The 43800-nt window shown below is 60.9% G+C and carries 43 protein-coding genes; 25 read left to right on the top strand and 18 right to left on the bottom strand.

Annotated elements, in window-relative coordinates:
- The 4 genes from DBR18_RS28940 to DBR18_RS08490 form a co-directional block, all read left to right on the top strand.
- A partial coding sequence (locus DBR18_RS28940) for an aldehyde dehydrogenase family protein (RefSeq protein ID WP_256588630.1) occupies positions 1 to 834 on the top strand: 834 nt, incomplete at its 5' end.
- Between the two features lie 341 nt (positions 835 to 1175).
- On the top strand, positions 1176 to 2162 hold the full coding sequence (locus DBR18_RS08480; RefSeq protein ID WP_007968492.1) for an ABC transporter substrate-binding protein: 987 nt from the start codon (positions 1176 to 1178) through the stop codon (positions 2160 to 2162).
- Between the two features lie 9 nt (positions 2163 to 2171).
- Positions 2172 to 2975, top strand: a complete 804-nt coding sequence (locus tag DBR18_RS08485; protein WP_108590011.1) for an ABC transporter permease — start codon at positions 2172 to 2174, stop codon at positions 2973 to 2975.
- Positions 2963 to 3799, top strand: a complete 837-nt coding sequence (locus DBR18_RS08490) for an ABC transporter ATP-binding protein (protein WP_108590012.1) — start codon at positions 2963 to 2965, stop codon at positions 3797 to 3799. Before DBR18_RS08485 ends, DBR18_RS08490 begins: the two co-directional genes overlap by 13 nt.
- 116 nt (positions 3800 to 3915) lie before the next feature.
- On the opposite strand, the gene DBR18_RS08495 is transcribed toward DBR18_RS08490, so the two are convergent.
- On the bottom strand, positions 3916 to 4995 hold the full coding sequence (locus tag DBR18_RS08495; protein WP_108590013.1) for an endonuclease/exonuclease/phosphatase family protein: 1080 nt from the start codon (positions 4993 to 4995) through the stop codon (positions 3916 to 3918).
- Between the two features lie 74 nt (positions 4996 to 5069).
- On the bottom strand, positions 5070 to 5744 hold the full coding sequence (locus DBR18_RS08500; RefSeq protein ID WP_108590014.1) for a YciC family protein: 675 nt from the start codon (positions 5742 to 5744) through the stop codon (positions 5070 to 5072).
- A 178-nt stretch (positions 5745 to 5922) separates the two neighbouring features.
- On the opposite strand from DBR18_RS08500, the gene DBR18_RS08505 reads away from it, so the two are divergent.
- The 3 genes from DBR18_RS08505 to DBR18_RS08515 all read left to right on the top strand — a co-directional run bounded on the left by DBR18_RS08505 (position 5923) and on the right by DBR18_RS08515 (position 8035).
- A complete protein-coding gene (locus DBR18_RS08505) occupies positions 5923 to 6681 on the top strand; it encodes a DUF2076 domain-containing protein (RefSeq protein WP_108590015.1) in 759 nt (252 codons plus the stop codon).
- A gap of 244 nt (positions 6682 to 6925) precedes the next feature.
- The gene (locus DBR18_RS08510) at positions 6926 to 7405 is read left to right on the top strand and encodes an NYN domain-containing protein (RefSeq protein WP_007963710.1); all 480 of its coding nucleotides are present in this window, start codon (positions 6926 to 6928) and stop codon (positions 7403 to 7405) included.
- 24 nt (positions 7406 to 7429) lie between these two features.
- A complete protein-coding gene (locus DBR18_RS08515; protein ID WP_108590016.1) occupies positions 7430 to 8035 on the top strand; it encodes a PolC-type DNA polymerase III in 606 nt (201 codons plus the stop codon).
- Between the two features lie 129 nt (positions 8036 to 8164).
- Here DBR18_RS08515 and DBR18_RS08525 read toward each other — a convergent pair whose 3' ends face one another.
- A complete protein-coding gene (locus DBR18_RS08525) occupies positions 8165 to 8617 on the bottom strand; it encodes an Lrp/AsnC family transcriptional regulator (RefSeq protein WP_108590017.1) in 453 nt (150 codons plus the stop codon).
- A 163-nt stretch (positions 8618 to 8780) separates the two neighbouring features.
- Between DBR18_RS08525 and yedA the strand changes: the two genes are divergently transcribed.
- Together yedA and DBR18_RS08535 are read left to right on the top strand one after the other, a co-directional pair.
- A complete protein-coding gene (gene yedA, locus DBR18_RS08530) occupies positions 8781 to 9722 on the top strand; it encodes a drug/metabolite exporter YedA (protein ID WP_108590018.1) in 942 nt (313 codons plus the stop codon).
- A 66-nt stretch (positions 9723 to 9788) separates the two neighbouring features.
- Complete coding sequence (locus tag DBR18_RS08535; RefSeq protein WP_108590019.1) at positions 9789 to 11129, top strand: DEAD/DEAH box helicase; 1341 nt, start codon at positions 9789 to 9791, stop codon at positions 11127 to 11129.
- 115 nt (positions 11130 to 11244) lie between these two features.
- Here DBR18_RS08535 and DBR18_RS08540 read toward each other — a convergent pair whose 3' ends face one another.
- Both DBR18_RS08540 and DBR18_RS08545 read right to left on the bottom strand, forming a co-directional pair.
- A complete protein-coding gene (locus tag DBR18_RS08540; RefSeq protein WP_108590020.1) occupies positions 11245 to 12489 on the bottom strand; it encodes a TIGR03862 family flavoprotein in 1245 nt (414 codons plus the stop codon).
- Between the two features lie 278 nt (positions 12490 to 12767).
- Positions 12768 to 13688 carry a histone deacetylase gene (locus DBR18_RS08545; protein WP_108590021.1) on the bottom strand — a complete coding sequence of 307 codons (921 nt, stop codon included), beginning with the start codon at positions 13686 to 13688 and terminating at the stop codon, positions 12768 to 12770.
- 82 nt (positions 13689 to 13770) lie between these two features.
- Between DBR18_RS08545 and DBR18_RS08550 the strand changes: the two genes are divergently transcribed.
- The 3 genes from DBR18_RS08550 (at position 13771) to DBR18_RS08560 (ending at position 15905) form a co-directional block, all read left to right on the top strand.
- Positions 13771 to 14340 carry a GNAT family N-acetyltransferase gene (locus DBR18_RS08550; RefSeq protein ID WP_108590022.1) on the top strand — a complete coding sequence of 190 codons (570 nt, stop codon included), beginning with the start codon at positions 13771 to 13773 and terminating at the stop codon, positions 14338 to 14340.
- Between the two features lie 105 nt (positions 14341 to 14445).
- Positions 14446 to 15315 (top strand): acyl-CoA thioesterase II, encoded by an 870-nt coding sequence (gene tesB, locus DBR18_RS08555; RefSeq protein WP_003228466.1) that lies wholly within the window; start codon positions 14446 to 14448, stop codon positions 15313 to 15315.
- On the top strand, positions 15312 to 15905 hold the full coding sequence (locus DBR18_RS08560) for an HAD family hydrolase (RefSeq protein WP_108590023.1): 594 nt from the start codon (positions 15312 to 15314) through the stop codon (positions 15903 to 15905). The genes tesB and DBR18_RS08560 overlap by 4 nt, the downstream gene beginning before the upstream one ends.
- 141 nt (positions 15906 to 16046) lie before the next feature.
- Here DBR18_RS08560 and DBR18_RS08565 read toward each other — a convergent pair whose 3' ends face one another.
- The 3 genes from DBR18_RS08565 to DBR18_RS08575 all read right to left on the bottom strand — a co-directional run bounded on the left by DBR18_RS08565 (position 16047) and on the right by DBR18_RS08575 (position 18875).
- On the bottom strand, positions 16047 to 16997 hold the full coding sequence (locus DBR18_RS08565; RefSeq protein WP_108590024.1) for a hypothetical protein: 951 nt from the start codon (positions 16995 to 16997) through the stop codon (positions 16047 to 16049).
- Positions 16998 to 17885, bottom strand: a complete 888-nt coding sequence (locus DBR18_RS08570; protein ID WP_108590025.1) for a neutral zinc metallopeptidase — start codon at positions 17883 to 17885, stop codon at positions 16998 to 17000. It abuts the gene before it with no gap.
- Positions 17886 to 18023: 138 nt separating this feature from the next.
- Positions 18024 to 18875 carry a neutral zinc metallopeptidase gene (locus tag DBR18_RS08575; protein WP_108590026.1) on the bottom strand — a complete coding sequence of 284 codons (852 nt, stop codon included), beginning with the start codon at positions 18873 to 18875 and terminating at the stop codon, positions 18024 to 18026.
- 330 nt (positions 18876 to 19205) lie between these two features.
- Here DBR18_RS08575 and DBR18_RS08580 point away from each other — a divergent pair, with 330 nt between their 5' ends.
- A complete protein-coding gene (locus DBR18_RS08580; protein WP_108590027.1) occupies positions 19206 to 20084 on the top strand; it encodes a DMT family transporter in 879 nt (292 codons plus the stop codon).
- Between the two features lie 134 nt (positions 20085 to 20218).
- Here the strand turns inward: DBR18_RS08580 and DBR18_RS08585 are convergent, their stop codons facing one another.
- Positions 20219 to 21556 (bottom strand): MFS transporter, encoded by a 1338-nt coding sequence (locus tag DBR18_RS08585; protein ID WP_108590028.1) that lies wholly within the window; start codon positions 21554 to 21556, stop codon positions 20219 to 20221.
- Between the two features lie 353 nt (positions 21557 to 21909).
- Between DBR18_RS08585 and quiC the strand changes: the two genes are divergently transcribed.
- Together quiC and DBR18_RS08600 are read left to right on the top strand one after the other, a co-directional pair.
- Entirely contained in the window at positions 21910 to 23811 is a 1902-nt protein-coding gene (quiC, locus tag DBR18_RS08595) for a 3-dehydroshikimate dehydratase QuiC (RefSeq protein WP_108590029.1), read from the top strand.
- Positions 23812 to 23913: 102 nt separating this feature from the next.
- Positions 23914 to 24591, top strand: coding sequence for a TetR family transcriptional regulator (locus DBR18_RS08600; protein WP_108590030.1), 678 nt, complete (start codon positions 23914 to 23916; stop codon positions 24589 to 24591).
- A gap of 78 nt (positions 24592 to 24669) precedes the next feature.
- On the opposite strand, the gene DBR18_RS08605 is transcribed toward DBR18_RS08600, so the two are convergent.
- The 4 genes from DBR18_RS08605 to DBR18_RS08620 all read right to left on the bottom strand — a co-directional run bounded on the left by DBR18_RS08605 (position 24670) and on the right by DBR18_RS08620 (position 28626).
- The gene (locus DBR18_RS08605; protein WP_108590031.1) at positions 24670 to 25524 is read right to left on the bottom strand and encodes a shikimate dehydrogenase; all 855 of its coding nucleotides are present in this window, start codon (positions 25522 to 25524) and stop codon (positions 24670 to 24672) included.
- Positions 25521 to 25970, bottom strand: a complete 450-nt coding sequence (gene aroQ, locus DBR18_RS08610) for a type II 3-dehydroquinate dehydratase (RefSeq protein ID WP_108590032.1) — start codon at positions 25968 to 25970, stop codon at positions 25521 to 25523. The genes DBR18_RS08605 and aroQ overlap by 4 nt, the downstream gene beginning before the upstream one ends.
- 284 nt (positions 25971 to 26254) lie before the next feature.
- Positions 26255 to 27334 (bottom strand): tRNA (uridine(54)-C5)-methyltransferase TrmA, encoded by a 1080-nt coding sequence (gene trmA, locus DBR18_RS08615; protein WP_108590033.1) that lies wholly within the window; start codon positions 27332 to 27334, stop codon positions 26255 to 26257.
- Positions 27331 to 28626 carry an NCS2 family permease gene (locus tag DBR18_RS08620; protein WP_108590034.1) on the bottom strand — a complete coding sequence of 432 codons (1296 nt, stop codon included), beginning with the start codon at positions 28624 to 28626 and terminating at the stop codon, positions 27331 to 27333. Before DBR18_RS08620 ends, trmA begins: the two co-directional genes overlap by 4 nt.
- 224 nt (positions 28627 to 28850) lie before the next feature.
- Between DBR18_RS08620 and DBR18_RS08625 the strand changes: the two genes are divergently transcribed.
- Together DBR18_RS08625 and DBR18_RS08630 are read left to right on the top strand one after the other, a co-directional pair.
- The gene (locus DBR18_RS08625; protein ID WP_108590035.1) at positions 28851 to 29300 is read left to right on the top strand and encodes a DUF4879 domain-containing protein; all 450 of its coding nucleotides are present in this window, start codon (positions 28851 to 28853) and stop codon (positions 29298 to 29300) included.
- Between the two features lie 67 nt (positions 29301 to 29367).
- Positions 29368 to 29919 carry a DJ-1 family glyoxalase III gene (locus DBR18_RS08630; RefSeq protein WP_108590049.1) on the top strand — a complete coding sequence of 184 codons (552 nt, stop codon included), beginning with the start codon at positions 29368 to 29370 and terminating at the stop codon, positions 29917 to 29919.
- Positions 29920 to 29925: 6 nt separating this feature from the next.
- Here DBR18_RS08630 and DBR18_RS08635 read toward each other — a convergent pair whose 3' ends face one another.
- Positions 29926 to 31164, bottom strand: a complete 1239-nt coding sequence (locus DBR18_RS08635) for an MFS transporter (protein ID WP_108590036.1) — start codon at positions 31162 to 31164, stop codon at positions 29926 to 29928.
- 542 nt (positions 31165 to 31706) lie between these two features.
- Here DBR18_RS08635 and DBR18_RS08640 point away from each other — a divergent pair.
- From DBR18_RS08640 to DBR18_RS08650, 3 genes are all read left to right on the top strand, one after another.
- Positions 31707 to 33149: a cytochrome ubiquinol oxidase subunit I gene (locus tag DBR18_RS08640; RefSeq protein ID WP_108590037.1), complete on the top strand. Its 1443-nt coding sequence runs from the start codon at positions 31707 to 31709 to the stop codon at positions 33147 to 33149.
- A gap of 3 nt (positions 33150 to 33152) precedes the next feature.
- Complete coding sequence (gene cydB / locus DBR18_RS08645) at positions 33153 to 34160, top strand: cytochrome d ubiquinol oxidase subunit II (protein WP_108590038.1); 1008 nt, start codon at positions 33153 to 33155, stop codon at positions 34158 to 34160.
- A gap of 128 nt (positions 34161 to 34288) precedes the next feature.
- On the top strand, positions 34289 to 34456 hold the full coding sequence (locus DBR18_RS08650; protein ID WP_108590039.1) for a DUF2474 domain-containing protein: 168 nt from the start codon (positions 34289 to 34291) through the stop codon (positions 34454 to 34456).
- A 74-nt stretch (positions 34457 to 34530) separates the two neighbouring features.
- On the opposite strand, the gene DBR18_RS08655 is transcribed toward DBR18_RS08650, so the two are convergent.
- On the bottom strand, positions 34531 to 35655 hold the full coding sequence (locus DBR18_RS08655) for a class I SAM-dependent methyltransferase (protein WP_108590040.1): 1125 nt from the start codon (positions 35653 to 35655) through the stop codon (positions 34531 to 34533).
- A gap of 151 nt (positions 35656 to 35806) precedes the next feature.
- Positions 35807 to 36535 carry an autoinducer binding domain-containing protein gene (locus DBR18_RS08660; protein ID WP_108590041.1) on the bottom strand — a complete coding sequence of 243 codons (729 nt, stop codon included), beginning with the start codon at positions 36533 to 36535 and terminating at the stop codon, positions 35807 to 35809.
- 310 nt (positions 36536 to 36845) lie between these two features.
- On the opposite strand from DBR18_RS08660, the gene DBR18_RS08665 reads away from it, so the two are divergent.
- The gene (locus DBR18_RS08665) at positions 36846 to 37622 is read left to right on the top strand and encodes a ferredoxin--NADP reductase (protein WP_108590042.1); all 777 of its coding nucleotides are present in this window, start codon (positions 36846 to 36848) and stop codon (positions 37620 to 37622) included.
- A gap of 41 nt (positions 37623 to 37663) precedes the next feature.
- Here the strand turns inward: DBR18_RS08665 and mscL are convergent, their stop codons facing one another.
- Positions 37664 to 38077, bottom strand: coding sequence for a large-conductance mechanosensitive channel protein MscL (gene mscL, locus DBR18_RS08670; protein ID WP_108590043.1), 414 nt, complete (start codon positions 38075 to 38077; stop codon positions 37664 to 37666).
- A gap of 286 nt (positions 38078 to 38363) precedes the next feature.
- Between mscL and katB the strand changes: the two genes are divergently transcribed.
- The 3 genes from katB to radA are packed head-to-tail and all read left to right on the top strand — an operon-like array spanning position 38364 to position 41913.
- Positions 38364 to 39905, top strand: a complete 1542-nt coding sequence (gene katB / locus DBR18_RS08675; RefSeq protein WP_108590044.1) for a catalase KatB — start codon at positions 38364 to 38366, stop codon at positions 39903 to 39905.
- Between the two features lie 60 nt (positions 39906 to 39965).
- A complete protein-coding gene (locus DBR18_RS08680) occupies positions 39966 to 40502 on the top strand; it encodes an ankyrin repeat domain-containing protein (RefSeq protein ID WP_108590045.1) in 537 nt (178 codons plus the stop codon).
- A gap of 43 nt (positions 40503 to 40545) precedes the next feature.
- Positions 40546 to 41913 (top strand): DNA repair protein RadA, encoded by a 1368-nt coding sequence (gene radA, locus DBR18_RS08685; RefSeq protein WP_003228407.1) that lies wholly within the window; start codon positions 40546 to 40548, stop codon positions 41911 to 41913.
- Positions 41914 to 42013: 100 nt separating this feature from the next.
- On the opposite strand, the gene DBR18_RS08690 is transcribed toward radA, so the two are convergent.
- Positions 42014 to 42382 carry a PilZ domain-containing protein gene (locus DBR18_RS08690; RefSeq protein ID WP_108590046.1) on the bottom strand — a complete coding sequence of 123 codons (369 nt, stop codon included), beginning with the start codon at positions 42380 to 42382 and terminating at the stop codon, positions 42014 to 42016.
- 160 nt (positions 42383 to 42542) lie between these two features.
- Here DBR18_RS08690 and DBR18_RS08695 point away from each other — a divergent pair.
- Positions 42543 to 43800, top strand: a 1258-nt coding sequence (locus tag DBR18_RS08695; RefSeq protein ID WP_305891531.1) for a carbon starvation CstA family protein, incomplete at its 3' end; no start/stop codon positions are given.

The following is a 43800-nucleotide window of genomic DNA, read 5'->3' on the forward strand; positions in this document are numbered from 1 at the left end:
GGGCTGGGCGAGCAGACCGGCAAGGCCTTGGGCCTGCACCCGGATGTCGATTGTCTGGTGTTCACCGGCTCGACCCAGGTCGGCAAATATTTCATGCAGTACTCGGCGCAGTCCAACCTCAAGCAGGTGTGGCTGGAGTGCGGCGGCAAGAGCGCCAATCTGGTGTTTGCCGATTGCCGTGATCTGGATCTGGCGGCGGAAAAAGCCGCGTTCGGGATCTTTTTCAATCAGGGCGAAGTGTGCTCGGCCAACTCGCGGTTGCTGGTCGAGCGTTCGATTCACGATGAGTTTGTCGAGCGCCTGAAGGTCCAGGCCGAACGCTGGCTGCCGGGCGACCCGCTCGACCCGCAAAGCCGTGCCGGGGCAATCGTCGATCAGCGGCAGACGGCGAGCATCGTGCGCGCCATTCGCGGTGCCGAGCAGGCGGGGGCGACCCGGGTGTGTGGTGGTCAGCAGCGGCGCTTCAATGGCTCGGACAACTTCATCAAACCGACGATCTTTACCGGCGTCAGTGCCGACATGTTGTTGTTTCGCGACGAGGTGTTCGGCCCGGTGCTGGCGGTGGTGCCGTTCGACAATGAGGACGAAGCCGTGCGTCTGGCCAACGACAGTGACTACGGGCTGGCGGCGTCGCTGTGGACCGATGACCTGCATCGCGCACACCGCGTGGCGCGACGGCTGCGGGCGGGTACGGTGTCGGTGAATACCGTCGATGCACTCGACGTGACCGTGCCGTTCGGCGGTGGCAAACAATCGGGTTTCGGTCGCGACCTGTCGCTGCACTCGTTCGACAAATACACCCAACTGAAAACCACCTGGTTTCAATTGCGCTGATTGCGGTTGATTCGAAAGCAAAGATCGCAGCCTTCGGCAGCTCCTACAGGGTTCAGTGTCGCCCTGTGTAGGAGCTGCCGAAGGCTGCGATCTTTTCGCTTTCTAGGACTGTGCACCATCCCTGCTCAGGACGCTCTTCAGCGGTGCACGCTAAGCAGTTTTTTCATCATTTGCTGCCAACAATTTCCTGATTTTCCTCGGCCCGCACATGGGCCACCATCGATCTCGCCAGCCCGATGTTTCACGCCAGAGTCCAGCAGAGACCGCAGCGTGGATTCACATCATTGGTGCCGGCCGTACTGCCCATGACAAAACTAAATCAACAGCGTCGGGAGTGCTCCATGATCAAGTCCTTGTGTATTCGTCTCACCCATCCTCTGGCAATCACCGCCCTGGCCGCCACGGTCGCGACCAGCGCGCAGGCCGGCACCTTGTCCATCGGCCATACCACCTGGGTTGGCTATGGCACGCTGTATCTGGCTCAGGATCTGGGCTACTTCAAGGAAAACGGCCTGACCGTCGAACTGCCGGTGGTCGAAGAAGCTTCGATGTACATGGCCGCCCAGGCCTCCGGGCAATTGTCCGGCTCGGCTTCGACCATCGACGAGGTGCTCAAGTACCGGCCGCAGTTCTGCTTCAAGGCCGTGGCAGCACTGGATGACAGCCACGGCGGCGACGGTGTGCTGGTCGGCAAGGACGTGAAGTCATTGCAGGAACTCAAGGGCCAGGCCGTGGCCGTCAACGAAGGCTCGACCTCGCAGTTCTGGCTGTCGTACCTGCTGAAAAAGAACGGCATGAAAATGAGCGACATCACCGTGCAGAACATGACCGCCGACGATGCCGCCACCGCGTTCATCGCCGGTCGTGTGCCAGCCGCCGTGACCTGGGAACCGCACCTGTCGATGGTCCGCGACAAGCAGCAGGGCAAGGTGCTGATCGACAGCAGCAGTACGCCGGGGGTGATCGTCGATGTGGTCGCGCTCAACTGCAGCGTCATCGAAAAACAGCCGCAGGACGTCAAGGCGCTGGTCGCCGGTCTCTACAAAGCGGTCAAGTACACCCAGGAACACCCGGACGAGGCCTACGCGATCATGGCCAAAGGCGTCGGCGGTTATCTCTCCGATCCGAAGGAACTGGCCGCTGCCGCCAAAGGCGTGCGCTTCTACGATCAGGCGATGAGCGAAAAACTCCTCGGCGCGCCGGGCAAACCGGGCGACAGCGCGGCGTTGATCAAGCTCGCCAACGAAACCGCCAGCGAACTGCAAGGCAAGCCTTACAACGTCAGCCACGACGATCTGGTCGACAACCGTTTCGTCAGCCCGCTCTAGGAGGTCAGCATGTTCAAGCGCAAATCATGGCTGAGCCGCTGCCTGACGCCCAAGACCGGATTGCCGGTGCCAGTGGTGTGGAGCGCCAGCGGCTTGGCCTGGGTGCTGTTGGTCGGCCTGTGGGCCGGACTGTCCTACGGCGGCATCGTCCCGGGGATGTTTTTGCCGACGCCCGGCGCGGTGGTTGAAGCGGCGGTGCGTCTGAGTCGCGACGGCACTCTCGGCACCCATGTGTGGGCCAGTGTCGAAGTGGTGATGGTCGGCTTCATCGTGTCGTCGCTGGTGGCGGTGCCGCTGGGCTTGTTGATGGGCAGCTTCCGCATCGTCCAGGCGTTCCTCGAACCGCTGGTCAATTTCATCCGCTACCTGCCGGTGACCTCGTTCGTGCCGCTGTTCATCCTGTGGATCGGCATCGGTCTGGAGCAGCGCGTGTCGGTGATTATCTTCGGCGTGTTCTTCCAGCAACTGGTGATGATCGCCGACGTGTCCAAAGGCATTTCCAAGGACCTGATCAACGCCTCCTACACCCTCGGCTCCAATCGCCGCGACGCGGTGTTGCATGTGATCGCCCCGGCCTCGGTGCCCGGCGTGCTCGACACCTTGCGCGTGACCATGGGCTGGGCCTGGACTTATCTGGTGGTGGCCGAACTGGTCGCGGCGTCGAGCGGCCTCGGTTACCTGAGCCTGAAAGCCATGCGCGGCTTTCAGGTTGACGTGATTTTCCTCGCCATCGCGATCATCGGCCTGCTGGGTCTGGTCACCGATCAACTGTTCCGCTTTCTCCGCCTGAGGGTTGCCGCATGGGCTCAGTAACCGCCGCCAATCATCGCTTCACCGAACCGCGCGCTGCTGCGCCGCAGGCCGCCCCGCGCCTGCACGTGGACAAGGTCAGCCTGCGCTACAAAAAGCCCGACGGCGGCACGTTTACCGCACTGGAACAGGTGTCGTTCGACGTGCCGGATCAGCAGTTCGCGGTGCTGGTCGGGCCGTCGGGCTGCGGCAAGTCGAGTCTGCTGTACCTGACCGCCGGCCTCGCCGAGCCGACCTCCGGCGAGATCTACGTCGGCGGTCAGCAAGTGCAAGGCCCGGGTGCTGATCGCGGCATGGTGTTCCAGAGCTACACGCTGTTTCCGTGGCTGACGGTGCGGCAGAACGTCGAGTTCGGCCTCAAGCGGCGCGGCATGCTGGCGGCGCGACGCAAGGAAATTGTCGATTATTACGTCAACGAAGTAGGCCTTGCCGGATTTGCTGACAATTACGCCAAGCAGCTCTCGGGCGGCATGATGCAGCGCGTGGCGATTGCCCGGGCGCTGGCCAATGATCCGCAGATCCTGCTGATGGATGAACCGTTCGGCGCACTCGACAGCCAGACCCGTTTGCAGATGCAGCAGCTGTTGCTGCGGGTCTGGGGCAACAGCAAGAAGACCGTGCTGTTCGTCACCCACGATATCGACGAGGCGATCCTGCTCGGCGACCGGGTTTATGTGATGGGTGCGAAACCGGGGCGGATCAAGCAAATCCTCGACGTGCCGATCGAACGTCCACGGTCACTGGACATGGTCATGGAGCGATCGTTTATCGACATGAAACGCGAAATTTTCGGCTTGCTGCATGACGACCTCGAAGCAGTCCATTGATCACATGAACCCCCTGTAGGAGCTGCCGCAGGCTGCGATCTTTTGATCTTTTTTTTTGAAGATCAACAGATCGCAGCCTCGTTTCACTCGACAGCTCCTACAGGGGTAATGGGTGATCAGGGGGTGGCCGGGAGGAGGAACCGCGCAATCACCGGTAAATGGTCGGAAATGCGCAACGTATCGTCCTGACGCACCATCGCCTCGACCCGTTTGATCTTCGGGCTGTAGAACAGATAGTCGACCGTGCGATCCGGGCCATTGAGGCCGGGGTCGTTGGGGTAGTGGGTCAGCCAATGGGCGCGGTCGATGCCGCTGGCTTCGTTGTTGGTCGGGATCATCGGGTACTTGTCCCACAACAGATGCAGGGCGCTGTCGATGGAGTAGGGCGTGCGCTGTTCAGTGGGCAGGCGTTGGTACTGGCCCAGCGGCAACAGGTTGAAGTCACCGCCGATCAGCCAAGGCAGGCCCTGGCTTTCGTACTTGTCGAGCACCTTGGCCACCGCGGTTACTTGCGCCTGCAAGGTCTCGTCCGGTTGGCTGGCACGATCCAGATGGGTGTTGAACACCGTCAGCTGGCCGCCGTCGCTCAACGGCAGTTTGGCGGCGAGCAGGGCATCCTTGGGTTCGAACTGGCGGGCGATGAGATTCGCTGCAGGCACCGGCAATTGCAGGCGTTCGGCGTGTTCGATGCGGTAACGGCTCAGGGTCGCGAGCTGCCGGCCAACGCTGCCGAAGATGTGCGGATCGGGAACAAAGTCGGCCTTCCAGTCGAAGGCGTGGGTGCTGCAGGGGTAGAGGTCTGCCACACGTTCCTGCAGCAATTTGAGCTGATTCTGATAGTCACTGGCCTTGGCGCCGTCATCCAGCTCCTGCAACAGGACCACGTCGGGCTGCTCGTCGCGAATCACCCGCGCCACTTCGTCGAGGCTGAAGGCCATGTCTTCCGGGGTGGGGGCTTCATCGGTGCCTTGGGCCAGATCGTTCCAGAACACGTAGCGCTTGCCCGCCAGGTACTGCACGTTCCAGGTCATGACTTTCAGGGCTTGCCCCGGCACCAGGGTCGGCGGCGTGCCGGTGCAGCTGACCGGCAGGGTTTCCCGCGCGCCGGGGCGCCAGGTCAGGCTGTAGATCAGCCCGCCGATCAGGACGATGGCGAGCACGATCAGCAACAGGGTGTAGCGCAGCAGACGGGGCATGGCTCGGCTTATCCCGTTACAAAATTGACCCCGAGCATACCCGACCGCAGACGCTTGTCCCAAGGCCCCTGAAGTCAGACCGCTCCGTTACGTTTGTCAGGCAATTCGCTGATCAGCATGAACAGACGGAACAGCACCACACTGGTGAACAGTTGCAGGAAGCTGTGTGCACTGTCGATCAGTACCGCGATCAGCGGGTTCTGCGGGTCGGGGTATGCCGCCAGGGTCGCGCCCTTGAGCAGCCACAGCGGCCCCATCACACAGAGAATGCACAGCAGGATGCGCCAGAAATGCCCACGGGTCAGGCGCAGGCTTTCTTTCATCGCCTGCAACGGCCCCATGCCGCGCAGCACCAGCAGGTATTCGCCGAATGCGAGCATGACCATCAGCATCAGCCCCGGCAGGAAATACAGCGACAGCCCCAGCAGAATCAGCAAGGTATTGAGTGCGGTGAGCAGGGCAAAACGCGGCCACAGACGCGCGGACATCGCCAGCAGGTCGAGGTTGCGCGGGGCTTCGCCACGGGTGCGGGCGTCGAGGAACAGGATCAGCGCGGCGGTGTACAGCGGATACACCAGCAGACCGACCACCACGCTGGCGGCGGAGAAACTGTCCGGGTCGGTGACGTGATCCACCACTTGCTGCAAGGCCGCTTCGAAGATCACCAGCGGCAGGCACAACTGCACGATGCTGCCCAGGTGGCGTTTGAAAAAATACAGAGAGTCGCGCAGTACATCGAAGGCATTCATCAGTCGGTATCGCAGGTCGAAAACAGTGGCTCACTTTAACCGATGATGGGCGGGCCGACACAAACGTAAACATTCGGTAAAGGTCGTTGAAACATCCTGTCACTGCCTCCATTACAGAAGTGCGCCATGTCCACCGTGGACACGGGCAACGTTATCCCCGGCAATCTACGAGGTCGCCATGAACAGCGAAGAGCAAACCCTGATCGATGGACTGTTTTCCCGGCTGCAACAGGCCGAAACGGAGGCAGCCCCGCGCGACGCCCAGGCCGAGGCGCGGATCAAGGAACACCTGACCCGCCAGCCGGCGGCAGGTTATTTCATGACCCAGGCGATTCTGGTGCAAGAGGCGGCCATCAAGAGCCTCGACGAACAGAACAAGCAGCTGACCCGGCAAGTCCAGCAATTGCAGGCTGAACTGCAGGCGGCCAAGTCCCAGAGCGCGGCCCCGGCGCCAAGCGGCGGCGGTGGTTTCCTGTCGAGCATCTTCGGCGGCGGCAGTTCGCGCCCGGCACCGACTCAAAGCGCTCCGGCTTCCACCGGCGGCTGGCGTGAACCGGCACCGCAACAGAACTACGCTGCGCCAGCGCCACAACAGAACTATGCCGCGCCACCGCCCAACTACGCGCAGCAGGCCGCTCCGGCAGCGGGCAGCAGCTTCCTCGGCGGCGCCCTGAAAACCGCGGCTGGTGTGGCCGGTGGCGTGATGCTGGCGCAGGGCATCAGCAGCCTGTTCCATCACAGCCAGCAACCTGAAGAAATCGTTGAAGTGATCAAGGAAGAGCCAGCGCAGGTGGCTGACCAGAGCGGCAATGACTGGGGCAATGACCAGCGTGTGGCCGATAACGGTTTCTCTGGCAATGACCAGGGCGGATTTACCGACACTGATTACAGCGATGACAATTCGTCGTTCTTCGATGACGACGATTCGTTCGTTTGACTGATCAGCCGCCAGTATCAAAACTGTGGTGAGGGGATTTATCCCCGATGGGCAGCGTAGCGGCCCCGGAAATGGGACTGCTGCGCAATCCATCGGGGATAAATCCCCTCACCACAATCCACCATCCGTCCGGAGCGGTGGGTCGATTATTCGCGCCACCTTCCTGTGGGCTGGCATACTGAGCGCCTTTTTCGGGCCTGGCGCCTGATCCCGCTTCGTGCGCTATGCGCTCACAGGAATCCCGGTGAAAAAAATCGCAGTGTTCGCCGACGTGCAGAACCTCTACTACACCGTGCGTCAGGCCTATGGTTGCCATTTCAACTACGCCGCGCTGTGGGCTGACATCAGCAAGCAGGGGCAGATCGTCGAGGCCTATGCTTACGCCATCGATCGCGGTGACAGCAAACAGCAGCAGTTCCAGCAGATCCTGCGCAACCTCGGCTTCACCGTGAAGCTCAAGCCCTACATCCAGCGCAGCGACGGCTCGGCCAAGGGCGACTGGGACGTGGGCATCACCCTCGACATCATGGACGCCGCCGACCACGTCGACGAAATCGTCCTGGCTTCCGGCGACGGTGATTTCGACATGCTGCTCGAGCGCATCATCAGCAAGCACGGCGTACAGGCAGTCGCCTATGGCGTGCCCGGCCTGACCGCCAACTCGCTGATCCGCGCCGCCAGCCGTTATGTGCCGATCGAAGGCGCACTGTTGCTCAAAAATTGATTTTTGTACGGAGTTGAACCCGGTTTGGAACGCATTGCAGTCATCGACTTTGAAACCACCGGCCTGTCGCCGAACAGCAGCTGTCGCGCCACGGAAATCGCCGTGGTCATGCTGGAAAACGGCCGTATCGTCGAGCGTTACCAGAGCCTGATGAACGCCGGCGTGCGCGTCCCCGCGTTCATCGAGCAACTGACCGGCATCAGCAACGCCATGCTGCGCACCGCGCCTGCGGCCGAGCGGGTGATGGAAGAGGTCAACGAGTTCGTCGGCTGCACGCCACTGGTCGCGCACAATGCGTCGTTCGACCAGAAGTTCTGGGACTTCGAACTGGGGCGGATCAAACGCACCCGTCTGCAGAACTTTGCCTGTTCGCTGCTGCTGGCCCGCCGCCTGATGCCGGCGGCGCCGAATCACAAGCTTGGCACTCTCACCACTTTCGCCCGCCTGCCGCACACCGGCCAGGCGCACAGGGCGATGGCGGATGCGGAGATGGCGGCCAACCTGATGGCGCATCTGGCGGATGAACTGCGTAGCAAGCACGGCGTACGTGAGCTGAACCACGACCTGCTGTGCAAGCTGCAGAAAGTCCCGGCGGCCAAAGTCAGCGAGCATCTACAGCGCTACCGCTGATCCCGAGAACACTAAAAATCCCCTGTAGGAGCTGCCGAAGGCTGCGATCTTTTGACTTTGATTTTTAGAAGCAAGATCAAAAGATCGCAGCCTTCGGCAGCTCCTACAGGGGCGTTTCGGTGGGGCTGATTATTTACCGTTCGCTTCTATATGGCTGAGCGGCACGCGCTTCTCGATCGCGCTCGACAATACAATCGAGGTCTTGCTGAAGCCAAACTTCGCCACCCGGTTGATCAACTCCTCCAGCTCCGTCATCGACCCCACCGCGCCCTTCATCATCACGCACGGATCACCGGTCACCCGGAAGCATTCGGTCAGTTGCGGGATTTTCGCCAGTTCGTCGTAGACCTTCTGGCTGCCATTCTGGTGCAGGCGCAATTCGATCATGCACTGGATCGGCAAGCCGATTTTCGACAGGTCGATGTTCGCCTGATACCCGGTGATCACCCCGGCCCCTTCAAGCTTGGCCACGCGCTCGGCCACGGCGGGGGCGGACAGGTTCACCTTGCGCGCGAGATCGGCGTAGGACGCGCGACCGTTTTCCAACAGGGCGCTGAGCAGCATGCGGTCGTATTTGTCCAAGGCCGGACTCCTGAAATTGCCAGACTTTCGAAATCACGGTTTAGCCCGTCGATCTCCGTTGTTTCAAAAGTGTACCGGCGCGATAAACAGGTTTTGTAACTTATTTTTGCGCACGCGCCTTTCTAGAATAATCCTCACCCTGCCTCTGACTGTCGAGCTGCCCATGCCTGCCTTGCGCCGTTTTTCCTTGCCGTTGATCGCCGCGTTTTTCGCGCTGTATGTGATTTGGGGATCGACTTATCTGGTGATCCGCCTCGGCGTTGAATACTGGCCGCCGCTGATGCTCGGCGGGGTGCGCTTCGTGATTGCCGGCAGCCTGATGTACGCCTTCCTGCGCTGGCGCGGGGCGCCGGCGCCGACCTGGGTGCAGTGGAAAGCGGCGGGGATCATCGGGATTCTGCTGCTCAGTCTGGGTAATGGCGCGGTCAGCGTGGCCGAGCACACGGGCGTGGCTTCCGGCGTGGCGGCATTGGCCGTGGCGACAGTGCCGTTGTTCACGTTGCTCTGCGGGTACTTCTGGGGCGCGCGCAATACTCGCCTGGAGTGGGCCGGCGTGGCACTGGGGATTATCGGCATCGCCATGCTCAACATGGGTTCCAACCTGCAGTCGAGTCCGATGGGTGCGGCGCTGCTGATTTTTGCGGCGGCGACCTGGGCGTTCGGTTCGGTATGGAGCAAACATCTGCCCTTGCCGCAGGGAGCGATGGCGAGTGCGGTGGAGATGCTGGTGGGCGGCGTGGTGCTGCTGATCGGCAGCGCAGTCAGCGGCGAGCACCTGCAAGCATTGCCGCCGGTAGAGGGCTGGCTGGCCCTGGGCTACCTGATTTTCTTTGGCTCGATCATCGCCTTCAATTCCTACATGTACCTGCTCAAGCATGTGCGTCCGGCGGCGGCCACCAGTTATGCCTACGTTAACCCGGCGGTGGCGGTGTTGCTGGGGATCGTGTTTGTCGGCGAGACCATCGGCATGGAAGAAGCGCTGGCGATGCTGGTGATCATCAGCGCCGTGGTGCTGATCGGTCTGCCGCAATGGCGGCGGCCGGCGCAGCCGCTCGTCGTGGAGCCGGCGAAGACCGTCGTCGGAGCAGAACAGCGTACGAATTAGGGTAAACTGCGCGCCATTGCACACTCGTGTCGCACAATTGCGCTGAATTTTTCCTACGGTACTCCCATGACTTTCGCCACCCTTGGCCTGATCGAACCCTTGCTGCGCTCCCTCGAGAAGCTCGGCTACCAGACTCCAACGCCGGTTCAGGCGCAAGCCATTCCGGCCGTTCTGGCCGGTCGCGACCTGATGGCTGCGGCCCAGACCGGCACCGGCAAGACCGCCGGTTTTGCCTTGCCGCTGCTGCAGTTGCTGGCCATGGAAGGGCCGAAAGTCACCGCCAACTCGGTGCGCGCGCTGATTCTGGTGCCGACCCGCGAGCTGGCCGAGCAGGTTCATGAATCGGTGCGCCAGTACGCGGAAAACCTGCCTCTGCGCACTTACGCGGTGTACGGCGGCGTGAGCATCAACCCGCAGATGATGAAGCTGCGCAGCGGCGTTGACGTGCTTGTCGCCACGCCTGGTCGCCTGATCGACCTGTTCCGGCAGAACGCGTTGAAACTCGATCAGTTGCAAACCCTGGTACTGGATGAAGCCGACCGCATGCTCGACCTGGGCTTCTCCGAAGAACTGGCGAACATTTACCGCATGCTGCCGAAGAAACGGCAGACGCTGCTGTTCTCGGCGACCTTCTCCGATGACATCCGCCTGCTGGCCGGGCAGATGCTCAACGATCCGCTGAGCATCGAAGTCAGTCCGCGCAACGTCGCGGCCAACACCGTCAAGCAATGGGTGGTGACGGTGGACAAGAAGCGCAAGCCGGAACTGTTCGTGCACCTGATGCGCAAGAACAAGTGGAAGCAGGTGCTGGTGTTCGCCAAGACCCGCAACGGTGTGGACGCGCTGGTGGAAAAACTCCAGGGCCTGGGCGTGAATGCCGACGGTATTCACGGCGACAAACCGCAGGCGACCCGTCAGCGTGCACTGGATCGTTTCAAACTCAGTGAAGTGCAGATTCTGGTGGCGACCGACGTTGCCGCCCGTGGTCTGGATATCGAAGATTTGCCGCTGGTGGTCAACTTCGACCTGCCGATCGTCGCCGAGGATTACATTCACCGCATTGGTCGTACTGGCCGTGCCGGTGCGACCGGCGAGGCGATTTCGCTGGTGTGTGCCGATGAAGTGAATCTGCTGTCGGCGATCGAGATGCTCACCCGGCAGACCTTGAAGCGCCACAACGAGCCGGACTTCGAACCTGAGCACCGCGTGCCGGATACCGACGCCAGTGGTCAGGTGATCAAGAAGCCGAAAAAACCGAAAAAGCCGAAGACGTCCGGCGGCGGTGGCGGCAAGCGCAACCTGGGCAAGTGGGTCGACAGTGGCGACACCCAAGCGCCGGAGCCGTCGATCAAGCCTGTGCGTAAAGTGCCGGTGTTCAATACCGGGCCGCGCAAGCGCAAGCCTTGATGTGAGGCGGCGTCAATTTGGAATGCATTTCCTGTAGGAGCTGCGGCACGCTGCGATCTTTTGATTTTGTTTTTTAACGGTCAAAAGATCGCAGCCTCGTTTCACTCGACAGCTCCTACAGGGTTTTGTGTTGTAGCCACTGCAGCATCCCCGATCCTGCAGCCCGCCCGCTGGCAAAACACCCCGTCAGCAGATAGCCGCCCGTCGGCGCTTCCCAATCGAGCATTTCTCCCGCACAGAACACCCCCGGCAACGCCTTGAGCATCAAGCGCTCATCCAGCGCTTCGAACGTCACACCACCGGCACTGCTGATCGCTTCGTCCAGCGGCCGCGTTTTCACCAGGGTCAGCGGTAACGCCTTGATCGCCAGTGCCAGCAGCGCCGGATCAGCGAAGGTTGCCGCGTCAGTCAGTTCACGCAACAACGCCGCTTTCACCCCGTCAATCCCGACCTGACTGTGCAGATGCTTGGCCATCGAACGCGAGCCACGCGGTTTGCTCAACGCTGCCTGCAATTTATCCACAGGCCGGCCGGGCAAGAGATCGATGTGCACTGTGGCTGAGCCGTGCTCGTTGATCGCCTCGCGAATCGGTGCTGACAGCGCATAAATCAGACTGCCTTCAACCCCAGTTGCGGTGATCACGCATTCGCCCAGTCGCGGCACGTCATCGTTCAAACCGATGGCGACATTTTTCAGCGGTGCGCCGGCGAATTTGCTCACAAGGAACTCGCTCCAGGCCTGCACTTCGAAGCCGCAATTGCTCGGCTGCAATGGCGCCAGCCGTACGCCTTTTTGTTCCAGGGGCAGCATCCATGCACCATCCGAACCCAGCCGCGACCAACTGCCGCCGCCGAGGGCGAGCAGGGTGGCGTCGGGTTTGACGGTGATTTCGCCATCAGGGCTGGCGATGCGCAGTGCGCCGTGTGCATCCCAGCCGAGCCAGCGATGGCGGGTGTGGATAACCACGCCGCTGTCGCGCAGGCGCTTGAGCCAGGCGCGCAACAGTGGTGCTGCTTTCATGTCGGTGGGGAACACCCGGCCGGAGCTGCCGATAAAGGTCTCGATGCCCAGCTCATGAATCCAGCGGCATAACGCGTCGGCATCGAAGGCGCGCAGCAGCGGCGCGATCTGCGGTGCGCGCTCGGCATAACGAGATAGAAAGGCCGGATAAGGTTCGGAGTGGGTGATGTTCATGCCGCCGACGCCGGCCAGTAGAAACTTGCGTCCCACCGAGGGCATGCCGTCGTACAGATCGACGCGCACGCCGGCCTGGCTCAGCACTTCGGCGGCCATCAGGCCGGCGGGGCCACCGCCGATGATGGCGACGTGAGCGAGGAGGGGGGCGGAGGTCTGGGTCATGGCGTGCGCTGCGGTATGGCGGGATAAGGCGCGCATTCTAACAGCCGGGATCCGTGTAGGAGCTGCCGCAGGCTGCGATCTTTTGATCTTGTTTTCTCAGGTTCAAGATCAAAAGATCGCAGCCTGCGGCAGCTCCTACAGGGGATCGAAGGTGAATTCCAGGATCTGGTTGAAAATTGATCAGCGCATTGCAGGCCATAGCCGGTGTGGCCTGTAGTCCCTTTCGCTCAGGTTATCCACAGGCCGTTCCACAGCCATTGTGGGTAACGCAGCACAGCTTAGTGACAACCGTGTGACGTCCAGACCCGTTGCGCGCTGTGATGCAGGATGCCGTGGCGGCGGGCGAGGGCGTGGCGATCCTTGCTGTAGCCGCCACCGATCACGCCGACCACCGGGATGTCGCGGCCCAGGCAATGGCGCATCACGCTTTCATCGCGGGCGGCGACGCCTTCGTCGGTCAGTTGCAGATAACCGAGGGCGTCGTCCTTGTGCACATCGACCCCGGCGTCGTACAGCACCAGGTCCGGCTGATACAGCGGCAGCAGGTAGTTGAGCGTGTCATCCACCACCTTCAGATAGTCGGCATCACCCATGCCGTTGGGCAGCGGAATGTCCCAGTCGCTTTCGGCCTTGCGTGCAGGAAAATTCTTCTCGCAGTGCAGGGAAACGGTAATGGCCTCCGGCGTGTCGTGGAGGATTCGCGCGGTGCCGTCGCCCTGATGCACGTCGCAATCGAAGATCAGCACGCGGTTCACCCGACCGCTTTGCAACAGGTAATGACTGATGATCGCCAGGTCGTTGAAGATGCAGAACCCGGCCGGGTAGTCGTAGTGGGCGTGATGGGTGCCGCCGGCCAGGTGACAGGCCAGGCCATGCTCCAGGGCTTTTTCCGCCGCCAGGATCGAGCCGCCAACTGCGCGCACCGTGCGCCGCGCCAGTGATTCGTTCCACGGCAGGCCAAGGCGCCGCTGGTCTTCGCGAGACAACTCGCCGCTCATGTAGCGTTCGATATAGCGACGGTCATGGGCGAGGGCGAGGATGTCGTTGGGGCAGATTTCGGGACGCAGCAGGTCGGCGTCGCGGGTCAGGCCACTGTCGATCAGGTGGTCGCGCAGCAAACGGAACTTGTCCATCGGAAAGCGGTGATCCGCCGGAAACTCGGGGCTGTAGTCTTCGTGGTAGATCAGCGGCAGTGGCATGGCAACTTCATGTAGGAACGATGGAAAGAGTGAACGATCCTACCAGCGATGTAGACTTGCGGCATGGAAACGGAGGGGCATGATGGAGCCGATACTGGAACTGGAAAGTGCGCGATTACTGATGCGCCAATGGCAGGACGAAGATTTGTCGGCATTTGCGGCGATGTGTGCCGATCCGCAGGTCATGCGTTACTTTCCACAGCCCTTGAGCCGCCTGGAAAGTGCGTCGCTCATTGGTCGGGTGCGCGGACATTTTGCCGAACACGGTTTCGGATTATGGGCGCTGGAGCGCAAGGACAGCGGTGAGTTCATCGGTTTTACCGGCCTGGGTGTGGTCGGCTTCGATGCGCCCTTCACGCCGGCGGTGGAAATCGGCTGGCGTCTGGCCCGCGAGCATTGGGGGCTGGGCTACGCCAGTGAGGCGGCCTGGACGGCATTGCGCGCAGGCTTCGATCGGCTGGGGCTGAAGGAAATCGTATCCTTCACCGCGCAGAGCAATCTGCCCTCGGAGAAAGTCATGCAGGCGATTGGCATGCAGCACGATCCGGCCGATGATTTCGATCACCCCAAAGTTGCCGTCGATCACCCGTTGCGCCGGCATTTGTTGTACCGGATTACCAGGGAGCAATGGCTGCAAACCCTGCATGGCTAAGCCGACACGGACGTTTACAATGGCGCGACAATGGCTCGCGCCAGAACCTGAATGGGCCGCCGCAGCCAAGACTGCGCGGCATAGCGTTGTGTGAGGAGAGTCTGAATGAGCCAAGTGTTGGAAGATCTGGTCGACCTGCTGACCCTGGAGCCGATCGAGGAAAACCTGTTCCGTGGCCGCAGCCAGGACCTGGGTTTCCGTCAGTTGTTCGGTGGCCAGGTACTCGGTCAGTCGCTGTCGGCGGCCAGTCAGACGGTTGAAGAAGCGCGCCACGTGCATTCGATGCACGGCTATTTCCTGCGCCCGGGCGACGCCAAGTTGCCGGTGGTGTATTCGGTGGATCGCGTGCGCGATGGCGGCAGCTTCAGCACTCGCCGGGTCACGGCCATCCAGAAGGGCCACCCGATCTTCACCTGCAGCGCTTCGTTTCAGTACGACGAGGCAGGCTTCGAGCATCAGAGCCAGATGCCGGTGGTGGTCGGCCCGGAAAACCTGCCGTCAGAGCTGGAACTGACCCAGCAGCGCGCGCACCTGATCCCCGAGCACATGCGCGAAAAACTGCTGTGCCCGAAACCCATCGAAGTGCGCCCGGTCACCGAAAAGGATCCGTACAACCCGCAACCGGCCGACCCGGTGAAGTACGTGTGGTTCCGCGCCGACGGTGCGTTGGCCGACATTCCGGCACTGCACAAATACCTGCTGGCCTACGCATCGGACTTCGGCCTGCTGACCACCTCGATGCTGCCCCACGGCAAGTCGGTCTGGCAGAAGGACATGCAGGTCGCCAGCCTCGATCACGCGCTGTGGTTCCACAACGATCTGCGCGCCGATGACTGGCTGCTCTACGCGATGGACAGCCCGTGGGCCGGCAATTCCCGGGGTTTCTCCCGTGGCAGCGTGTACAACCGCGCCGGGCAACTGGTGGCGTCGGTGACCCAGGAAGGCCTGATTCGGCACCGTAAGGACTGGGCATGAGCCTGAGCGATGTGAAGCACTGGGTGTTCGACATGGACGGTACCCTGACGGTTGCCGTGCATGATTTTGCGGCGATCCGTGTGGCGCTGGCGATTCCGCCCGAGGACGACATTCTTACGCATCTCGCGGCGCTCCCTGCCGATGAAGCGGCGGCGAAACATGCCTGGCTGCTGGAGCATGAGCGCGATCTGGCGCTGGGTTCAAAACCGGCGACGGGCGCGGTGGAGCTGGTGCGCGATCTGCACGGGCGCGGCTATCGCCTTGGCATACTCACCCGCAATGCTCGGGAGCTGGCGCACGTGACGCTCGAAGCGATTGGTCTGGCCGACTGCTTCGCCGTGGAAGATGTGCTGGGCCGCGATGAGGCACCGCCCAAACCGCATCCAGGCGGGTTGCTGAAACTGGCCGAGGCGTGGAACGTGCCGGCAAGCGAGATGGTGATGGTCGGGGATTACCGCTTCGACCTGGATTGCGGGCGAGCGGCGGGGGCGCGGACGGTTCTGGTGAATCTGCCGGACAACCCGTGGCCGGAGCTGACCGATTGGCATGCGCAGGATTGTGTCGAGTTGCGGCGGATGCTTCTGGCCTGAGTTCTCTAGCGCCTGAAACGGCCCCATCGCGGGCAAGCCCGCTCCCACAGGGTTATTCGCGTTCGCAGGTATTGTGCACGACGCGGTCACTGTGGGAGCGGGCTTGCCCGCGATGAGGCCTGAGCGGCCACTGCAAAATCATTAATCAAACAGCGCTTTCTGCCCCTCTGGCGACGTCAACATCCCATCGCCGTTATGCCCGACTCCGGGTACCTCGACCAATCGCTGATTGACCCCTTCCGGATGGCGGCGCAGCAGATAACCGAAAAACAGTTTGCCCCGTTCCAGCCGATACGCGCCTTGCGCCTCGGCCTCACACCCCTTGTCCAGCGCCGGATGCTGCGGGTCGATGTCCTGCTGGCCGAGCAGATAAATCACCTCGCGCTTGATGTAACTGCTCTCCAGCTGCAACGGCGTTTGCCCACCGGCGTACACCGGCATATCGGTCAGACCGTATTTCCAGCGATTGAAACCCGGGCACTGCGCGTGATCGAACGCCACCGGACGCTGCTCGTTGAAATAGGCGTACGACGAAGGATTGGCCACCACATACCGCAGGCGAATGCCGTTGGCTTTCAGCGCTGGTTGATCCTTGGCGAGCAGGGCATAACGCTGCACCACCTGGCCGCCGCCGGAATGGCCGAAGATCACGATCTGTTTCACATCCGGAAACTGCTTGCGATCGCTGACCCGGCCGACGATTTCATCCAGTGCCGCGTAGGAACTCAGCGGATTCGGCCCTGTGGATAAGCCGCCGCCCATCCACTCGTTGCCTTTCCAGCGCAGCAACGTGTCGGGCAAGGAATACAGGGCGACGTCACTTTCGTTGAGAAACTGCGGCGCGATCACCAGCGTGTGCGCGGTTTGCCCGGCCAGTTCGGCGGCGCTCTCGGCGCTTTTGCGGTAAGTTTCGGCGTTGCGCAGACGACCGTGAATGACGATCAGCACCCGCTCGATTTTTTCCGGGGCGGGGCTGATGCCCACGGCCATTTCGCCGGCCTTCAACTGCAGGCGCCCGGAGCTGATGGCATCGACGCCCGCCGCGTGCGCACTGCCGCCGATGATCAGTAAAGCCAAAAGCCATTTGCGCATTTACAGGTTTTTCGCCGCGAAGGTATCGCACTGGCCGACCTGGCCCTGGGCGAAACCGGTTTTGAACCAGCGCACCCTTTGCGCCGACGTGCCATGGGTAAACGAGTCCGGCACCACACGGCCCTGACCCTGTTGTTGCAGGCGATCATCACCGATGGCGTTGGCCGCGTTCAAGGCCTCTTCGACGTCACCCGGCTCCAGCCAGTTCAGACGCTTCTGCGCATGGTAGGCCCAGACGCCGGCCAGGCAGTCGGCCTGCAACTCCTGGCGCACCAGCAAACCGCCATCGCCCTGCATTTGTCGACCCTGCTGACGGGCCGCCTGAATTTTCGCCGAGACGCCGAGCAGCGTCTGCACATGGTGGCCGACCTCGTGCGCGATCACGTAGGCCTGGGCAAAATCACCGGCGGCCTTGAAGCGCTGGGCCATTTCCTGGAAGAAGGCCATGTCCAGATAGACTTTCTGATCCGCCGGGCAATAGAACGGACCGGTGGCGGAGGTCGCCAGACCGCAGGCCGAATTCACCCGGTTGCTGAACAGCACCAGGGTCGGGTCCTTATATTGGCGCCCGGCCTGCTGGAAGATGGCGCCCCAGGTGTCTTCGGTATCGCCGAGGATCGAACGCACGAACTCGGCCTGCTGATCGTTGGCCGGTGGCGCCTGACGCGACTGCGTACTGGCCGGCGCCGATTGCTCGGTCATCTGCCCGGTGAGCTGACCGAGGATCTGCAACGGATCTTGCCCGGTGATCCAGCCGATGCCGACGATCAACAGAATCGCGCCCAGGCTCAGACCCTTGCCGCCACCGAAACGCATACCGCCACCGCCGGTATCATCGCCACGGGCATCGACCACGTTGTCACTGCGTCGGCCTTTTTTCCATAGCATGTGCGAATCCTCTATCTGTGCGGGGTGAAGGTTGCGTGGTGATGAGTGTTGCCGGTGCACGCAAGCGGCGCCAGTCCGGTCGTCAGACCATCGTGCGCGACGACGGTTCTGCACAGTCAGCTTCGCGCGTTGCGAAGGTTACAGCTTCGTGGCGTTGAAAGTATCGCAGGCTTCGATGCGTCCGCTGTCGAATCCGGAGCTGAACCAGTCACTGCGTTGCGTCGAGGTGCCATGACTGAAGCTTTCCGGCCGCACTGTCTGGTTACGTGCGCGTTGCAGAGCGTCGTCGCCGAAGGTGGTCGCGGCATTCAGGGCCGCCTCGATGTCGCCCGGCTCCAGCCAGGCCAGACGTTGCTGCGCATGGTGAGCCCAGACCCCGGCCAGGCAATCAGCCTGCAACTCGGCACGCACCTCAAGGCCGGCATCGCCGGCGACGGGCCGACGTGCCGCCAGCGCCTCTTCGAACGGACCGGAAAGGCCCAGTTCCAGCTGCACGTGGTGACCCACCTCATGGGCAATGATGAAGGCCTGGGCGAATTCGCCGACGACGGCAAACTGCCCGGCCATCCGGGCGAAGAATTGCGGGTCGAGATAAATCCGGGTGTTTTGCGGACAGAAGAACGGACCGCTGGCCCCTGCCGCATAACCGCAACCGGACACCACGTCGTCACTGAAAACCGTCAGCGTCGGGGCTGGGTAGTGGCGTCCGGTCTGGGCAAACAACTGCTTCCAGGTGTCTTCGGTGTCGCCGAGGATCGATTCGATGAAATGCAGTTGCGTGTCTTCGGGTGATAAGGCTTGTGATTGTGTGTGCTGCGTGGGGGCGGCGGGGACTTCAGGACCGCTGCTGAATGTCGAATAGAGTGCAGCGCCAGCCAGTACACTGGCGGCCAGGCCGGTGCCTATGATTTTCCCTGTGGGGCGACGGGCGTCCTTGCCCTGTCGAGTATCGTCGACGTTGTCGCTGCGTCGTGCCTTGTTCCATAACATCCTGGTGTTCTCTGATTGGTTGATTGGCGTGATTGCCATGCCTATGAATAACGGCAGCAGTCGGCGCTTGCAGGACAAATCTGTAAGCGTGCGTAAGGCGTTATCAGCCGAAAAGATGAAAGTGGCTTTTTTCGGTATTAACTTGTCGAAAATTCCGACGTCACAATGGGCATCGGTTTGACCGGCGCATTGTGCGGTAGAGGCCATGCAGTCAGTGGCTGAAGCGTTTATTGACGATGCCGTGCGCTATTCGCCCACTATTTCGATTGTTGTCTGTGAGAGTCCGACGCCTGGCTCTAGATTGTTGCGCAGTGTTTACAAGGAGAGCTCATGACCGTCAGCACACCGTTATCCGGCGTCAACCAACCCTTCAAAGGGATCTTGCTGATAGTCCTGGCCACCTTTCTGTTTTCCAGTCATGACGCGTTGTCGAAATACCTTTCGGGTTTCTATCCGATCGTGATGGTGGTCTGGGCGCGTTATCTGGTGCACACCTTGTTGATGGCGGGGATCTTCCTGCCGCAGTCGGGGCTGCGGGTGCTACGCACCAAGAGGCCGCTATGGCAGTTGGCGCGGGCGTTGTGTCTGTTGGGCACCAGTCTGTTTTTTACCACCGCGCTGCTGTACATCCCGCTGGCCGAGGCCACGGCGGTCAACTTTCTTGCGCCAGTGCTGGTCACCGCGCTTTCGGTGCCGTTGCTCAAGGAGCGGGTGACGCGAGGGCAGTGGATCGCGGTGATCTGCGGGTTCATCGGCGTGCTGATCATCGTCCACCCGGGTGGCGAGCTGTTCACCCCGGCGGTACTGCTGCCGTTCTGTTCGGCGCTGTTCTTCTGCTTCTATCAACTGCTGACGCGCAAGCTCAGCGAGGTCGACAGCCCGACCACCAGCAACTTCTTCGCAGGGTTGTGCAACACACTGGTGATGAGCGCGCTGGTGCCGTTCTTCTGGCAGGTGCCGACGCTTGGGCATGGTCTGTTGATGCTGGCGCTGGGCAGTTGCGGGATGACCGCGCACCTGTTTCTGACCCAGGCGTTTCGCCACGCGGCACCGGCCCTGCTGGCGCCGTTTGGTTATTGCCAGATCGTGTTCGCGGGGTTGTTGGGGTGGGTGGTGTTCAGTCACACGCCGAGTCTGTTGACGGTGATCGGGATTGTGGTGATCTGCTGCAGTGGCCTGGCGGCGGCGTGGCAGCAAAGCCGGCGCTGAAGTGAACTCCGCTTTTTGCCGAACACAAAACCCTGTAGGAGCTGCGGCACGCTGCGATCTTTTGATCTTTAAAAACAGGATCAAAAGATCGCAGCGTGCCGCAGCTCCTACAAGGGACGGAGGGTGCAGGCAGGTTATTCGGTAACGGTTGGAATCTTGCGCGGTGCCAGGAAGTACATCGAGGTCAGCGCGAGGAAGTACATCGCCGGAATCAGGGTGAACAGCACGGTGTAGTTGTTGTGGGTGACGGTGAGGATGTGGCCGACGATCTGGGTCATGAACATCCCGCCGATCGCCGCACACATGCCGCCGAAACCGAACACCGTGCTCATCATGTGCTTGGGCGTGTAGTCCATCACCAGACTCCAGATATTCGCGGTCCAGGCCTGATGCGCGCCGATGGCCAGGGAAATGGCCGCCACTGCGACCCACAGATTGCTCGAGCCCGCCGCCATGACCACACCGACGATGCAGCAGGCAAACAGCAGCATCGACAGCAGCCGCGCCTTGATCGGGTTCATGCCGCGCCCGATCAGGAACGAGGACAGAATGCCGCCGCCGACACTGCCGAAGTCGGCGGTCACATAGATGATGATCAGCGGGATGCCCATCTGGGTCACGTTGATGCCCAGGTTGTATTGCTGATTGAGAAACGGTGGCAGCCAGTACAGATAGAACCAGAACACCGGCGCGGTCAGCGAATAGGCGAGGGCGAACGCCCAGGTGCCACGCATGCGCAGGATGCGTGAGAACGGTACGCGGGCCTGTTCCGGCTCGATTTCTTTCTGGATGTATTCCAGCTCCGACTGTTTGACGCTCGGATGGTCTTCCGGGTTGAAGTATTTCAAGCCCCAGAGCAGCAGCCAGATCCCGCCCAGTGCCGACATGCACAGGAACGCCGCCTGCCAGCCCCACACGTGCAGGATCAGCGGCAGCAGCATCGGTGTGAACATCGCGCCAACATTGGTGCCGGCGTTGAAGATACCGGTGGCGACCGCGCGTTCACCGGCTGGGAACCACAAGCGTGTGGTTTTCACACAGGCCGGGTAGTTGGCCGCTTCGGTCAGGCCGAGGATGAACCGGCAGACCATGAAACCGACCGCCGACGTCGCCAGGCCGTGGGCGCCGGTGGCCAGGCTCCAGAGCAGCACCGCGCAGAAGAACACGCGCTTGACCCCGATGCGGTCGATCAGGCGTCCCTGCAGGACGAAACCGATGGCGTAGCCGACCTGGAACCAGAAGTTGATGTTGGCGTAATCCATCGCCGTCCAGCTCATTTCCTTGGCGAGGATTGGCTGCATGACGCCGAGGGCGGCGCGGTCGATATAGTTCAGGGTGGTGGCGAAAAACACCAGCGCCAGCATGCCCCAACGGGTCTTGCCGACGGCCATGGCGCCGCGGATCTTGTCGCCGATGCCACCCGTGGCAGTGCTCATGGCCGGGGCCATGCGGGAAGTCTGTGAAGGAATCATTGTTCCACCCGTTTTTGAATTTGTTATGTGGTGTTGTTTGCAAGGCACTGCGACCGAAGGTTCATTTCCGGACTCAATGTGGAGTCGATGGTGGGCAGTGGACGAAAAATCGTCAATTCGCCGAAACGCCATAGTGTTCGATAATCGCACGCAAAACTAACCGGGTAGTACACTTTAAATTGCTGTGCGCAGTCATGCAGCCAATAATTTCCCCACGATAAAAAACATCCTGTGTAGGAGCTGCCGAAGGCTGCGATCTTTTGAATTTGCTTTTCAGGACCAGGATCAAAAGATCGCAGCCTTCGGCAGCTCCTACCTTAAAGATAAGCGCGGCGAAGTCCGGGAGTAGAAACATGCAGCGTTCCATTGCCACCGTTTCCCTGAGCGGCACCCTGCCGGAAAAACTCGAAGCCATCGCCGCCGCCGGGTTCGACGGCGTCGAGATCTTTGAAAACGATCTGCTGTATTACGACGGCAGCCCCCGGGAAGTCAGGCAGATGTGCGCTGATCTGGGGATCGCGATCACGCTGTTCCAGCCGTTCCGCGATTTCGAGGGCTGCCGCCGTGATCGTCTGGCACGCAATCTGGAGCGGGCCGAGCGCAAATTCGACCTGATGCAGGAACTGGGCACCGATCTGATTCTGGTGTGCAGCAACGCCTCGGCGGACAGCGTCGGCGACCGGCAGGTTCTGGTCGATGATCTGCGCCTGCTGGCCGAACGTGCCGGCGCCCGCGGGTTGCGCATCGGCTATGAAGCGCTGGCCTGGGGCCGACACGTCAATACTTATCAACAGGTCTGGGACATCGTGCGTCAGGCCGATCATCCGGCGCTCGGCGTGCTGCTCGACAGCTTTCACACCCTGTCGCTCAAAGGCGATCCAAGCGCGATCGCCGACATTCCCGGCGACAAGATCTTTTTCGTGCAAATGGCCGACGCGCCGATCCTCGCCATGGATGTGCTGGAGTGGAGCCGGCATTTCCGCTGCTTCCCGGGGCAGGGCGAGTTCGATCTGCCGGGGTTCCTCGCGCCGATCATCCAGAGCGGCTACACCGGGCCACTGTCGCTGGAAATTTTCAACGATGGCTTCCGCGCCGCGCCGCCACGGGCGAATGCCGCCGATGGGTTGCGTTCGCTGCTGTATCTGGAGGAGAAAACCCGCCAGCGTCTGGAGCAGCAGGTAACGCCGGTAAGTAACCGCGAAATCCTTTTCGAAACGCCAAAGGCCAGCGAGTACAACGGCATCGAGTTTCTCGAGTTCGCGGTGGACGAAGCACTCGGCGCCAAACTGACGAACTGGCTGGAACGCCTGGGTTTCGTCAAGGCCGGGCAACACCGCTCCAAGGGTGTAAGCCTGTTGCGTCAGGGCGATATCAACCTGATTCTCAACGCCGAACCGTATTCGTTCGGCCACAGTTTCTTCGAGGCCCATGGCCCGTCGCTGTGCGCCACTGCCGTGCGGGTCAAGGACAGCGCCAGCGCGCTGGCCCGCGCCGTTGCCTACAAGGGCCAGCCCTATCGCGGGCTGGTCGGCCCTAATGAACTGGAACTGGCCGCCGTACGCGCGCCGGACGGCAGCCTGATTTATCTGGTAGATGAAGCGGCGGACGTTTATGGCACTGACTTCCATCTGCTGCCCGATGCTGTCGCCCGTGGCGGCCTCAAGCGCATCGACCACATGGCTATGGCGTTGCCGGCGGACAGCCTCGACAGTTGGGTGCTGTTCTACAAGAGCCTGCTGGATTTCGAGGCCGACGATGAAGTGGTGCTGCCCGACCCTTACGGCCTAGTGAAGAGCCGCGCGTTGCGCAGCCGCGACAGTTCGATTCGCTTGCCGCTGAACATCTCGGAGAACCGCAACACCGCGATCTCCCACGCGCTGTCGAGTTATCGCGGCTCGGGTGTGCATCACATCGCCTTCGATTGTGATGACATCTTCGCCGAAGTCAGTCGCGCCAAAGAGGCTGGCGTGCCGTTGCTGGATATCCCGCTCAACTATTACGACGACCTCGCGGCACGCTTCGACTTCGATGATGAGTTTCTCAGCGAGCTGGCGTATTACAACGTGCTCTACGACCGTGATGCCCAGGGCGGCGAGCTGTTCCATGTGTACACCGAGCCGTTCGAGGGGCGGTTCTTCTTCGAGATCATCCAGCGCAAGAACGGTTACGCCGGTTACGGGGCGGCGAACGTGGCGGTGCGCCTGGCGGCAATGGCCAAATCACGCAGCGGCGCCGTGCGCCAGGCCAAGTTGTAGGAATTTCGTAAACGCGGGATTAAACACAGGCTGCACAGCTTCCTTAGCGCAGTTGTGCGGCCCATAATCGCCAGCCTGTGCAGTGATGGCCGTGAGCCCGCAATGACAATGACATCAGAACTCCCCGCAGCCCCCGTCGAATCTGGCACCGAGCCGCGCAAGAGTCGCAAGAACAACCCGGAAAAGACCCGCGAGAACATCCTGCAGGAGGCGATCGTCGAGTTCGTCCAGCAAGGGTTGTCCGGCGCGCGCGTCGACGCGATCGCCGAGCGCATTCACACCTCCAAACGCATGATCTATTACTACTTCGGCAGCAAGGAGCAGTTGTACGTCGAGGTGCTGGAGAAACTCTACGGCGACATCCGCAGCACCGAAAACCGCTTGCACCTGGCCGAGTTGCCGCCGGTGGTGGCGATCCGTCGACTGGTGGAGTTCACTTTCGATCACCACGACCGCAACGTCGATTTCGTGCGGATCGTGTGCATCGAAAATATCCACAACGCCGAGTTCGTGAAGCGTTCGGATGCGATCAAGGCAATGAACAACACGATCCTCGATTCGCTGGGCGAGATTTTGCGCCGTGGCGCGCAAGAGGGTGTATTCCGCGCAGGCCTTGATGCGCTGGACGTGCACTTGCTGATCAGTTCGTTCTGCTTCTACCGCGTCTCGAACCGCCACACGTTCGGTGAGATCTTTCAGATCGACCTGCCGGACGAAGCCATCAAGCAGCGTCATCGCGAGATGATCTGCGAGTCGGTGTTGCGCTACTTGCAGCCGTGACAAGCAAAAGATCGCAGCCTTCGGCAGCTCCTACACAAGGCCATGTAGGCGCTGCCGAAGGCTGCGATCTTTTGATCTTCAAATATTCATGCTTTGAAAATGCGCAAGCATCCGCTGCGCATCCGGCACCACGCCACTGAACAGCTCAAACGCCTTCACCGCCTGAAACACCGCCATGTTGCCGCCGTCCAGCGTGCGGCAACCGAGGGCGCGGGCGTTGCGCAGCAGTTCGGTTTCCAGCGGGAAGTAAACGATCTCCGCGACCCACAATTCCTTGCGCAACAACTCCACCGGCACGGGCATGCCCGGCAGTTTTGCCATGCCCATCGGCGTGGTGTTCACCAGACCGTCGGCCTGATTCAGCGTACCCGGCAGATCACGCCCGGCAGCGGCGCGACCGACTCCGAAATGCTGGTTGAGGTTGTGCGCCAGACTCTCGGCCCGCTCGCGGTCGACATCGAAAATGCTCAGTTGCCGAACGCCTTCACTCAGCAGCGCATGGGCCACCGCAGCACCCGCACCGCCGGCGCCCATCTGAACGACACGCTCTCGGGCGGCATCCTTCAAGCCACGGCGAAACCCCTCGGCAAAACCCAGGCAATCGGTGTTGTGGCCGATGCGTTTGCCATCCTTGAGCACCACGGTGTTGACCGCACCAATGCCCCGGGCTTCCGGCGACAGCTCATCGAGCAGCGGGATGATCGCCTGTTTGCACGGGAAGGTGATGTTCAGGCCGGTGTAGTTCATGCGCTCGGCGGCCAGCAGCAAGTCGGGCAGGGCGCTGCTGTCCATGTGCAGCTGGTCAAGGTCGATCAGGCGATACAGATAGCGCAGGCCTTGCGCATCGCCTTCGTGCTCATGCAGCGCAGGCGTGCGCGAGGCTTGAATGCCGGCGCCGATCAGTCCGGCGAGGATCACGTTGTACCGGCTCATGCTGCCTGCCCCCTCAAACGCTGGCTGAAATGTTCCAGGGCCAGACGATAGCCATGGCTGCCGAAGCCGCACATCACCGCGGTGGCAATGGCCGAGACGAACGAATGATGGCGGAACGGCTCACGCGCATGGACGTTGGACAGATGCACTTCGATCACCGGCAATTCACTGGCGACCAGCGCGTCGCGGATCGCCACCGAGGTGTGTGTCCAGGCCGCGGGATTGATCACGATTCCGGCGCAGCGTCCGCGTGCAGCGTGAATCCAGTCGAGCAGCTCGCCTTCGTGATTGGTCTGGCGAAACTCCACCGCCAGGCCGAACTCTTCGGCGGCGCGCCCGCACAGGGCAGAGATGTCAGCCAGGGTTTCGTGACCGTAGGTCGCCGGTTCACGGGTGCCGAGCAGGTTCAGGTTCGGGCCGTTGAGCACCAGAACGATAGGGGGCATGGGGGGCAAACTCCACTTATTGTTGTTGGCTTGGGCCGAGGGTTTCAGCCTGTGGAGGTAAAATGTACCAGATGGTTACCATGGTCAATTGAACAGCGTTGCGTCTGGCGCTTAGTGTTCGGTGATCGCACAGATCAAAAGATCGTCCGAACGCGGCCCGAACCTGCGGCAGCTCCTACAGGGGAATGTATTTCAGGGTAGGAGCTGCCGCAGGCTGCGATCTTTTCTGGCGCCCAAAAAAAAGCCGTCAATCACGACGGCTTTCTTGCATCTGGCATTGGCAATCAACGGCGGGTCAGCAACACCCCGGACTCCATGTGATGCGTCCACGGGAACTGGTCGAACATCGCGCAGCGGGTGATGCGGTGCGTGTCGTGCAACTGGGCGATGTTGGCCGCCAGGGTTTCCGGATTGCAGGAGATGTACAGGATGTTGTCGAAACGCCGGGTCAGCTCGCAGGTATCCGGATCCATGCCGGCGCGTGGCGGGTCGACGAACACGCTGCCGAATTCGTAGCTCTTCAGGTCGATGCCTTGCAGGCGACGGAACGGACGCACTTCGTTCAGCGCTTCGGTCAGCTCTTCGGCGGACAGACGCACCAGCGTGACGTTATCCACAGCGTTTTCACTGAGGTTGCTCAGTGCGGCGTTGACCGAGGTCTTGCTGATCTCGGTCGCCAGCACTTTGCGCACGCGGGTGGCGAGCGGCAGGGTGAAGTTGCCGTTGCCGCAGTACAGCTCCAGCAGATCGTCGCTGCGATCGCCCAGCGCTTCGTATGCCCAGTTGAGCATCTTCTGGTTCACCGTGCCGTTGGGCTGGGTGAACGCGCCTTCCGGCTGGCGATAGCTGAAGGTGCGACCGCTGACTTCGAGTTTCTCCACCACGTAATCGTGGCCGATCACTTCGCGCTTGCCCTTGGAACGCCCGATAACGCTGACGTTGAGATCAGCCGCCAGCTTCGACGCGGCGGCGTGCCAGTGCTCGTCCAGCGGACGGTGATAGCACAGGGTGATCATCGCATCGCCGGCCAGGGTGGTCAGAAACTCCACCTGAAACAGCTTGTGGCTCAACGCCGAGCTGGCCTGCCACGCTGCCTTGAGCTGCGGCATCAATTGGTTGATACGCAGGCTGGCAATCGGGAATTCTTCGATCAGGATCGGCGTGCGTTTGTCGTCCTGGGAGAACATCGCGTAGTGCCGCTCGCCGGCCTCGCGCCACAGGCGAAATTCCGCGCGCAAGCGGAAGTTCTGCAGCGGCGAGTCGAACACCGTCGGCTCTGGCGCATCGAACGGGGCCAGCAGGTCACGCAAGCGCGTGACCTTGTCTTCGAGCTGAGTGGCGTAGGCCTGGGAATCGAAAGTCATGCGTTGAACCAACCCAACTTGATCACGAACAGAATCGACAGAATCACCAGCGCCGGGTTCAGCTCACGGGCGCGGCCCGACAGCAGCTTGATCACGGTCCAGGAAATGAAGCCGAACGCGATGCCGTTGGCGATCGAGTAAGTGAACGGCATCGCCAGCGCAGTCACCACCACCGGTGCGGCGACGGTAATGTCTTCCCAGTCTATTTCCGCCAGGCCCGACGTCATCAGCACGGCGACGAACAGCAGCGCCGGTGCGGTGGCGAAGGCTGGAACGCTGGCCGCCAGTGGCGAGAAGAACAGCGCCAGCAGGAACAGGATTGCCACGACGATGGCCGTCAGTCCGGTACGGCCGCCAGCACTCACGCCGGCAGCGGATTCGATGTAGCTGGTGGTGGTCGAAGTGCCCAGCAGCGAGCCGGCCATCGCCGCGGTGCTGTCGGCGATCAGTGCGCGACCCATTTTCGGCATGTGGCCGTCCTTGCCCATCAGGCCGGCGCGCTTGGCGACGCCGATCAGGGTGCCGGAGTTGTCGAACAGGTCGACGAACAGGAAGGCGAAGATCACGCTGACCAGACCGATGTCCAGTGCGCCCTTGATGTCCAGTTGCATGAAGGTCGGGGCCAGCGAAGGTGGCATCGAGGTCACGCCGCCAAACGGGGTGAAGCCCATGGCGATGGACACGATGGTCACCGCCAGAATGCCGATCAGCACCGCGCCGCGCACTTTCAGCGCTTCGAGGGCAACGATCAGGGCGAAGCCGAGGGTGGCGAGGATCGGCGCCGGGGCTTTCAGGTCACCGAGGCCGACCATGGTCGCCGGGTTGCTGACCACGATGCCGGCGTTGTGCAGGGCGATCAGCGCCAGGAACAGGCCGATACCGGCAGCAATTGCCGAGCGCAGTGGCAGCGGGATGCTGTTGATGATCCATTCGCGGATGCGAAAGATCGACAGCAGGAAGAAGCACACCGCCGAGATGAACACCGCGCCCAGCGCCACTTGCCAGGTATGGCCCATGTGCAGGACCACGGTGTAGGTAAAGAAGGCGTTCAGGCCCATGCCCGGTGCGAGGGCGATCGGGTAGTTGGCGATCAGGCCCATGATGGTCGAGCCGATGGCGGCTGCCAGACAGGTGGCGACGAACACCGCGCCCTTGTCCATGCCGGTCTCGCCGAGAATGCTCGGGTTGACGAACAGAATGTAGGCCATGGCCAGGAAGGTCGTGACGCCCGCAAGAATCTCGGTACGCACGTTGGTGTTGTGTGCCTTGAGTTGAAACAGCCTTTCCAGCATGTCTGCTCCCCGTGGCGCGCGTGGCGCCGTGAATGTATCGACCTCAACAGCAAAGCACAGACCGTCGCAAGCGCCTGGAAAATTGTGGTGGGCCGGAAAAAGCCGCGCATCATACCAGCCGCGTGAGGAATATGGCGGATGTTGGTGCCGAACGTCGTCGAAGTTTTGCCGCAGGGTTATCTGCGCCATACTGCGCGCTGAATTTTTCGGGGAATTGCGACCACATGGGCAAGTGCTGGATGAAGGCTTTCGGGGTAGTGGCAGGGCTGATGGCCGGTTCGACGGCGGCGCTTGCAGCCTCGGCGCCACCGTTGACGCAAGTGAAAGTGATCAAGGTCCAGTCGCCGGCCTGTGGCCTGGAAGACATTGGCGATGGCCAGTCGCAGACCCAATGCAATCACGCCGGGCCGGGCATCAAGGTGTATGTGCTGGAAGTCGGTTACGGCCAGAACCAGCCACACGCCACGCTGGACGGCTTTGAAGTCAACGGCACCCGCGCCCCGGTGTGTGCTTTCGATAACGGTAATCTGACCGAGTGCACGCCCGGCAGCAAAACTGTAGGCTCGCTGTATACCTTCGATCTGGCGGGCAAACAGGAAGGCACTTTCACTTTCAGCAACACCTCGATCAACGCACCGCGCAACACACTGTCGACCCAGCTTTACATCAAGTAACGGCTGTCACCGAACAGGGCAGGGCAAAGCTGACTACGCTTGGAAGATCACCCAGCGGATGGCGGCCATGACCTTTAGAGCCCTGATTACCCTCGCCGAGGGCATCGATGATCTGCAAAGCGTGACCCTGATCGACGTGCTGCGCCGCGCCGGCGTCGAAGTCGTGGCGGCCAGCATCGAAGGCCGGCGCATGCTGACCTGCGCGCGCGGCACACGCCTGACGGCCGATGGCATGCTGGTCGATGTACTGGCGCAGACCTTCGACCTGATCGTCCTGCCCGGCGGCGCCGTCGGCGCCCAGCATCTGGCGGCGCATCAGCCGCTGCAACAATTGCTCAAGAACCAGGCCAGCGCCGGGCGCCTGTTCGCCGCCATCGCCGAATCCCCGGCCATCGCCCTGCAAGCTTTTGGCGTCCTGCGTCAACGACGCATGACCTGCCTGCCGAGTGCCAGTCATCAATTGTCGGGCTGTACGTTTGTTGACCAACCGGTGGTGGTCGACGGCAACTGCATCACCGCCCAAGGCTCCGGTGGCGCACTGGACTTTGCCCTGATGCTGGTGGAGCAGCTTGGTGGCAAGGCGTTGCGGGCGAAAGTGGCGGGGGAGGTGTTGGTTTGACGAGAGTCAGACCTTCACCTCTTCCACCGGCACATGCATCCGGTCGCGGTTGGCCAGGGTCGGGAACAGTTTGATCCACGTCCCCGTCACCACCAGCGTACCGATGCCACCCATGACCACGGCCGGCACGGTGCCGAACCAGTGTGCGGTGAGGCCGGATTCGAATTCGCCCAACTGGTTGGAGGCGCCGATGAACAGGCCGTTCACCGCGCTGACCCGACCGCGCATTTCGTCGGGGGTCTCCAGTTGCACGAAGGAGGCGCGGATCACCATGCTGATCATGTCCGCCGCGCCGAGCACCACCAGCACTGCCAGCGAGAACCAGAACGAGGTGGACAGGCCGAAGGCGATGGTCGCCACGCCGAACACGCCGACCGCGGTGAACATCACCCGGCCAACGTTGCGCTCGACGGCGAACCGGGCGAGGAACAGTGACATCCCCAGCGCGCCAACCGCCGGCGCCGAGCGCAGCAGGCCCAGGCCCCACGGCCCGGTCAGCAGAATGTCCTTGGCGAACACCGGCAGCAGCGCCGTTGCGCCACCGAGCAGCACGGCGAACAGGTCCAGTGAAATCGCCCCGAGGATGTCCGGGCGGCTGCGAATGAAGCGAATCCCCGCCAGCAACGAATCCAGGGTGGCTTTGCCCTTGTTCAGCGGTGTTTGTCGGGCGGGCAGGTTGAGCATCAACGTGCAGGCGATGACATAGAGCAGCACCGTCGGGCCGTAGACCCAGACACTGCCGAACGCGTAGAGCAAACCACCCAGCGCCGGGGCGACGATGGTGGCTGACTGCTGTGCCGATTGCGCGGCAGCCACGGCCCGGGGGAACAGTGCTGTGGGCACGATGCTCGGCAGCAGCGCCTGGGTGGTCGGCAGTTCGAAGGAGCGTGCGCCGCCGAGCAGAAAGGCGAGGATGAAGATCATTTCCCGGGTGATGTGATCGGTGGCGCTGCCGATGGCCAGCGCCAGCGCGATCAATGCCTGCAACGATTGGCAGATCGCCGCAACCCGGCGCCGGTCATAGCGATCGGCGACGTGCCCGGTGTGCAGCATGAACAGCACCCGTGGCGCGAACTCGACCAGCCCGACCAGCCCCAGGTCGAGCACGTTGCCGGTCAACTGGTACAGATTCCAGCCGATCGCCACGGTGAGCATCTGAAAGCCACTGGCGGTAAAGATCCGGGCGAACCAGAACGCGAGAAACGGACGATGGTGACGTAACAGCAGGGGCTCTTGGCTGGGCATCTGAAGGCAGGTCTGGCTCTGGGGGAACCGCGAGGTTATCACCAGTCTGTAACAGGAAGTTGCTATGACAAAAAATTTAGTTAGCCAGACATCTATCTCGGTTCTGGATGCCGATCCCCCTGTGGCGAGGGGATTCATCCCCGATCGACTGCGCAGCAGTCGTAAACACTGCCGACACAACCAAAAGGCAGTGTGTATCTGAGGGGGGGCTGCTTCGCTGCCCATCGGGGATGAATCCCCTCGCTACAGGTCGTGCCGCTCTGGGGATGTATTTCAGAGCGTTGCCCGGGCAATGAGGCAACTTGTCACGCGGCAAACGACCACGCGGTTGTTCGTCGCAAATGGGACTACTCTTTCAACGTTGCTTGATCCAGATCAAGACCCTCCCAGGCGATGGTCTGGTGGCCCGTCGGCCAGACTCCCTGCGTTGCGATGGCTGTTAAAAAGAACGAATCAGAATTCGCCGCACTCCATATCCGTGGGGGCAGTAGGCGCAGGGGCCACAAGCCCTGTTGCCGGTATTACCTGACAGAGGAAGCCATATGTTCGGTTTAGAGGCACTCGATCTCGCCCGAATTCAGTTCGCGTTCACCATCTCGTTCCACATCCTGTTCCCGGCCATCACCATTGGCCTGGCGAGTTACCTGGCGGTGCTCGAAGGTCTGTGGCTGAAGACCCACAATGACACCTACCGGGACCTCTACCACTTCTGGTCGAAGATCTTTGCCGTCAACTTCGGCATGGGCGTGGTGTCCGGACTGGTCATGGCCTATCAGTTCGGCACCAACTGGAGCCGTTTCTCGGACTTCGCCGGTTCCGTCACCGGGCCGTTGCTGACCTACGAGGTGCTCACGGCATTCTTCCTCGAAGCCGGTTTCCTCGGCGTGATGCTGTTCGGCTGGAACAAGGTCGGGCGCGGCCTGCACTTCTTCTCCACGGTGATGGTGGCCATCGGCACGCTGATCTCGACATTCTGGATTCTCGCCTCCAACAGCTGGATGCAGACCCCGCAAGGCTTTGAGATCGTCAACGGTCAGGTGATCCCGACCGACTGGCTGGCCATCGTCTTCAACCCATCGTTCCCGTATCGCCTGATGCACATGGCGACCGCTGCGTTCGTGGCCACGGCGTTCTTCGTCGGCTCGTCGGCGGCCTGGCACTTGTTGCGCGGCAAGGACAACCCGGCGATCCGCACCATGTTGTCGATGGCGATGTGGATGGCGCTGATCGTCGCACCGATCCAGGCAGTTATCGGCGACTTCCACGGGCTCAATACCCTCGAGCACCAGCCGGCGAAAATCGCTGCGATCGAAGGCCACTGGGAAAACAAAGGCAACGAAGCGACCCCGCTGATCCTGTTCGGCTGGCCGGACATGAAGGAAGAGAAAACCAAGTTCGCCGTGGAAATCCCCTACCTCGGCAGCCTGATCCTGACCCACTCGCTGGACAAGCAAGTGCCGGCACTCAAGGAGTTCCCGCCTGAAGACCGGCCGAATTCGACCATCGTGTTCTGGTCGTTCCGGGTCATGGTCGGCCTCGGCTTCCTGATGATCTTCACCGGTCTGTGGAGCCTGTGGCTGCGCAAGCGCGACTCGCTCTACACCTCGCGCCCGTTCCTCTATCTGGCATTGTGGATGGGGCCGTCCGGCCTGATCGCGATCCTCGCTGGCTGGTTCACCACTGAAATCGGGCGTCAGCCATGGGTGGTCTACGGGCTGATGCGCACGGCGGATGCGTCCTCCAACCACAGCTTCATGCAGATGAGCATCACCCTGATCATGTTTGTCGTGGTGTATTTCGCGCTGTTTGGTGCGGGGCTTGGCTACATGATGCGTCTGGTGCGCAAAGGGCCGAAAACCGACGAAGGCAAGGAAACCAACGACGGTGGTCCGGGCAAGAAACGCACGCCGGCCCGGCCGATGTCCGCAGCCGACGACGATGGCGCCGACGCTGACCATCGCCCCAGCCTGACCAAGGAGATTTGAATCATGGGTATTGATCTTCCGCTGATCTGGGCCGTGATCATCATCTTCGGCATCATGATGTACGTGGTCATGGACGGTTTCGATCTGGGGATCGGGATTCTCTTCCCGTTCATTCCGGGCAAAGTCGACCGTGACGTGATGATGAACACCGTCGCTCCGGTGTGGGACGGCAATGAAACCTGGCTGGTGCTCGGCGGCGCGGCATTGTTCGGCGCGTTCCCGCTGGCCTATTCGGTGGTGTTGTCAGCCCTGTACCTGCCGCTGATTTTCATGCTCATCGGCCTGATTTTCCGTGGTGTGGCGTTCGAGTTCCGCTTCAAGGCCAGGGACGACAAGCGTCACCTGTGGGACAAGGCGTTCATCGGTGGTTCGGTGGCGGCGACGTTCTTCCAGGGCGTGGCACTCGGTGCGTTCATCGACGGCTTGCCGGTGGTCAATCGGCAATATGCCGGCGGTTCACTGGACTGGCTGACGCCGTTCACGCTGTTCTGCGGCGCGGCGCTGGTGGTGGCCTATGCCTTGCTCGGCTGCACCTGGCTGATCATGAAGACCGAAGGCAAGCTGCAGGAGCAGATGCACAACCTCGCACGGCCGCTGGCGTTCGTGCTGCTGGCCGTGATCGGCGTCGTCAGCCTGTGGACGCCGCTGGCTCACCCGGAAATCGCCACACGCTGGTTCAGCATGCCCAACCTGTTCTGGTTCATGCCGGTGCCGATTCTGGTGCTGGTGACGATGTACGGGCTGATCCGCGCTGTGGCGCGCAATGCCAACTACACGCCGTTCCTGCTGACCCTGGTGCTGATTTTCCTCGGCTACAGCGGTCTGGGCATCAGCCTGTGGCCGAACATCGTGCCGCCGTCGATCTCGATCTGGGACGCCGCCGCACCGCCGCAGAGCCAGGGCTTCATGCTGGTCGGAACGCTGTTCATCATCCCGTTCATCCTGGGTTACACCTTCTGGAGCTACTACGTGTTCCGCGGCAAGGTCACCCACGAAGACGGTTACCACTAGAACTGTGTGAAATCTGTGTAGGAGCTGCGGCACGCTGCGATCTTTTGATTTGAAAATCAGGATCAAAGGATCGCAGCCTCGTTTCACTCGACAGCTCCTACAGCGCGCTTTAACGGAGGAACGATGCAATGAACGGCAAACATTCCCTGCACGAGATTGAAGAGGCCGAAAAAAAGCCGCTGTGGCAGCGGCTCGGCTGGTTGGCCCTGATCTGGATCGGTAGCGTCGGCGCGCTGTTCATTGTCGCCAGCCTGATGCGCCTGTTCATGAACGCGGCCGGTTTGACCACACACTGACACATCCCGTCCCGTTGCCCTTGGGCACGGTTTACAACCCTCTGTACCGCAGAGGGTTTTTTTTGCCTGACGGTTTACTTGCGGGCCTTGAGAATTACGAATTTCGGCGTGGCAGCCACTTGCTCGACGCCACGGAACAGCCGCGCCAGTTTGCTGTGATAACCCAGGTGACGGTTGCCGACGATGTACAGCGCGCCGCCCACCACCAGCGCCTCGCGGGCTTGCTGGAACATGCGCCAGGCCAGAAAGTCACCGACAACCTGCTGCTGGTGGAACGGCGGATTGCACAGCACCACGTCCAGCGATTGCGGCTCTTGACCGGCCAAACCATCGCCGGCACGTACGATCACTTCGCGCTCCCCCAGCGCGGCACGCCAGTTCTCGGCAGCCGATTGCACGGCCATGAACGATTCGTCGACCAGCGTGTAATGCGCGTCAGGGTTGTGCAGAGCGCTGGCGATCGCCAATACACCGTTGCCGCAGCCCAGGTCGGCGACCCGTGCTGAACCGAGGTTTTTCGGTAGATGCGGCAGGAACGCGCGAGTGCCGATGTCCAGCCCTTCGCGGCAGAACACGTTGGCGTGGTTGAGCAATTCGATAGCCGGCTCGTCAAGCGAGTAGCGTGAAGGGTAGGGCGAGATGGCCGGAGTTTTCGCTTCAGGGGTCGCAATCAGCAGGCGTGCCTTCTTCACCGCCAGTGACGCCTGCACCGGACCGACGTAACGCTCCAGCAGATCACCGGCCGCCCGTGGCAGATGCTTGACCATCGCTGCCGCCACCACTTGTGCACCCGGTGCCAGTTGGCCTTGCAGGCGAATCAGTTGCTCTTCGAGCAGGGCCAGGGTTTTCGGCACACGGATCAGTACCCGGTCGAAGGGGCCGACCAACGGCTCGCTGGCCGGGGTGCCGCGCACCGCATCGAAGGCCAGGCCGTTGCGCACCAGATTCTTTTCCAGCCCCTGAAACGCCAGAAACGAGTCACCGCTGCTGCTGACCTGAACTTTGCCCGCGAGGCTGGCCGCGAGGGCGCCGAAGCTGTCATTGAGTACCAGCACTCGAGTCCCGGCCGCCGGTTGTTCAGCTGCCAGATGGTTGAGCAGGTATTCGTCGGCTGCATCGAAGGCTTGCAGCGGTTCATTTTGCTGCTCGGGCTGGCGGATCAGGTCGAGTCGGGCGAAGGGGGTTTCGAACAAGGGCATGGCAGGGAAGCTCTGGGTAATCAACGGGTGGCCCACAGCCCGGATGAGCGTACTGCGGAACCGTCCGAGTGCACCACGACGTCGGGTTCACGTCATCACTCAGGAAGGTCGCAAATGGTACTTTTTTTTCCGCTTGAATACTCGCAGGTTTTTAAGGGTCAGGTGCGTCCAGCAGGCCGATGCGGGTGGCAGCGATGACGGCTGAAATCTTGTTGCACACGTTCAACTTCGAAATCACGTTTTGCACGTGATAATTCACGGTCCGTTCGCTGAGGCAAAGGATCCGCGAAATTTCATAGGCGGTCTTGCCGACAGCGGAAAGCTTCAGTACCTCCAGCTCCCGGGGTGAGAGCCGTGGCCGAGTGACAGCGTCGCCCTGTTTGGGCAGGGTTCTGGCGAACAATTCGCTCAGATGACTGGTCACGTAGAACATATAGCCAAAGTGTTCGTACAGCTCGAGCGAACTCAGTGGGCCATTTTTTCTGACAAGGCTAAGCGTGGTGCACAGGCCGGACGCTTCATGATGAAACGACTGTGACCAGCCGTGGCGCAATCCATGCTCTTGCAACGCGCTCCATAGTTCTGGCGTTTTTGAATAGAGCCCTTGTTCCCATATCACCGGCAACATACAGTGATTGCAGTGTGCTATTACCGGGTCAATCCTGCTGTAACGTTCAAGTTCATAGAGTTCGTTCCATTTTTTTGGATAGTTATTGATTTGCAAGGCATTTAAATTGTCGTTTCGACTATTCGAGGTCAACGAGATGGCGCAGAAATTGAAACCTATGTTTTCTGCAAATCTCAACAGGATCGGATAGGCAGACTCTATCTCCCTTGCGAAAGTCAGTTGCTTTAATTGCGACTCCTTCCACATTTCCATTAAAAACTCCGTGACTCTCCTACTGGGTGGGGTGCGGTTGGATCCAAAGGGACCGGCACGAATCCGAGTGTAGGATATTTCCCACGTAAAGTTTTGAACTTTTTGCTCTTGGCTGTTTTGAATATTGAATAATTGGTTATTAGTGGGGGAGATTATTAGATGTTGCTGTTAATCTGATATTTTTATTACTGGTTAGCATTCTTAAATATGATTTATTTTTCGCGTTCCGAATGCAAGACAGCACAAACTGTCCGTGTTTAGGCTTTTGATTTTGCGCGACACTGTGGGCAATCGTTGAATGGAGTCTCCCATGACCGCCAGTGCAGAGAAATTCACGGCCCAGACGTTGCTCGAAGTAAATCCCCTGACCTCTAGCCTTTTCACCCTGCGTACCACACGTGATGCGGGCTTTCGGTTCCGCGCCGGGCAGTTCGCCCGCCTCGGCGTGACCAAGGCCGATGGCAGCACGGTGTGGCGCGCCTATTCGATGGTGTCTTCGCCGTTCGACGAATTTCTCGAGTTCTTTTCCATCGTGGTGCCGGGGGGCGAGTTCACCAGCGAGCTGAGCCGGCTCAAAGTCGGCGACACCTTGCTTGTCGAGCGTCAGGCCTTTGGCTATCTGACACTGGATCGTTTTGTCGATGGCCGGGATCTCTGGCTGTTGTCCACCGGCACCGGGGTCGCGCCGTTCCTGTCGATCCTGCAGGACTTCGAGGTGTGGGAAAGATTCGAGCGGATCATCCTCGTGTACAGCGTGCGTGAAGCCCGGGAGCTGGCCTATCTGGAGCTGATCCGGCAGTTGGCGCAGCGTGATTATCTGGCCGAGTACGCGCACAAGCTGCAATTCATCCCGACGGTCACCCGCGAGCAGGCTGGCGGGGCATTGAATGGACGCATCACCACGCTGATCGAAAGCGGCGAGCTGGAGCGTACGGCGGGCCTGGAACTGACGGCCGAGCATTCGCGAGTCATGCTTTGCGGCAACCCGCAGATGATCGATGACACCCGGGCCTTGCTCAAGGCGCGAGGACTGCGCCTGAGCCTTTCACGCAAGCCAGGGCAGGTGGCGGTGGAAAACTACTGGTAAGGAAACGGCGCCCTCAGGCGCCGTTGCAATAGGTGCAGCGTTCAGGGCCGCGTGTTCTGAGCCTTGAGCAGGTCGCGGATCTCGCCTAGCAGTTCTTCTTCTTTGGTCGGCACAGGTGGCAACGTTGGCGCCACGGCTTCTTCACGCTTGAGGCGGTTGATGGCCTTGACGCCCATGAAGATCGCAAACGCGACAATGATGAAGTCCAGTACGCTCTGAATGAATTTGCCATACGCCAGCACGACGGCCGGAGCCGAACCATCAGCGGCTTTCAGCGTGATGGCCAGGTCGCTGAAATCCACCCCGCCGATCAGCAGGCCGATTGGCGGCATGATCACGTCGCCGACAAAGGACGAAACGATTTTGCCGAAGGCGGCACCGATGATGATACCGACGGCCATGTCGACCACATTGCCTTTGACCGCGAAGGCCTTGAACTCACTTAGCACGCCCATAGGTTATTTCCTTGTTACAGATGAGTTTGGTGTACGCAGTGTAAATCAGCAAAACGCGTCCTGCGCGAAACACCTTCTTACAATGCCCGTTTTTATCGACACATTAATCGACGATTAGTTTGCAAAGTGCCACTAATCGCGCGCGAAATACGCCGTAACCCGCTGAACAGGAAGCGAAAATTTTCAATCATGGAATTACGAACTTTCTATTTATGTTCCTTCGCATAGCCCTCTAGCCTCTGGCTGGCGCACCTGGATGCGCTCAAAAAAACCAGAGGAACCTGATATGAATTCCACTCTTGAATTGGCGGCCTTTCCCCTTCGCCGCACGGTCGGCCTGCTTACTGTCGGCCTGTTGAGCTTCTCCGTGAACGCCGCGCCGCTCACCCGGGACAACGGTGCAGCGGTCGGCGACAACCAGAATTCGCAGACTGCCGGTGCCAACGGCCCGGTGCTGCTGCAGGATGTACAGCTGATCCAGAAGCTCCAGCGTTTCGACCGTGAGCGCATTCCCGAGCGCGTGGTGCATGCTCGTGGCACCGGTGCCCACGGCACGTTCACAGTGACCAACGACCTCAGCGACCTGAGCAAGGCCAAAGTGTTTGCCGCAGGCCAGGTAACGCCGGTGTTTGTGCGTTTCTCCGCCGTGGTGCACGGCAATCACTCCCCGGAAACCCTGCGCGATCCGCGCGGTTTTGCCACCAAGTTCTACACCGCCGATGGCAACTGGGACCTGGTGGGCAACAACTTTCCGACCTTCTTCATCCGCGACGCGATCAAGTTCCCGGACATGGTTCACGCCTTCAAGCCCGATCCGCGTACCAACCTTGACGATGACTCGCGCCGTTTCGACTTCTTCTCTCATGTGCCGGAAGCGACCCGTACGCTGACCGAGCTGTATTCCAATTCAGGTACTCCAGCCAGTTATCGGGAGATGGACGGTAATGGTGTGCACGCCTACAAGTTGGTTAACGCCAAAGGCGAAGTGCACTATGTGAAGTTTCACTGGAAAAGTTTGCAGGGCATCAAGAACCTGACACCTGAACAAGTCGAAAAAGTTCAGGGCAAGGATTACAGTCACATGACCAATGATTTGGTAACTAATATCAACAAGGGCAACTTTCCGAAATGGGACTTGTACATCCAAGTGCTAAATCCGCAAGATTTGTCCAAGTTTGATTTCGATCCGTTGGACGCGACCAAGATCTGGCCGAATGTTCCTGAGCGAAAAGTTGGACAAATGGTGTTGAATCGTAATCCAGCCAATGTGTTCCAGGAAACCGAACAAGTTGCCATGGCGCCGGCCAATGTTGTTCCGGGTATCGAGCCTTCCGAAGACCGTTTGTTGCAGGGGCGGGTGTTTTCTTATGCCGATACGCAAATGTATCGTTTGGGCGCCAATGCCCTGCAGTTGCCGATCAACGCGCCAAAAGTTGCGGTCAACAATGGCAATCAGGACGGCGCGATGAACTTCGGTGCCACCCAGTCTGGCGTGAACTATCAGCCAAGCCGCCTGCAACCGCGTGAGGAGCCTCAAAGCGCGCGTTACAGCCAACTGACACTGTCGGGCAGCACCCAGCAGGCGAAGATTCAGCGTGAGCAGAATTTCAAGCAGGCCGGTGATCTGTATCGCTCATTCAGCCAGCAGGAGCGTCAGGATCTGATCAACAGTTTCGGCGGCTCGCTGGCGACCACCGACGACGAGAGCAAGCACATCATCCTGTCCTTCCTCTATAAGGCCGACCCGGAATACGGCACCGGCGTCACCAAAGTGGCCAAGGGTGACCTGAGCCGGGTCAAGGCGCTGGCAGCGAAACTGGTCGACTGATCTCGACGCCATGCAACGCGGGGCCTGATCCAGGCCCCGCTCTGTTGAAGGAGACGACTGATGCGCTTTTGTCTTTTATTGCTGCTCGGCTGCCTGTCCTGGACGGCGCAGGCCGAGCAGGACCCCGAGGCGATCAAGGTCCAATTGCAGGATTACTACTTCGACGCCGCCCGGCGCGGAGATGTGCCGATGCTCGATACTTTCATCGAGTCCGGTTATTCCCTCGATACGCGCGACAGCAAGGGTTACACCGCGCTGATTCTGGCGGCGTATCACGGCCAGGGCGCGGCGGTTGACCGCTTGCTGGCGGCGGGCGCCGATGCCTGCGCGCAGGACCAGCGCGGCAACACGGCGCTGATGGGCGCGATTTTCAAAGGCGAGATGCAGATCGCCCGACGGCTGATGGCGACTGATTGCAGCCCGGATCAACGCAACGGCGCAGGCCAGACTGCGGCGATGTACGCCGGGTTGTTCAAGCGTGTTGAACTGCTCGACGCACTCAAGGCCAAGGGCGCCGATCTCAATGCCGAGGATCCGCTGGGCAACAGTGCCGCGCGTCTGGCCAACGGTGAAATCCGTACCGCCGCACCGCGCTGAACGGTGGCTGCGTTATCATCGCGGTTTTTGCCGGGGGAACCAGATGGCCAAGGCCAAGCGCATGTACGGCTGCACCGAGTGCGGCGCAACCTTTCCCAAGTGGGCGGGCCAGTGCGGCGAATGCGGCGCCTGGAACACCCTGACCGAAACCATGATCGAGAGCGGCGGCGCCACCGCGCCCACCGGGCGTACCGGCTGGGCCGGGCAGCAGGCGCAGATCAAGACCCTGGCCGAAGTCAGCATCGAGGAGATTCCACGCTTCTCCACCGCGTCCGGTGAACTGGACCGGGTGCTGGGTGGCGGTCTGGTCGATGGTTCGGTGGTGTTGATCGGCGGTGATCCGGGCATCGGCAAATCGACGATTCTGCTGCAGACCCTGTGCAACCTCGCCAAGAGCATGCCGGCGCTGTACGTCACCGGTGAAGAATCCCAGCAACAGGTGGCCATGCGTGCCCGGCGTTTGGGTTTGCCTCAAGATCAATTGCGGGTGATGACCGAAACCTGTATCGAAACCATCATCGCCACCGCCCGTCAGGAAAAACCCAAGGTGATGGTGATCGACTCGATCCAGACCATCTTCACCGAACAATTGCAATCAGCCCCCGGTGGTGTTTCGCAGGTGCGCGAGAGTGCGGCACTGCTGGTGCGTTATGCCAAGCAGAGCGGCACGGCGATTTTCCTCGTCGGTCACGTCACCAAGGAAGGCGCGCTCGCAGGCCCGAGGGTGCTGGAGCACATGGTCGATACTGTGCTGTATTTCGAAGGCGAGTCAGATGGGCGCCTGCGCTTGCTGCGGGCGGTGAAGAACCGTTTCGGTGCGGTCAACGAACTCGGTGTGTTCGGCATGACCGACAAGGGCCTGAAAGAAGTCTCCAACCCTTCGGCGATTTTTCTCACGCGCGCGCAAGAAGAAGTCCCAGGCAGCGTGGTGATGGCTACATGGGAAGGCACCCGGCCGATGCTGGTGGAAGTGCAGGCACTGGTGGATGACAGCCATCTGGCGAATCCGCGCCGGGTGACGCTGGGCCTGGATCAGAATCGTCTGGCGATGTTGCTGGCGGTGCTGCACCGCCACGGCGGCATTCCGACCCACGATCAGGATGTGTTCCTCAATGTGGTCGGCGGGGTGAAGGTGCTGGAGACGGCGTCTGACCTGGCGCTGATGGCGGCGGTGATGTCGAGCCTGCGCAACCGGCCGTTGCCCCATGATCTGCTGGTGTTTGGCGAAGTCGGTTTGTCTGGCGAGGTGCGTCCGGTGCCGAGTGGGCAGGAGCGCTTGAAGGAAGCGGCCAAGCATGGCTTCAAACGCGCGATCGTACCCAAGGGCAACGCGCCGAAGGAAGCGCCGGCAGGGTTGCAGATCATTGCCGTGACGCGCCTGGAACAGGCGCTCGACGCGCTATTCGAATAACTACGGTTTCCTTGTAGGAGCTGCCGAAGGCTGCGATCTTTTGATCTTGTTTTAGAGGAGCAATGTCAAAAGATCGCAGCCTTCGGCAGCTCCTACAAATTCACAGTTCGATCAGGGCGCCGAGTTCACGCTCAAGCTCGGCTTCATCCGCCAGATTCAGCTCGATCAACCGCCGCAAGCGCTGGATCGACTCCAGACTGATATGCCGGCAGACGAATCCCAACTGGCCGTTTTCTTCATGAGCCAGATGCACATCCATTTCGATTTCGACGTCCGGACTTAAATGGATCCTGACGAAAAAGTCTTGCGCTGCATCGCCCAACCACGGCTCTGGCATTTCGATCAGCAACCCTTTCAGCGACAGATCGATCAGCTTCACCGGCCAGATGTACTCGCCCTGACTCAGCTCGGTTCTGGCATCGAACGCAATACGTTTGAAGCGACGACGGTTGGCTGGGTGCTCGCTCATGGCGCAATCCTCCGAAGGTTCGCTGACTATAGACCTGCATTGTTCGGGCATGCCAGCGCGAACGGGCCAGATAGACCTATGTCGGGGTATGGTCTTTGGCGCCAGTAGCGCTAAACTCGAGGTGGCTGTCTTTCTTGTCCACCCTGGCTGGAATAATAAAATGAAAAATAATAATAGCCTGCTACGCCACTTACCCTGGCTAGTGCTGGCAATCGTAGGAGCGTGCGCCCTGGGCGTAGTGGCATTGCGCCGAGGAGAGGCGATCAACGCCTTGTGGATCGTGGTCGCAGCAGTGGCCATCTATCTGGTGGCGTACCGTTACTACAGTCTGTTCATCGCCAACAACGTGATGCAACTGGATCCGCGTCGGGCCACCCCCGCCGTGCTCAACAACGACGGTCTGGACTACGTGCCGACCAACAAACACATTCTTTTCGGTCACCACTTCGCGGCGATTGCCGGCGCAGGCCCACTGGTCGGCCCGGTATTAGCGGCGCAGATGGGCTATCTGCCCGGTACGCTCTGGCTGATTGCCGGGGTGGTGCTGGCGGGCGCGGTGCAGGACTTCATGGTTCTGTTCATGTCGACCCGGCGCAACGGCCGTTCCCTGGGCGACATGGTGCGTGAAGAAATGGGCCGTATCCCCGGCACCATCGCGCTGTTCGGCTGCTTCCTGATCATGATCATCATCCTCGCGGTGCTGGCGCTGATCGTGGTCAAGGCACTGGCCGAGAGCCCGTGGGGCATCTTCACCGTGATGGCGACCATCCCGATCGCGATGTTCATGGGCATCTACATGCGCTACATCCGTCCGGGTCGCATTGGCGAGATCTCGGTCATCGGCGTGTTGCTGTTGCTCGGTTCGATCTGGCTCGGTGGTCAGATTGCCGCTGATCCGGTGTGGGCCAAGGCCTTCAGCTTCACCGGCGTGCAAATCACCTGGATGCTGATCGGTTACGGCTTCGTTGCCGCCGTGTTGCCGGTGTGGCTGATTCTGGCGCCGCGCGACTACCTGTCGACCTTCCTCAAGATCGGCACCATCATCGCCCTGGCGATCGGCATTCTGGTGACCATGCCCGAGCTGAAAATGCCGGCGCTGACCCAGTTCGTCGACGGCACCGGGCCGGTGTGGAAGGGCGGTCTGTTCCCGTTCCTGTTCATCACCATCGCTTGCGGTGCGGTATCGGGCTTCCACGCGCTGATTTCTTCGGGCACCACGCCGAAGCTGCTGGATAACGAAACCAACGCCCGTTACATCGGTTACGGCGGCATGCTGATGGAATCGTTCGTGGCGATCATGGCCATGGTTGCCGCTTCGGTGATCGAGCCGGGCGTGTACTTCGCCATGAACAGCCCGGCCGCCGTGGTTGGCGGTGACGTCGCCTCTGTGGCGCAGATGGTCAGCAGCTGGGGTTTTG

Origin of the sequence: Pseudomonas sp. HMWF021 (assembly GCF_003061005.1) — a bacterium.
Taxonomy (GTDB): domain Bacteria; phylum Pseudomonadota; class Gammaproteobacteria; order Pseudomonadales; family Pseudomonadaceae; genus Aquipseudomonas.

Bases quoted from the DNA above. Each gene is read 5' to 3' on its own strand.
- DBR18_RS08585 (WP_108590028.1), bottom strand. From the start codon at position 21,556: ATGATTCCTTCACAGACTTCCCGCATGGCCCCGGCCATGAGCACTGCC.
- DBR18_RS08570 (WP_108590025.1), bottom strand. From the start codon at position 17,885: ATGCTATGGAAAAAAGGCCGACGCAGTGACAACGTGGTCGATGCCCGT.
- radA (WP_003228407.1), top strand. From the start codon at position 40,546: ATGGCCAAGGCCAAGCGCATGTACGGCTGCACCGAGTGCGGCGCAACC.
- DBR18_RS08665 (WP_108590042.1), top strand. From the start codon at position 36,846: ATGACCGCCAGTGCAGAGAAATTCACGGCCCAGACGTTGCTCGAAGTA.
- DBR18_RS08480 (WP_007968492.1), top strand. From the start codon at position 1,176: ATGATCAAGTCCTTGTGTATTCGTCTCACCCATCCTCTGGCAATCACC.
- DBR18_RS08565 (WP_108590024.1), bottom strand. From the start codon at position 16,997: ATGCGCAAATGGCTTTTGGCTTTACTGATCATCGGCGGCAGTGCGCAC.
- DBR18_RS08580 (WP_108590027.1), top strand. From the start codon at position 19,206: ATGACCGTCAGCACACCGTTATCCGGCGTCAACCAACCCTTCAAAGGG.
- DBR18_RS08535 (WP_108590019.1), top strand. From the start codon at position 9,789: ATGACTTTCGCCACCCTTGGCCTGATCGAACCCTTGCTGCGCTCCCTC.
- cydB (WP_108590038.1), top strand. From the start codon at position 33,153: ATGGGTATTGATCTTCCGCTGATCTGGGCCGTGATCATCATCTTCGGC.
- DBR18_RS08680 (WP_108590045.1), top strand. From the start codon at position 39,966: ATGCGCTTTTGTCTTTTATTGCTGCTCGGCTGCCTGTCCTGGACGGCG.
- DBR18_RS08550 (WP_108590022.1), top strand. From the start codon at position 13,771: ATGGAGCCGATACTGGAACTGGAAAGTGCGCGATTACTGATGCGCCAA.
- trmA (WP_108590033.1), bottom strand. From the start codon at position 27,334: ATGACTTTCGATTCCCAGGCCTACGCCACTCAGCTCGAAGACAAGGTC.
- katB (WP_108590044.1), top strand. From the start codon at position 38,364: ATGAATTCCACTCTTGAATTGGCGGCCTTTCCCCTTCGCCGCACGGTC.
- DBR18_RS08690 (WP_108590046.1), bottom strand. From the start codon at position 42,382: ATGAGCGAGCACCCAGCCAACCGTCGTCGCTTCAAACGTATTGCGTTC.
- DBR18_RS08630 (WP_108590049.1), top strand. From the start codon at position 29,368: ATGACCTTTAGAGCCCTGATTACCCTCGCCGAGGGCATCGATGATCTG.
- DBR18_RS08485 (WP_108590011.1), top strand. From the start codon at position 2,172: ATGTTCAAGCGCAAATCATGGCTGAGCCGCTGCCTGACGCCCAAGACC.
- DBR18_RS08505 (WP_108590015.1), top strand. From the start codon at position 5,923: ATGAACAGCGAAGAGCAAACCCTGATCGATGGACTGTTTTCCCGGCTG.
- yedA (WP_108590018.1), top strand. From the start codon at position 8,781: ATGCCTGCCTTGCGCCGTTTTTCCTTGCCGTTGATCGCCGCGTTTTTC.
- DBR18_RS08495 (WP_108590013.1), bottom strand. From the start codon at position 4,995: ATGCCCCGTCTGCTGCGCTACACCCTGTTGCTGATCGTGCTCGCCATC.
- DBR18_RS08625 (WP_108590035.1), top strand. From the start codon at position 28,851: ATGGGCAAGTGCTGGATGAAGGCTTTCGGGGTAGTGGCAGGGCTGATG.
- DBR18_RS08490 (WP_108590012.1), top strand. From the start codon at position 2,963: ATGGGCTCAGTAACCGCCGCCAATCATCGCTTCACCGAACCGCGCGCT.
- DBR18_RS08660 (WP_108590041.1), bottom strand. From the start codon at position 36,535: ATGGAAATGTGGAAGGAGTCGCAATTAAAGCAACTGACTTTCGCAAGG.
- DBR18_RS08620 (WP_108590034.1), bottom strand. From the start codon at position 28,626: ATGCTGGAAAGGCTGTTTCAACTCAAGGCACACAACACCAACGTGCGT.
- DBR18_RS08600 (WP_108590030.1), top strand. From the start codon at position 23,914: ATGACAATGACATCAGAACTCCCCGCAGCCCCCGTCGAATCTGGCACC.
- aroQ (WP_108590032.1), bottom strand. From the start codon at position 25,970: ATGCCCCCTATCGTTCTGGTGCTCAACGGCCCGAACCTGAACCTGCTC.
- DBR18_RS08635 (WP_108590036.1), bottom strand. From the start codon at position 31,164: ATGCCCAGCCAAGAGCCCCTGCTGTTACGTCACCATCGTCCGTTTCTC.
- DBR18_RS08655 (WP_108590040.1), bottom strand. From the start codon at position 35,655: ATGCCCTTGTTCGAAACCCCCTTCGCCCGACTCGACCTGATCCGCCAG.
- DBR18_RS08575 (WP_108590026.1), bottom strand. From the start codon at position 18,875: ATGTTATGGAACAAGGCACGACGCAGCGACAACGTCGACGATACTCGA.
- mscL (WP_108590043.1), bottom strand. From the start codon at position 38,077: ATGGGCGTGCTAAGTGAGTTCAAGGCCTTCGCGGTCAAAGGCAATGTG.
- DBR18_RS08560 (WP_108590023.1), top strand. From the start codon at position 15,312: ATGAGCCTGAGCGATGTGAAGCACTGGGTGTTCGACATGGACGGTACC.
- DBR18_RS08500 (WP_108590014.1), bottom strand. From the start codon at position 5,744: ATGAATGCCTTCGATGTACTGCGCGACTCTCTGTATTTTTTCAAACGC.
- DBR18_RS08640 (WP_108590037.1), top strand. From the start codon at position 31,707: ATGTTCGGTTTAGAGGCACTCGATCTCGCCCGAATTCAGTTCGCGTTC.
- DBR18_RS08650 (WP_108590039.1), top strand. From the start codon at position 34,289: ATGAACGGCAAACATTCCCTGCACGAGATTGAAGAGGCCGAAAAAAAG.
- quiC (WP_108590029.1), top strand. From the start codon at position 21,910: ATGCAGCGTTCCATTGCCACCGTTTCCCTGAGCGGCACCCTGCCGGAA.
- DBR18_RS08605 (WP_108590031.1), bottom strand. From the start codon at position 25,524: ATGAGCCGGTACAACGTGATCCTCGCCGGACTGATCGGCGCCGGCATT.
- DBR18_RS08540 (WP_108590020.1), bottom strand. From the start codon at position 12,489: ATGACCCAGACCTCCGCCCCCCTCCTCGCTCACGTCGCCATCATCGGC.
- DBR18_RS08545 (WP_108590021.1), bottom strand. From the start codon at position 13,688: ATGCCACTGCCGCTGATCTACCACGAAGACTACAGCCCCGAGTTTCCG.
- tesB (WP_003228466.1), top strand. From the start codon at position 14,446: ATGAGCCAAGTGTTGGAAGATCTGGTCGACCTGCTGACCCTGGAGCCG.